General features: G+C 47.3%; 52 protein-coding genes, 1 tRNA gene and 1 pseudogene. 21 read left to right on the top strand and 33 right to left on the bottom strand.

Annotation, left to right across the window (positions count from 1 at the left end; all coding sequences use genetic code 11):
* Positions 1–104: 104 nt before the first annotated feature.
* Positions 105–539, top strand: coding sequence for a hypothetical protein (locus tag J07HQW2_RS11145; protein ID WP_021055619.1), 435 nt, complete (start codon positions 105–107; stop codon positions 537–539).
* Entirely contained in the window at positions 536–1,342 is an 807-nt protein-coding gene (locus J07HQW2_RS11140; RefSeq protein WP_021055618.1) for an ion channel, read from the top strand. Before J07HQW2_RS11145 ends, J07HQW2_RS11140 begins: the two co-directional genes overlap by 4 nt.
* Before the next feature lie 212 nt (positions 1,343–1,554).
* Here the strand turns inward: J07HQW2_RS11140 and J07HQW2_RS11135 are convergent, their stop codons facing one another.
* Positions 1,555–2,325 (bottom strand): NAD(P)H-binding protein, encoded by a 771-nt coding sequence (locus J07HQW2_RS11135; protein WP_021055616.1) that lies wholly within the window; start codon positions 2,323–2,325, stop codon positions 1,555–1,557.
* A gap of 186 nt (positions 2,326–2,511) precedes the next feature.
* Between J07HQW2_RS11135 and J07HQW2_RS11130 the strand changes: the two genes are divergently transcribed.
* Genes J07HQW2_RS11130 through J07HQW2_RS11120 form a run of 3 tightly spaced genes read left to right on the top strand, consistent with a single transcriptional unit; the run spans position 2,512 to position 5,251 of the window.
* Positions 2,512–3,591 (top strand): ABC transporter ATP-binding protein, encoded by a 1,080-nt coding sequence (locus tag J07HQW2_RS11130; RefSeq protein ID WP_021055615.1) that lies wholly within the window; start codon positions 2,512–2,514, stop codon positions 3,589–3,591.
* Positions 3,588–4,403, top strand: coding sequence for an ABC transporter permease subunit (locus J07HQW2_RS11125; RefSeq protein ID WP_021055614.1), 816 nt, complete (start codon positions 3,588–3,590; stop codon positions 4,401–4,403). The genes J07HQW2_RS11130 and J07HQW2_RS11125 overlap by 4 nt, the downstream gene beginning before the upstream one ends.
* A complete protein-coding gene (locus J07HQW2_RS11120) occupies positions 4,400–5,251 on the top strand; it encodes an ABC transporter permease subunit (RefSeq protein WP_021055613.1) in 852 nt (283 codons plus the stop codon). Before J07HQW2_RS11125 ends, J07HQW2_RS11120 begins: the two co-directional genes overlap by 4 nt.
* Before the next feature lie 262 nt (positions 5,252–5,513).
* On the opposite strand, the gene J07HQW2_RS11115 is transcribed toward J07HQW2_RS11120, so the two are convergent.
* The gene (locus J07HQW2_RS11115; RefSeq protein WP_021055612.1) at positions 5,514–6,020 is read right to left on the bottom strand and encodes an SHOCT domain-containing protein; all 507 of its coding nucleotides are present in this window, start codon (positions 6,018–6,020) and stop codon (positions 5,514–5,516) included.
* 276 nt (positions 6,021–6,296) lie between these two features.
* On the opposite strand from J07HQW2_RS11115, the gene J07HQW2_RS11110 reads away from it, so the two are divergent.
* Positions 6,297–6,623 carry a hypothetical protein gene (locus J07HQW2_RS11110; protein ID WP_021055611.1) on the top strand — a complete coding sequence of 109 codons (327 nt, stop codon included), beginning with the start codon at positions 6,297–6,299 and terminating at the stop codon, positions 6,621–6,623.
* A 70-nt stretch (positions 6,624–6,693) separates the two neighbouring features.
* Here the strand turns inward: J07HQW2_RS11110 and J07HQW2_RS11105 are convergent.
* Positions 6,694–6,766: transfer RNA gene (locus J07HQW2_RS11105), tRNA-Val, on the bottom strand.
* Between the two features lie 183 nt (positions 6,767–6,949).
* On the opposite strand from J07HQW2_RS11105, the gene J07HQW2_RS11100 reads away from it, so the two are divergent.
* From J07HQW2_RS11100 to J07HQW2_RS11090, 3 genes are all read left to right on the top strand, one after another.
* Positions 6,950–7,447, top strand: a complete 498-nt coding sequence (locus J07HQW2_RS11100) for a DUF192 domain-containing protein (RefSeq protein ID WP_021055610.1) — start codon at positions 6,950–6,952, stop codon at positions 7,445–7,447.
* A gap of 284 nt (positions 7,448–7,731) precedes the next feature.
* Positions 7,732–8,067, top strand: coding sequence for a DUF7538 family protein (locus J07HQW2_RS11095; protein WP_394324646.1), 336 nt, complete (start codon positions 7,732–7,734; stop codon positions 8,065–8,067).
* Between the two features lie 147 nt (positions 8,068–8,214).
* Positions 8,215–10,167: an ABC transporter ATP-binding protein gene (locus J07HQW2_RS11090; protein ID WP_021055608.1), complete on the top strand. Its 1,953-nt coding sequence runs from the start codon at positions 8,215–8,217 to the stop codon at positions 10,165–10,167.
* A 207-nt stretch (positions 10,168–10,374) separates the two neighbouring features.
* Here the strand turns inward: J07HQW2_RS11090 and J07HQW2_RS11085 are convergent, their stop codons facing one another.
* Both J07HQW2_RS11085 and J07HQW2_RS11080 read right to left on the bottom strand, forming a co-directional pair.
* Positions 10,375–10,782, bottom strand: a complete 408-nt coding sequence (locus J07HQW2_RS11085; RefSeq protein WP_021055607.1) for a DUF5790 family protein — start codon at positions 10,780–10,782, stop codon at positions 10,375–10,377.
* Positions 10,783–10,866: 84 nt separating this feature from the next.
* The gene (locus J07HQW2_RS11080; RefSeq protein ID WP_021055606.1) at positions 10,867–11,262 is read right to left on the bottom strand and encodes a dihydroneopterin aldolase family protein; all 396 of its coding nucleotides are present in this window, start codon (positions 11,260–11,262) and stop codon (positions 10,867–10,869) included.
* A gap of 121 nt (positions 11,263–11,383) precedes the next feature.
* Here J07HQW2_RS11080 and azf point away from each other — a divergent pair, with 121 nt between their 5' ends.
* Positions 11,384–12,175 (top strand): NAD-dependent glucose-6-phosphate dehydrogenase Azf, encoded by a 792-nt coding sequence (azf, locus tag J07HQW2_RS11075; protein WP_021055605.1) that lies wholly within the window; start codon positions 11,384–11,386, stop codon positions 12,173–12,175.
* A gap of 175 nt (positions 12,176–12,350) precedes the next feature.
* On the opposite strand, the gene J07HQW2_RS11070 is transcribed toward azf, so the two are convergent.
* Positions 12,351–12,983, bottom strand: a complete 633-nt coding sequence (locus J07HQW2_RS11070) for a hypothetical protein (RefSeq protein WP_021055604.1) — start codon at positions 12,981–12,983, stop codon at positions 12,351–12,353.
* 95 nt (positions 12,984–13,078) lie between these two features.
* Here J07HQW2_RS11070 and J07HQW2_RS11065 point away from each other — a divergent pair, with 95 nt between their 5' ends.
* Positions 13,079–13,354, top strand: a complete 276-nt coding sequence (locus tag J07HQW2_RS11065) for a DUF7564 family protein (RefSeq protein WP_021055603.1) — start codon at positions 13,079–13,081, stop codon at positions 13,352–13,354.
* A gap of 193 nt (positions 13,355–13,547) precedes the next feature.
* Here the strand turns inward: J07HQW2_RS11065 and J07HQW2_RS11060 are convergent, their stop codons facing one another.
* From J07HQW2_RS11060 to J07HQW2_RS11040, 5 genes are all read right to left on the bottom strand, one after another.
* Entirely contained in the window at positions 13,548–15,692 is a 2,145-nt protein-coding gene (locus J07HQW2_RS11060; protein ID WP_048075256.1) for a molybdopterin oxidoreductase family protein, read from the bottom strand.
* Between the two features lie 186 nt (positions 15,693–15,878).
* Positions 15,879–16,667 (bottom strand): helical membrane plugin domain-containing protein, encoded by a 789-nt coding sequence (locus tag J07HQW2_RS11055; RefSeq protein WP_021055601.1) that lies wholly within the window; start codon positions 16,665–16,667, stop codon positions 15,879–15,881.
* A gap of 2 nt (positions 16,668–16,669) precedes the next feature.
* Complete coding sequence (gene fdhF / locus J07HQW2_RS11050) at positions 16,670–18,994, bottom strand: formate dehydrogenase subunit alpha (RefSeq protein WP_021055600.1); 2,325 nt, start codon at positions 18,992–18,994, stop codon at positions 16,670–16,672.
* Positions 18,991–20,040, bottom strand: coding sequence for a 2Fe-2S iron-sulfur cluster-binding protein (locus J07HQW2_RS20050; RefSeq protein WP_021055599.1), 1,050 nt, complete (start codon positions 20,038–20,040; stop codon positions 18,991–18,993). The genes fdhF and J07HQW2_RS20050 overlap by 4 nt, the downstream gene beginning before the upstream one ends.
* Positions 20,040–21,548 carry an NADH-ubiquinone oxidoreductase-F iron-sulfur binding region domain-containing protein gene (locus tag J07HQW2_RS11040; RefSeq protein WP_021055598.1) on the bottom strand — a complete coding sequence of 503 codons (1,509 nt, stop codon included), beginning with the start codon at positions 21,546–21,548 and terminating at the stop codon, positions 20,040–20,042. Before J07HQW2_RS11040 ends, J07HQW2_RS20050 begins: the two co-directional genes overlap by 1 nt.
* Positions 21,549–21,720: 172 nt before the next feature.
* Between J07HQW2_RS11040 and J07HQW2_RS11035 the strand changes: the two genes are divergently transcribed.
* The gene (locus J07HQW2_RS11035) at positions 21,721–23,004 is read left to right on the top strand and encodes an L-lactate MFS transporter (protein ID WP_021055597.1); all 1,284 of its coding nucleotides are present in this window, start codon (positions 21,721–21,723) and stop codon (positions 23,002–23,004) included.
* 431 nt (positions 23,005–23,435) lie between these two features.
* Here the strand turns inward: J07HQW2_RS11035 and J07HQW2_RS20045 are convergent.
* The 3 genes and pseudogenes from J07HQW2_RS20045 to J07HQW2_RS11020 all read right to left on the bottom strand — a co-directional run.
* Positions 23,436–24,732: pseudogene (locus tag J07HQW2_RS20045) on the bottom strand (transposase); the annotation flags it as partial.
* Between the two features lie 450 nt (positions 24,733–25,182).
* Complete coding sequence (locus tag J07HQW2_RS11025) at positions 25,183–25,836, bottom strand: potassium channel family protein (protein WP_021055595.1); 654 nt, start codon at positions 25,834–25,836, stop codon at positions 25,183–25,185.
* Between the two features lie 2 nt (positions 25,837–25,838).
* Entirely contained in the window at positions 25,839–27,470 is a 1,632-nt protein-coding gene (locus J07HQW2_RS11020) for an APC family permease (RefSeq protein ID WP_021055594.1), read from the bottom strand.
* A 211-nt stretch (positions 27,471–27,681) separates the two neighbouring features.
* On the opposite strand from J07HQW2_RS11020, the gene J07HQW2_RS11015 reads away from it, so the two are divergent.
* Positions 27,682–28,719 carry a zinc-dependent alcohol dehydrogenase family protein gene (locus J07HQW2_RS11015; protein WP_048075255.1) on the top strand — a complete coding sequence of 346 codons (1,038 nt, stop codon included), beginning with the start codon at positions 27,682–27,684 and terminating at the stop codon, positions 28,717–28,719.
* Positions 28,720–28,858: 139 nt separating this feature from the next.
* On the opposite strand, the gene J07HQW2_RS11010 is transcribed toward J07HQW2_RS11015, so the two are convergent.
* The 3 genes from J07HQW2_RS11010 to J07HQW2_RS11005 all read right to left on the bottom strand — a co-directional run bounded on the left by J07HQW2_RS11010 (position 28,859) and on the right by J07HQW2_RS11005 (position 30,803).
* Positions 28,859–29,482, bottom strand: a complete 624-nt coding sequence (locus J07HQW2_RS11010; protein WP_048075254.1) for a VOC family protein — start codon at positions 29,480–29,482, stop codon at positions 28,859–28,861.
* 129 nt (positions 29,483–29,611) lie between these two features.
* Complete coding sequence (locus tag J07HQW2_RS18590) at positions 29,612–29,773, bottom strand: HVO_2142 family zinc finger protein (protein WP_021055591.1); 162 nt, start codon at positions 29,771–29,773, stop codon at positions 29,612–29,614.
* A 178-nt stretch (positions 29,774–29,951) separates the two neighbouring features.
* Positions 29,952–30,803 (bottom strand): hypothetical protein, encoded by an 852-nt coding sequence (locus tag J07HQW2_RS11005; RefSeq protein WP_021055590.1) that lies wholly within the window; start codon positions 30,801–30,803, stop codon positions 29,952–29,954.
* 103 nt (positions 30,804–30,906) lie between these two features.
* On the opposite strand from J07HQW2_RS11005, the gene J07HQW2_RS11000 reads away from it, so the two are divergent.
* Positions 30,907–32,139 (top strand): MBL fold metallo-hydrolase, encoded by a 1,233-nt coding sequence (locus J07HQW2_RS11000; protein ID WP_048075648.1) that lies wholly within the window; start codon positions 30,907–30,909, stop codon positions 32,137–32,139.
* Positions 32,140–32,279: 140 nt separating this feature from the next.
* A complete protein-coding gene (locus J07HQW2_RS10995; protein WP_021055588.1) occupies positions 32,280–33,710 on the top strand; it encodes an FAD-dependent oxidoreductase in 1,431 nt (476 codons plus the stop codon).
* Between the two features lie 131 nt (positions 33,711–33,841).
* On the opposite strand, the gene J07HQW2_RS10990 is transcribed toward J07HQW2_RS10995, so the two are convergent.
* From J07HQW2_RS10990 to J07HQW2_RS10970, 5 genes are all read right to left on the bottom strand, one after another.
* On the bottom strand, positions 33,842–36,607 hold the full coding sequence (locus J07HQW2_RS10990) for a heavy metal translocating P-type ATPase (RefSeq protein WP_021055587.1): 2,766 nt from the start codon (positions 36,605–36,607) through the stop codon (positions 33,842–33,844).
* 87 nt (positions 36,608–36,694) lie between these two features.
* Positions 36,695–37,321: a winged helix-turn-helix transcriptional regulator gene (locus tag J07HQW2_RS10985; protein WP_021055586.1), complete on the bottom strand. Its 627-nt coding sequence runs from the start codon at positions 37,319–37,321 to the stop codon at positions 36,695–36,697.
* Positions 37,322–37,730: 409 nt separating this feature from the next.
* On the bottom strand, positions 37,731–38,030 hold the full coding sequence (locus tag J07HQW2_RS10980) for a DUF6360 family protein (RefSeq protein WP_021055585.1): 300 nt from the start codon (positions 38,028–38,030) through the stop codon (positions 37,731–37,733).
* A gap of 5 nt (positions 38,031–38,035) precedes the next feature.
* Positions 38,036–39,784 carry a nitrite/sulfite reductase gene (locus J07HQW2_RS10975; RefSeq protein WP_021055584.1) on the bottom strand — a complete coding sequence of 583 codons (1,749 nt, stop codon included), beginning with the start codon at positions 39,782–39,784 and terminating at the stop codon, positions 38,036–38,038.
* Positions 39,785–39,849: 65 nt separating this feature from the next.
* Positions 39,850–40,182, bottom strand: coding sequence for a DUF8134 family protein (locus J07HQW2_RS10970; protein WP_303704323.1), 333 nt, complete (start codon positions 40,180–40,182; stop codon positions 39,850–39,852).
* Between the two features lie 218 nt (positions 40,183–40,400).
* On the opposite strand from J07HQW2_RS10970, the gene J07HQW2_RS10965 reads away from it, so the two are divergent.
* The 3 genes from J07HQW2_RS10965 (at position 40,401) to J07HQW2_RS10955 (ending at position 41,967) form a co-directional block, all read left to right on the top strand.
* Positions 40,401–40,640 (top strand): hypothetical protein, encoded by a 240-nt coding sequence (locus J07HQW2_RS10965; protein ID WP_021055582.1) that lies wholly within the window; start codon positions 40,401–40,403, stop codon positions 40,638–40,640.
* On the top strand, positions 40,637–40,969 hold the full coding sequence (locus J07HQW2_RS10960; protein WP_021055581.1) for a hypothetical protein: 333 nt from the start codon (positions 40,637–40,639) through the stop codon (positions 40,967–40,969). The genes J07HQW2_RS10965 and J07HQW2_RS10960 overlap by 4 nt, the downstream gene beginning before the upstream one ends.
* A 344-nt stretch (positions 40,970–41,313) precedes the next feature.
* Complete coding sequence (locus J07HQW2_RS10955; protein WP_048075646.1) at positions 41,314–41,967, top strand: DUF7119 family protein; 654 nt, start codon at positions 41,314–41,316, stop codon at positions 41,965–41,967.
* A gap of 364 nt (positions 41,968–42,331) precedes the next feature.
* On the opposite strand, the gene pepF is transcribed toward J07HQW2_RS10955, so the two are convergent.
* The 7 genes from pepF to J07HQW2_RS10920 all read right to left on the bottom strand — a co-directional run bounded on the left by pepF (position 42,332) and on the right by J07HQW2_RS10920 (position 49,806).
* Positions 42,332–44,131 (bottom strand): oligoendopeptidase F, encoded by a 1,800-nt coding sequence (gene pepF, locus J07HQW2_RS10950; RefSeq protein ID WP_021055579.1) that lies wholly within the window; start codon positions 44,129–44,131, stop codon positions 42,332–42,334.
* Between the two features lie 590 nt (positions 44,132–44,721).
* Entirely contained in the window at positions 44,722–45,564 is an 843-nt protein-coding gene (truA, locus tag J07HQW2_RS10945) for a tRNA pseudouridine(38-40) synthase TruA (protein ID WP_021055577.1), read from the bottom strand.
* Between the two features lie 82 nt (positions 45,565–45,646).
* Positions 45,647–46,951, bottom strand: coding sequence for a histidine--tRNA ligase (gene hisS / locus J07HQW2_RS10940; protein ID WP_021055576.1), 1,305 nt, complete (start codon positions 46,949–46,951; stop codon positions 45,647–45,649).
* A gap of 166 nt (positions 46,952–47,117) precedes the next feature.
* The gene (locus tag J07HQW2_RS10935; RefSeq protein ID WP_021055575.1) at positions 47,118–47,723 is read right to left on the bottom strand and encodes a DUF7411 family protein; all 606 of its coding nucleotides are present in this window, start codon (positions 47,721–47,723) and stop codon (positions 47,118–47,120) included.
* Positions 47,724–47,730: 7 nt separating this feature from the next.
* Entirely contained in the window at positions 47,731–48,093 is a 363-nt protein-coding gene (locus tag J07HQW2_RS10930) for a DNA-binding protein (protein ID WP_021055574.1), read from the bottom strand.
* A gap of 111 nt (positions 48,094–48,204) precedes the next feature.
* Positions 48,205–48,660: a 30S ribosomal protein S19e gene (locus J07HQW2_RS10925; RefSeq protein WP_021055573.1), complete on the bottom strand. Its 456-nt coding sequence runs from the start codon at positions 48,658–48,660 to the stop codon at positions 48,205–48,207.
* 99 nt (positions 48,661–48,759) lie between these two features.
* Positions 48,760–49,806 carry a lysylphosphatidylglycerol synthase transmembrane domain-containing protein gene (locus tag J07HQW2_RS10920; protein WP_021055572.1) on the bottom strand — a complete coding sequence of 349 codons (1,047 nt, stop codon included), beginning with the start codon at positions 49,804–49,806 and terminating at the stop codon, positions 48,760–48,762.
* Between the two features lie 203 nt (positions 49,807–50,009).
* On the opposite strand from J07HQW2_RS10920, the gene thiL reads away from it, so the two are divergent.
* On the top strand, positions 50,010–50,906 hold the full coding sequence (gene thiL, locus J07HQW2_RS10915) for a thiamine-phosphate kinase (protein WP_021055571.1): 897 nt from the start codon (positions 50,010–50,012) through the stop codon (positions 50,904–50,906).
* Positions 50,907–51,132: 226 nt separating this feature from the next.
* Here the strand turns inward: thiL and J07HQW2_RS10910 are convergent, their stop codons facing one another.
* From J07HQW2_RS10910 to J07HQW2_RS10900, 3 genes are all read right to left on the bottom strand, one after another.
* The gene (locus tag J07HQW2_RS10910) at positions 51,133–52,272 is read right to left on the bottom strand and encodes a site-2 protease family protein (protein WP_021055570.1); all 1,140 of its coding nucleotides are present in this window, start codon (positions 52,270–52,272) and stop codon (positions 51,133–51,135) included.
* 315 nt (positions 52,273–52,587) lie between these two features.
* Positions 52,588–52,854: a DUF7123 family protein gene (locus tag J07HQW2_RS10905; protein WP_021055569.1), complete on the bottom strand. Its 267-nt coding sequence runs from the start codon at positions 52,852–52,854 to the stop codon at positions 52,588–52,590.
* Positions 52,855–53,159: 305 nt separating this feature from the next.
* Positions 53,160–53,984, bottom strand: a complete 825-nt coding sequence (locus J07HQW2_RS10900) for a molybdopterin synthase (protein WP_021055568.1) — start codon at positions 53,982–53,984, stop codon at positions 53,160–53,162.
* A 136-nt stretch (positions 53,985–54,120) separates the two neighbouring features.
* Between J07HQW2_RS10900 and pyrH the strand changes: the two genes are divergently transcribed.
* Complete coding sequence (gene pyrH, locus J07HQW2_RS10895; protein WP_021055567.1) at positions 54,121–54,822, top strand: UMP kinase; 702 nt, start codon at positions 54,121–54,123, stop codon at positions 54,820–54,822.
* Between the two features lie 30 nt (positions 54,823–54,852).
* Positions 54,853–56,514 (top strand): lysine--tRNA ligase, encoded by a 1,662-nt coding sequence (lysS, locus tag J07HQW2_RS10890; RefSeq protein ID WP_021055566.1) that lies wholly within the window; start codon positions 54,853–54,855, stop codon positions 56,512–56,514.
* An 860-nt stretch (positions 56,515–57,374) separates the two neighbouring features.
* On the opposite strand, the gene J07HQW2_RS10885 is transcribed toward lysS, so the two are convergent.
* Positions 57,375–57,671: TrkA C-terminal domain-containing protein (locus tag J07HQW2_RS10885; protein WP_048075645.1), on the bottom strand; the 297-nt coding region annotated here is incomplete at its 5' end.

The following is a 57,671-nucleotide window of genomic DNA, read 5'->3' as shown; positions in this document are numbered from 1 at the left end:
TGTTACCGACGTCACAGTATATTCATATTGAGCGGCTATCGGCAATCATTGTCCATTGATAAACAGATACAGATTCATACAGTCGTCACTCACAGTGTGAATTAATGACACGTGATCTGACGAAACGCGACTTACTTCGGATAGGTATTGTCAGTGCTGGGAGTGTCTTCACAGGATGTATGACCACAGCATCTGAATCGAGTGAGCAACAGATCACGATTCCCGATGAGCCACCCTGTGCGGATGATCTACAGATCAAGCAGATAGCGGCTACAGTTGGTGGTGAGGTGCATCCAGTTGTTGAACTCCAAGTAGAAAATCAGGGATCAAATCCAATTAGTTATGAGCTACAGGTCATTTTTGAACAGGGAACTTCGCTTGGAATTGATGCGCGAACTGGGCGATCGACCGTCACAGAGACCGTCGACGGAGGAGAAATAATCACACATCGAGTGAGCGATAATGCGCGAGATATCAAAAATACTGATAGCTACATTGTCAACGTCGTTGCGGTCAACTGTCAAGATGAGCGGACATGACAACGCTCAACGGACTTTTTGAAACGGTTGGTTTCCTCCTCCGAGATCGTAAAACACCGGCAGGACGGGCGACAAATGCGGGGTTATATGTACTCAATATAGTATTTATCAGCCTGTATATTATCTCGACATATGCTATTTCAACACCGTACGTAACCGTCATTCGTATTCTTGAAATCACTCTGGGGGTTGTGTTTTTGCTTGAATACATTATCAGAGTGACCTCTGCACCGAATCCAAGCGCAGAGATAACAAACCCATACACGGTTATCGATCTTATTGCCATTCTTCCGGTATTCGTTATTTTTGGACCTGATATTGGATTTCTCCGTGGATTTCATATCCTCCGTGTATTTCGCTTTCTTCGGTTGATAATAGATGAACAACAGATATTTGGGAAGTCAATTGATATACGGACAGTCCGGCAATTGGAAGTATCAACAACGATTCTACTGATATTCATTGTTGCAACTGGATTTATATACGCTGTTGAGGCTCCCGCAAATCAAGCAATTTCAAATTTCGGTGATGCATTTTATTATACCGTCATTGCTGTCTCAACGGTTGGGTTCGGTGATATTGTCCCACAAACAGTCATCGGTCGGTGGGTCACAGTCATCGCAGTGCTTGTTGGATTCGTGCTTGTTCCATGGCTAGCAAGTCGGTTGCAAGCACCCGATACAGATATTAAAACAGCACATCAGACCAACTGTCCAGAGTGTGAGGAGACTATTATCATCACTGACCAATATTGTCGTCATTGTGGTCATGCGCTCACTGACAAAGCTGATACTCAGACATGAATTAAATTAAAACGGTTTATAATGAAACTCAAGTTCAACCACAGCTTGGCTACTATAATTGACTGAGAGGGAGACTCCACAATCTCGGTTACTAACATTAAAGAATATGTTTTTTTGAGCCAACGCAGATAATATAGCATTCATATTTATATCACAGTCTCGTATGATGGATTTCAGACCAGCGCTCACTCGCTTACGGGTAGATGGTTGAGCTATGATGTGGATGCCACTGACATTGGGATTTTATCTGTATTATTGCCATGAGCTGGAAGTTGCCATGCAGTGTTTGAGGCACTTGCCATCGGTTGCGGTGTTGATGTGACTTCAAATGTTTTGTTAGTTGCAGCAGGGGTAACGAGTGCTCCAAGAAGCACTCTTGCAACATCAGCCCGCGAGATTGTCCCCCAAAGATTCGCATCTGAGTCCGTCTCAGCGACCGTGACAGTGTCAGTTCGTGGTCCATTGGTCAATACACCGGGTTGGATGATCACATGTCGAAATGGTGCTTTCCGAATTGCCGCCTCGGCGTCGGCCTTAGCAGCCTGAATTGGACCAATAATAGTGTTAAACACCGTTGCAAGAGGGCTCGCTGAGCCAGTACCAACACCAATTGCTGATTCCATACAAAATGTGTCGACATCGGCAGACACAGCTGTATCAACAAGCGCACGAGTACCGGCGCCATCGACGAATCGATCAGCAGATCGAATATCACCGAGAGTTGACCCGACGGTGCTGATAATTGCATCTACATCTGTGAGTGCAGTTTCAAGATCATCTGGATTGAGCAGGTCATCAACAACTACCTCATCAGCACCCGCTTCATGCAGCATTGATCGTTTCGTCTCTGATCGGGTAAGAGCCCGGATAGTTGGAACACGTGATTCAGCAAGCCGCAAAACCGCCCGACCGGTGTCACCGCTCGCACCTGCAATGAACAGCGTCTGTGGCGGTGAGTATAAATCAGCAGTCAAATCGCTCATGAATATTATTTCATTCCGAGTGCGAAGAACATGCGGGTCTGATCAACGATCAACTCATAGGACGATGGCATACTAACTCCGAAATATCAAACAACCGGTTCACATGATGAAATACATTATCGGTGAGGTTTTCAATATGAGAAGTCGAAGGTTATGCTTCAGAAAGGTTGAAAAAAAGCATATGATATGTCAGCAATTGATGCTAGAGATATCTCGAAACGATACGGGACGGTAACAGCACTCGATCGCGTCACTCTCAATGTTGAACCAGGTGAAATTTTTGGATTTCTTGGACCCAACGGTGCAGGAAAATCAACATTCTTGAATCTCATGCTCGGATTTACACAGCCTTCAACGGGTTCAATTAGTGTTTTTGATCATGACTGTCAACAGGAGGGCATTATGGCTCGTGATCGTATTGGCGTTCTACCTGAGGGGTATGATGTTATTGATCATCTTACCGGTCGGCAACATATTGAGTATGCAATAAGAGCGAAACAAGTTGGTAATGACGCTGACCCATTGAGTGTGCTTGATCGCGTTGGGCTTACCGAGGATGCTGAACGGATGGCAACTGAATATTCAAAGGGTATGAAACAGCGGCTTGTCTTGGGAATGGCATTGGCTGGCGAACCAGACCTTCTCTTACTTGATGAGCCAACTGCTGGGTTAGATCCAACAGGTGTTGCAGAGCTTCGTTCGATTATTCGTGACGAGAATAAGCGCGGTGCGACAGTGTTTTTTTCAAGTCATGTTCTTGAACAGGTCGAAGCTGTCTGTGATCGAGTTGGAATCCTCCAGAATGGTGAATTGATTGCTGTAGATACAATTAACGGACTCAGAAGCTCTCTTGGTGGCGGAACAAAACTTGAGATTACGGTTGATGCATTGCAGAACGGGACCGTCCAGACAATACAGGGAATCGAAGGAGTCGAGACAGCAGTAGCACCAGATAACTCGACGATTGAGGCAACATGCACGAATGATGCAAAGATGGATATCCTCGTTGGGCTTCAAGATGCGGGCGTTGATGTTGTTAATTTCCGGACGCAGGAAGCATCACTTGAGGATATGTTTATCGAGTACACCGAGAGTGACCGTCTTCACAACAATAGCAATAGCAATCGTAGTTACAACGGTACACAGCAGGAGGTTGCCAGTGACTCCAGCAATCAGCAACAAAAGGATCATTATTCACAACCCAAAGAGCAATCGCAGGACTCAATCCAAGGATCAAAATCAGAATCAGAGGTTCCGTCAAAATGACATCACAGTGGCGACCAGTCGCTCGACAGGACTGGTCACAGGCGGTTGAACAACGGAGTGTGAAAGTATTGCTTGCGCTACCGGTTATCGTGATTTTGTTATCTGCGTATCTTTATCCAGTATTAGCACAATCACAGATTACGACTGGACGGTTCGGAAGTTTCGTTCGAGGGCTACTGCGCGTAGTAATACCGATTGTTGGAGCGCTACTTGGATACAACGCTATTGCTGGTGATTTTGAATCGGGGTCACTGTTACTCACGTTATCATTACCGCAGCGTCGTCGGACAGTTGTACTTGCTCGATTCATAGCACGTGCTGGATTGCTAATCATAGCAACACTCTGTGCCGTCATCGTTGGGATGGGTCTAGTCGTATATCCGCGTGGATCATTTGAGCCACTCGGGGTGTTGATATTTATTATTACTACTGCTAGCTTCAGTGCCATTTGGGTCGGTATCGGTGTTGCAGTCTCGACGCTTGTTGCGACGACTCGCCGGGCGCTTGGACTTGGATTTGCGATTGTGATCTTATTCGCAATTGTGTGGGATATTATTGAGAGTGTACTTCGTGGTGTCTTATTGAGTGCTGATATGATCTCTGGAGAACTCCCTGGACTGATTCAGTTTGTGTTTGGGCTTTCACCAGGAAATGCGTTCTCTACGGTCATCATCGGGTTTGTTGATACAACACAAGCGGTCACAGGCGTATGGTATCTAAGTGAATGGGTTGCAGCCATTGTGCTGCTTGGCTGGATCGTTGGACCACTTACAGTTGGCGTGCTTCGATTCGAGCGGAGGGATCTACAATGAGTAAATTGGGTAGGATCGATACCACTGGATGGCGGAGCGTTGCTCAAACCGATGCGCGGCGAGCCCGACGGACACCAACAATATTACTTCTTCTTGGCATTATTATGATCACCTCAATTGGGTACAGTGTGATATATACGTACATTGGTGTCAGTGATCCAACGTTCATGGGATTCCTTGATGGAGTTACTAGCCTGCTCTCGTTTATTATTCCAGTTGTCGGGCTACTTTTGGGATATAAGTCGATTGCTCATACACGAGATACGGGGAGTGTTTTACTTGCGTTATCATTCCCACAGTCGCGGGCGGGATTGGTCATTGGAACCTTACTCAGTCGTTGGATCCTTCTTGGAATTACAACGGTTGCTGGATTGATCCTCAGCGGTAGCATTGCTGCTACGCTATACGGAACTGAAGGAATGATCGCATACCCATGGGTCATTGTAATGACTCTGCTGTATAGTGCTGCATTCGTTGGGATCGGCGTGGGAATTTCAACCGCGACCACAAGTGAGCGCTGGATTACTCTCAGTACATTTGGTAGCTATTTTCTGTTAATTATTATCTGGGATGGGTTTACTACAGCAATATTGCTCATTCTTCATCGATTTAATTTTAACATATTAGCGTCGCCCCCTGACTGGATGTTGCTATTTGGATTGCTTAGCCCTGAATCAGCCTATCATCTTCTGCTGCGAGTAAGTGCTGGTATTGATGTCGCCGGTCGGTATGTTGCTGATACGACGCCAATATATGTCGGATGGTGGGCTGCAGTTGGTGTATTAGGTATCTGGATTTCACTTCCAGTTATATTTGGATTCTATCGGTTTCGTGCAGCTGATCTATAAGATGTTGAATATATTGTCTATATCGCACAATAGGATAGACGGCGCAACTCACTTACTGACGCATCGTATACATCTATGTGCTGCGTTATCGCTACTGTCGAAGAGAGTGGCTCGATAGCAAAGCGGCTCGTGGCGAAACGCAGCGTGTCATAGTTTGGCTTGGTTAATCGTCATACCGCCTAGCCAGAGGCGGGCGTTCATCCATTGGAACGAAAGTATCTGGCAACACTATCATAAAATGTCTTGTGTTTTGTTTCTCATATTAGCGGTTGTATCTCTCATCACGACGGGTATTGGTGATCAAAAGACGATCCATGCGTCGTTCGAATGCTACATCCGAAATGTCACCAGAGACATATTGCCGACGTAATGAGGCAAGCGCACGCGTTGTCTCGACAGGCAGATTACGTTCAATACTCGCGGGCATGGGAGTGAATCTGGCAGGAAGATGGAAGACACTGATTGGAGGAATGATTTGCTCAACTCGCGCGAATATCGATGCAAGATGATAATTCTCAATTTGCATAACCCATCGAAACACTGCCCAAAGAAGACTCATTACCGAGGCAATCCATAGCGTTGCAAAGACCGCAAGTGCAGTGATAACCGGAATAGCGACGTCAATAATGAGTTCAATAATCGGGGTCGCAGCGAGAATGCCTGAACTGATCGCGATTATCAGATATATAACCGTGAGTGCAGAGAGTCCGACAGAAAGCACTATGCCGAAAAGAGCTACCCACAGCAATCTGGCGCTGTGTTCTGACATTACTGTTAGTATTTGCTTCAACTATCTATTAATTATTGTTTCGATTTTAGGGTGTTCACAGTATGGTACGTATGATATACTTTCAAGTAGTTGATTAGTTTCTCGTCAGGTATTCTGTCCATATAGAAGTATATGATATATGCTCAATGGTGTTAATTGGCAATTAACATGCCAATATAGATAATCGGTATTCACTTTTGAGATTGATTCGTCGATATCAGAAATATATATTTGAGTTCGGAATATTAAATACTATTGGCATAGTATATACACGTGATGAGTAACGATTCCGAACCATCCGATGGTGTGTCGGTATCGATGAGCCTTTCAGGAGAGTATAATGAGGTTATGTCTAAGCTTCGGATTGATACGACAGGTGCAGACATACTTGAACCATTACTTGCAGATTCCGAGGCAGTACTTGAGGCAGTAGAACAACTTGATGGTGGTACTCGGAGCGTCGTTGCCGAACAACTCACAGATGAGTCATCACTGTCAGATGATGCTGATGCGGTGGTAACACTGTTGCAAGTTCTTGAACGATATGAGTTGGTTCACCTAGATGGTAATACGTGGAAGCCTGGCGCACGATTACGTGAATAATATATACTGTCTGTGATCAATCAGCGAGACCAGATACCACCGTTTGCGCGCTTGTGATATCTGATAATAGTGGGCTCGGGCGGATTTGAACCACCGGTCTCTTCCTTGTAAGGGAAGCGTCATAACCACTAGACTACGAGCCCTCTCAAACCGTATCAATATGCACTCATATCGTCATTTTTGCGCATACAATCAACCTACATATCTAGCCAACTGACTCGCAGTTATAACCGTTTTCAATCTTCGGTAGAGCAATGAAGTGAGTGTATTATGCATCAGAATCTAAATGTCGACACTGTTAGGCGCAGGAATCAATATCAGAATATATGAACAGGCGGTTATTCGGGCGAGCCGTCGCAGTGGCGATTGGTGTCATCCTCATTGGAGTGATAATTGTGGCAGTAATCCCTGGAATTGGACCGACTGGTGAGTATGACAGAGAAACGGTTGAGATTATTGATAGCCAGACAGATGAGCAGTTAGAACGTGTTTCCGTGCGCGTCGCTGATACGCCACAAAAGCGATATCAAGGATTGAGTAATACAGACTCACTCGCCACAGATGAAGGGATGTTATTCATTCATGATAACGAGGATCGATATGTATATGTGATGCGTAACATGTCATTTCCAATTGATATCATATTTATCGATATGACAGGAACGATTACACGGATACATCACGCAGAAATGCCGACGAGTACGACAGATGATAGTCTACAACGGTATCCAGGACATGGAAAGTATGTACTTGAGGTATCATATAATTACACGCAAGAACATAACATCACAGTCGACGATAGAGTGCAGATCAATATTCAGTGAGATCATATCAGATACAATTAGTTACTGAAAGAACGAGCGTGTATTGAGATCCTTATATTACAGATACAGAGACCCCTAGCAATCATTTATAGTTATCATCAAATTACTAGTCGGTGAATAATACTTGATTAGGCTTGGTTCAGTCGCTAACGATGATAGCCTGTGTGAGCCTAACAATAATACAGTAGGCTAAACGGCTTCCGTCCAGATTGATAGATATGAGCGATGTCTCAGATGACGAACAAGCAGGTGAGCAAAAAAACAAAAATAGGGACATGTATAATATGCAGGGTCAGTCGGTAACCAGATCAGATAATAAAAAGAAACAACCAGATGACGACACGATAGATAAAAAAGAGATATTGCGTGATCTCGGCGAATTAGAGGGATGGAATGTCGATAACTATGCAGCACGTGTACATTATCAGGGAGAGAACGATCGATATAGTATTGAATTCTATGCACCCTCAGAGTGTGTGCTGTATTGGAAGGTCAAAGGTGATGGGGAAACAGCAGTCCCAGTTGGTCGGATGACCGTTCCAGACCCACTGCGGACACGGATTCGGTCTGACCTCGCAGACGCAGGGATTGACCCTTCAGTAGAGGATCGAACGCTGTAATCATTCGCGAGGATGTATATATTATCAAACTCTAGCTCACGGTCTTTACCCACCAGATGAATGTTAAACCGATCATTCTGAGTGCTGTATTGAGAGTTATCAACGTTCTCAGCAACCATTATACCGCCTGAGCCCCAAATTATATTGATGGATGCGGTTCCCGCAGACGAGGATGATCCGTTTGAGTCACAACGTGAACGTGTGTCAAACCCGATGCGACGGCTCTTTTCGACATACGGTCGTGAAAATATACCAGCAGTAGCTATTGGTATCATCTCAAGTATCGCTGCTCGTGTTCTTGATCTTCTTCCGCCGGTCTTACTCGCGGTTGCAGTGGATGCAATCTTTCTTGATGAGCGGTCATTCTCATTATGGTTCATTCCAACAGCATGGATACCAGCCGATCAGGTTGGGCAATTATATCTTTCCGTTGCTCTTATTGCTGGAGCATTCATTGGTGGTGCTGCGTTTCATTGGACCCGAAACTGGGGATGGAATGCATTTGCCCAGCGGGTCCAACATGCGGTTCGAACAGACACCTATAATGAAATGCAGCGGCTGAGTCTCTCATTTTTCGCTGATAAACAAACCGGCGAAATGATGTCAATTCTCTCAAATGACGTGAATAGACTGGAGCGGTTTCTCAACGACGGCATGAACTCAGCGTTTCGGCTTGGAGTGATGGTTATCGGTATCGCCGCGATCTTACTGTACTGGAATTGGCAACTCGCACTTGTTACGCTGAGCGTTGTTCCACTCATTGGGTTCTTTACCTATCGGTTTGTGAAGATAATTCAGCCGAAATACGCTGATGTCCGCTCATCGGTTGGGCAGTTGAACTCTCGTCTTGAAAATAATCTTGGTGGAATTCAGGTTATCAAATCTGCACATACAGAAAACTTCGAGTCAGACCGAGTTGACGACACCTCACAGGAGTATTTCGATGCGAACTGGGATGCAATCAGAACGCGAATTACGTTCTTCCCTGCGTTGCGTATTCTCTCTGGGGTTGGGTTCGTCTTAACGTTCCTTATTGGTGGGGCATGGGTATTAACATATCAACAAACCGGTCAGGCACCGCTTTTCTTCTCAGGGTCGCTGACGCCAGGAGAATTTGTTGGATTCATTCTGTTCACGCAGCGATTTATTTGGCCAATGTCACAGTTCGGTCAGATAATCAATATGTATCAACGAGCATACGCTTCCGCAGCACGGGTATTTGGATTGATGGATGAACCCGCACGCATTGTCAACAATCCCGACGCACCAGCACTTGACGTTAATTCAGGCACGGTGCAGTATAATGATGTGACGTTTGGGTATGAGACCGATGAAGAACCAACGATCAAAGATATTTCATTTGAAATTCCAGGCGGTGAAACGCTTGCACTCGTTGGTCCAACTGGAGCCGGAAAATCAACAGTATTGAAACTCCTGCTTCGGATGTATGACGTTGATGAAGGAGAAATTACAGTTGATGGAACGGACGTGCGTGATATAACGATCCCAAGTCTTCGAGAATCAATCGGATATGTGAGTCAAGACACGTTCATGTTCTATGGAACGGTGGCAGAGAACATTCGGTATGGAACATTTGACGCCTCTCGTGAGGATATTATTGACGCTGCGAAAACAGCAGAAGCGCATGATTTCATCATGAATCTCCCGGATGGATACGATACGGAGATTGGTGAACGGGGGGTCAAACTCTCTGGTGGGCAACGACAGCGGCTCTCAATTGCACGCGCTGTCCTCAGAGACCCCGATATCCTGATACTGGATGAGGCGACATCAGATGTCGATACCGAGACAGAAATGTTAATCAAGCGATCAATCGACCGTCTGACTGCCAATCGAACGACGTTTAGCATTGCTCATCGACTTTCAACAATCAAGGATGCAGATCGAATTCTTGTGCTTGATGATGGAGAAGTTGTTGAGCGTGGAACGCATACTGAATTGCTCGCTGCCGACGGACTTTACGCGCATCTATGGGGTGTCCAAGCAGGCGAAATCGAAGAATTACCTGAAACCTTCATTCAGCGAGCAACGGAACGTGTTTCCCAGACGTCGATTGAAACTGATGCCGCAGATGACTAATTCAATATCAGATGGCTAACTCACTGATTTTCGCGTTGTCATTATTATACTAATGTATTTAGATAGCGTCATACACACCCTTCGTTGGATACGCATTTCAGCACGCACTATTCAACAATAATGTTAAGCGCCGATTCCGTCTGAGTTATCAAAAATGTAGAAGACTATCACACGTTTCGCTGATGGTATTATCGAAATTATAATGAATCACTCTTCAGTTTCCTCATCAGCTTCGGGTAGTTGGTCGTGTAGCTGTGGTACTGTTGTTGTCAGCTCACTCACAAGCTCATCTGCTGTATTAATCGATGTAATTAGTTCTTCGACCGACTCAACTTCTGAGCGGAGTTCATCAGGTTCCTCAAATGCATCTGCGCGGTTACCAACGACAAAGGTTTTTTTTGCTTGCCGAAGATGCTCCTCGGCATCGTCTGCATCAAGTGCTGAGCGGAGTCCGTTGAGCGCTCCCAATACATTATCAGCGTTAGTCTGCCACACCGAGGCGGCATCCGGGAGCTCTGTACGAGCATCATCAAGATGAGCCTCAACTTCTTCACGCATTTCTTCGGCTGCCTCACCGAACAAATCATCATCGGTAAACGTACTCTGACTGCTCATACCGCAGGGTTAGACGCCAAGCGTTATAAAGACACGTCAAGCAACGGAAGCGGTACGATATTGAGTTGCTCGATAAACAGGTTGTCAAATTGAATCGTCTGTAGGTGATTCAACAGCGACAATCTCCATAAGCGGGTAATCACCATCCATGCTCATCTGTGTTTGTACCTGACAACCGTCATATTCAATCTGCATTGTTACATCAAGAAATTCTCCAGTTAACTCGGTATACTCAGCAGACTGTTCAGCAAGCGCAGTTTCAATACGGTCGGTCCTAACAGTAACCTCTACAGCCTCACAGTGTGGTTGGTTTTCGATCGCATCTTCTATTCCATCCTCGAGTGTTGACGCGCTAGCTGGACTCACAGGGGTTCCAGCGAACTGATGATACAATGTACCAAACTTGATACCAGCTTCAAAGCATGCTTCTTCAGCAGTTGTTGTTGTAGTCGTCTCTGAGAGTTCGTCCGTCGCAGTCATGGATCTAATTCGATGTATGTTATTAGGATGCTTGTCGCTGTCGTCACGATTATTGCAAGAATTGAATACAATTAATTCGAACCGAGGATTTCTTAGCCACGCCTATCGCAATAACTGATGAATGGACGAATCGGTTCTGTTGACGGGGGCTAGCGGGCGGGTCGGAGAGGCGATCCTACGTCACGCTGGTGAGGACTTCGCATGGCGGTTGTTTGATCGTGAGCCCGTCCCTCGTAATCGTCGCCCATCACGGATTACTAATGACGATGTGTTCATTTCCGATTTGACAAACACAGATGCACTGGCGGATGCGATGAAGGGATGTAAAGCAGTTGTTCATCTCGCAGGCGACCCTCGCCCTGAGGCACCTTGGAAGAGCGTTTTAGAAAATAATATCAATGGGACCCAGGCTGTGTATGAAGCCGCAGTCAAAGCTGAGGTTGATCGATTCATCTTCGCTTCATCAAATCACGCTGTTGGATCATATGAAACAGATGAGCGAACGCCAGCAATGTATCGGAGTGATGATTCATATCGTCTTGATGGAGCGGAACTCCCCCGACCGAGTAATCTCTATGGTGTAAGCAAGGCAACTGGGGAAGTTATTGGGCGGTATTATCATGATACGCATGGGATTACGGTCGCAAATGTCCGTATCGGAAATCTAACTGAGGGACACCCACCGATTGATTATGAACGAGGGCAAGCGATGTGGCTTTCATATCGAGACTGCGCACATCTATTTTCGCGCTGTATTGACGCAGAGTATGAATTCGAGATTATTTATGGAATTTCTGATAATGACCGAAAATACTACTCAATCGCACGTGCGAAAGAAGCACTTGGATATGATCCACAAGATAACTCTGCTGAGTGGCAGGGCAAAGAACGAATAATGAAAAAGGGCGAATAAATATATTCTTCAGCGTTCTTCTTTATTTTATTGCGGTACTCATTTTTACTGGGCATGAGAATTGTGTGTTACTGCAGTGAATTCACGATAGTCGGAATAAACGCGAAATTGGGTACCCTATGGAAATTGTTTTTGAGTGATAATAACCAAAATTAGGCAGAGCAATCAAGAATGACTACTTGAATAGTCCGTTTATGTCTTGTTCACGCTGTCGTCGTCGTTCAACGTTGCTCCGGAGTCGACGATAGATTAATCCGCGATGATCAGGATCACGGACAAACACAGAGAGTGTCCCAATGAACCCACGTGGTTCATTATATGACTTTGAGTCGGGTACAGTTTCCTTATGCCCGTATTGAACTGCATCAGCGATAATATCAGTATCAATATTATCAGTATGTGATGCAATTGCAGAGGCTGCATAGCCGATTGCATCAAATCGAAGAGTCGCAACTGTTGGTCGTTCCTTATCAACGTACCATGGAGGAACACGGTGTCGTTCGATAACTGCAGGGTCATCGCTAAGAGCTGAAAGATACTCATACAGTCGATTACCGATAATTGATGAGTGTGATCGTCTTATCCTAGCAAGTTTTGTAGTTGCATTATGTGCTGCTGTTGTTGTGTTGACCCATCTGTGATCTTGTGCACTCTCAATTGCTGTTGCGGATTGTTCAAGTGCTGTGCATGTAGTCTGGTCATCTGACGAAAGATCCTCTTGTTGACGAATGAGATCACATGCAGTCCACACAGGACGGTATTCACCAGCGTTAAATAATACGACACCACCAAGGAGAGTCTCATCCACATTAATAATACGTAATCGAAAGATAATATCCTGTCGACGATGTGCAATGTAAACCGGCGACGAACGTATGAGTGTTCACCACATGATATTACACGATGACTCGGACGCACGTCGCCTGTGTGAACTGCGGGAAAGAGTTTGTTCGTGGAGGAAACTACCACGGTAACTACTGTCCGGAGTGTCACGAAGCGTGGCTAAGCGAAGAACCAGATACTAAAGCTGATTCCGATGAGGGACCACGACCATTCGGTCATCGCTCACCATCATCAGTCGAATCAGGATCATCAACTGGCACCGAAGACGAAAGTGAGGATAGTGACGGTGACAGTGATACTAACAGCGCATCCTCAAATTTCAGCGCGAACGAATGAAATAAGCAGATCAATGGGGCTGCTACTGCTGATACGATATTCTGATTTGATATACATTTGTTAGTCGCTGAGAGTGTTATATGCGGTTAATACGGACATCAAATAAATTAACCTATGATTGGCGATACTAATATTTATTTGAGATACATTATTAACTCTTAATATCAGTAGTTTAACTAAAACAGGGTCCTTCTCATGATATTTGCTGTTCATCATCGATATCACTCGAATCTGAATCTACATCTACGTCACCGTCATCTGAATCTGAGTCTATAGATGGTATGACCGTGACCATCGAGTCATCTGTTTCAGTACGGACAAGTGGATCAGCAGCAACGGCTGCAAGTGAGAGTGTTCCTTGGCGAATATTAGTCTCAAATGTTATTTCAGCCTCCACTGTAGCATCAGTATTCTTGATAGTAACGATCATACCATCTGTGAGATTGTGTTTTTTTGCATCTGCAGGATGAAGCTGTACTTGAGGTGTTTGCTTTCGTTTCTCTCCGTAGACTTCACTTGCCCGACCATTCGTCAAGAGTGTGAATGTTTGCGTAGAGCTGTCTGTGATTGCAGGAATTGGTTGAGCGGTGCCAAATGACATTTTTCCATCCGAGGTCAGGAATCGCTCGGCATACAGATGATCATCTGTGTGAAATGGCCACTGATGCCCGTCAGTACCGATATCTGCATATGAAATACCTGCATGTGGTGGGCTCACCTGTGTCAACTCAGTAAATACCTCTGTGACATTCTGATAATCGAACGTATCGCCAATAAGTTGACACCCAAGATCGGAGAGGATTTCAAAATCGGTGCGAGCGTTCCCTGGTGGTTCTCGTGTCTGTGCAAGGCACTGGACACGACGTTCGAGGTTTGTGACTGTTCCACGCTTTTCAACACCTGTTGCCGCTGGTAGAACCACATCCGCATGTTCAGCAGTTGTGCTCCATAGTGGGTCAATAACAACTAATGTATCAATTGCGTTGAGTCGATTTTCGACCCAACTTGGGTCGCGTTTTGAAACTGCTGGGTTCTCACCTACTACAAGGGCTGCGTGGATATCACCACCAAATCCGTCAAGTAGCGCCGTTGCAGGCGTTCCTGTGGTCGATGGTGGGTCAATGCCCCAGACATCACCAACGCGGGCGCGAGCTTCAGGATTTTGAATTGATTGATTTCCGGGAAGACGGTCTGGCACACAACCGGTATCCGTCGCTCCTTGCTCATTAATCAGTCCACGTAATACAATCACACCAGAACCAGAACAGCCAAGATTACCCGTCAGTCCAAGAAGATGCAACAACGCCGCTGGCGCATTAGGGTTTGGCTGGTCGCTATTAGTATGACCGCTTTCATCAACGCCAGTGCCGGTAAGCGCAATCACGTTGTCTGCATCAATAATTGCCTGTGCAACGCGTTGGAGTGATTCAGAATCAATATCCGCAGCAACACGTGCATTGTCGGTATCAAGCGCTAACAGAGACTTCCGGAAGCGTTCAGCATTTTGAGTTCGTTCAGAAAGAAACGCCTCATCAGTACCACCGCGTTCAATTATCATCGCACTGAGTAAGTCAAAAACAGCAGCATCATAGCCTGGTCGAGGTGAAAGATGGATATTTGCAAGTCGAGTCGTCTCGTTTCCGACAGGATCGATATGGATAAGCGTCGCACCCCCTGAAACAGCTGGTCTAATAAAACTGTTAAATGCAATCGGTTGTCGACCCGCTGGGTTCGCACCAGCAGCTATGATAACATCTGTGTCGAGTATCTCACTAAGACTCGTCGACGTTGCCGGATATCCGAGTCGGTCAGCAAGTGTTCGCGTCGTCTCTCGATGACAATGACGTGCGCGATTGTCGATATTATTCGTTCCAAGTGTTCGCGCCAGCTTTTGAAGCAGATAGTTCTCCTCATTTGTGCAGTGAGGCGCACCAAGAAACGCAAGCGCATCAGGACCATGCACTTCACGAATTGTACGAAATCGATCACAGATAGTTTCATATGCAGTTTGCCATGAGACACGACGCATATCACCTGAGTCTGTGTCATCACTCTCTGTTGTCTGTTTTCGAATTGCAACATGGGGAGAGGTCAAGCGACCAGTTTCAGGATTCTCAACGCCTGTTTCCGCGGCTGCTTCTGGGTCATCAAGACTGAACTCAAATGCATTAATCCCTCTGCGACAAAGTCGACCATTCGGATTCGCTGGACCAGTGATTCCTTTTGCACGATTGTTCCCAGACTGTGTCATCGATGTGTCTGTTCGGCGGCGGAGTCGACAACCAACGCCGCAGCGTGGACAAATAGTCACTGAGTCATCTGATGTATTATTGCTCACGGTTTGGTGTGTCTAACCATACATAATTGGGTTTGAGTGTTGTATGTCGATAGTGATCAAGAAATAAACATATCTCTTATTCGAAGATATCGTATTGAACCTGCACGTGGGATCAAAATAACCAATTTCAACTTGTATTTGCGTTTGTGTTTGTGCCCGTTCTCGCTCTCGTTTTCTCTTTCATGTTTACTCTCGAAGTCGTCGTCCCTGTGATTTGAGGATGCTAATGAAGTATCCAATGCCAGCTCGTGCGTCAGCCCCCAAGAGTTGCCGAAGAACGCCGAATAATCCAACCGGTTCCGACTCTCGTTGTGCTTCGCTAACACCTTGTAGAAGCTGATTTAATCCACGGGCAGTATCCTCATCAACTTCCAACACTGAGAGCGTTTGCGCAAGATCAAGGAGTTGTTTTAATTGACCTTCTCGCTGTAGTTCAAGAACTAGATCAAGCGCATTGACAATCTCAGCACCATCTGTCTCAAGCATCGTCGATAACTCTTCGACCTCCTCTGATGATAGTGAATCAGCAAAGGCAGTCGCAATCATCGCTAGATCATCGAGTTGTCCATCGCGTTGCAGTGAAACAACAGTATCGAGTGATTCTGAAAGATCGTCTGCATTCTTTCCAAGCTCTGTTGCTAGTTCTGCAGACCCTTCCGTTGAGAACCCATCAGCCGCCTGGATAAGGTTTGACGCTGAGTCAGTGATATAATCGATTTCCTCCTCATCAGCGGTTGAAAGTACTATTATTGCTGTAGTGAGTGCATCACTTATCTGATCAGTATGCTCAATCGCGGCTGCGAGGTCTTCGCCATGCGTTTCGATAGCTGCAGTAAGTGCTGCTGCATCACTAGCGTCGACTGTCTTTTGACCGCTTGCACCACTGTCGGTATGTATATCGACGCTACCATTCGTAATGGCTTCTTGTGCGCCATTCGTTGCCGAATCAGGATATTCGTCGGCTGGCTTTGCCATCGTCAGTCGTCTCCTGTACTCATAGTCGTTTGATCGTCGCCGCTGAGTGACCGGCTCATTGCTTCTTGATCAGTATCAACGTCAACATCAACATCAAGCGCATCTGCGTCTGCTGGTTCAATACGTACAGCTGACACCTTGTATTCCGGTGTTGCTGCTGTGGGGTCGAGATGCTCTTCATCGGTCAGTCTATTGATCGCACTCTCAGCGAAATGAATCGGGACAAAGACGTTCTCAGGACCAACACGGTCAGTGATCTGTGCTGGAACAACCGTTTCGCCAGATCGTGACTCAATTCGAACGGGGTCACCGCCTGAAATACCCATTCCTGCTGCTGTTGCAGGATTGATTTCAACAAAGTCACTCGGATTATACTGCATGATACCCTCTTCGCGGTGGGTCATGGTTCCGGTATGATACTGATAGAGCACGCGACCAGTCGTCAGTGTAACTGGGTATTCCTCAGTTGGCTTCTCAGCAGGTTCGCTGTACCCGACACCTTTGAGATTTACCTTGCCATGATCAGTGTTGAATCCATCCTCATAGAGCCGGACAGTACCAGGGTGATCCATATCCCAGCACGGCCATTGAAGACCACCATTTTCTCTGACTCGTTCGTGAGAGATCCCACCGTATATCGGTGTTAATGAGTTTATTTCATCCATAATCTCAGCCGTTGAGTCATAGTCCCAAGATCGACCCATTTTATTGGCAAGCTCCTGTAGAATAATCCAGTCAGGTCGCGAATTGCCTTTCGGCTCCATCACCTCATTCACCATCTGAACTGTTCGATCAGTATTAGTGAATGTTCCAGTCTTCTCAACAAACGATGACGCTGGAAGAACAACATCAGCATATTTCGCAGTTTCAGTGACGAAGAGATCCTGAACAACAAGGAAATCAAGATTCTCAAGCACATTTTCGGCGTGATTCACGCCGGGCTCTGACAACGCTGAGTTCTCGCCAATAATGTACATACCGCGGATATTGTCTTCTGCGGCTTCAAGAAACATCTGAGTCGTGTAGTAGCCATACTCGGAATCAAGCTCGCAGTCCCAAGCCTCTTCAAATTTGCTTCGGACATCATCATCAGCAATATCTTGATATCCAGGGAGATTATCCGGCAATGGTCCCATGTCGCCACCACCGCCTTGCACATTATTTTGTCCGCGGAACGGAGAGACACCGGCACCAGGCTTACCGAGATTTCCGGTTATCGCCGCGAGATTTGCCATTGCGGTGACGTTCTCAGTTCCATGTGAGTGTTCTGTGAGTCCAAGTGTCCATCCAAAGACACAGGCATCGGCATCGCCGAGCGTTTCTGCTGCGGAGGCAATCTCATCGGGTGAAACGCCAGTGATCTTCTCAACACGGTCAGGGGTGAACTCCTCTACAGCCTCACGAAGCTCTTCAAATCCGGTCGTCTGCTCGGCAACGAACGTCTCATCGTGGAGATCATGCTCAATGATGTAACGAGTTATGCCGTTGATCCACACAGCGTCATACCCTGGCTTGACCTGTGTATACTGTGTGGCATACTCAGACATTTGTATTTCACGCGGATCGAATACGAGTAGGTCAGCTCCATCGCGAACGTTTTGTTTTATCTGCGTTGCAAGAACTGGGTGTGCTTCTGTCGTATTTGAACCGGTGAGAAGAACACAATCAGCAATCTCAAGATCGTCAGTGCTAATCGAGGCTGCGCCATATCCGTATGATTGTCCAAGAGCAGCAACTGTCGAGGAATGACACAGACGGTTACAGTTATCAATACTATTAGTCTGAAGCACCTGCCGAGCAAACTTGCCCATTAAGTAGTTTTCTTCATTTGTTGCTTTTGAGGATGCAATGACTGATAGCGCCTCACCGCCGTGAGTATCACGAATATCGCCAAGTCCCTCAGCAACGTGTGAAAGGGCTTCATCCCATGTTGCTTCACGGAATTCTCCGTTGTCATCACGGACAAGCGGTGATGTAAGTCGGTCATCGGAGTTGATGAAGTCATATCCGAACTTTCCTTTTACACATGTTGAGATGCCATTAACCGGTGCATCCTCTTCTTCAGTTGGTCGGGCAGCGAGAATCTCGTCACCATCAGAATACAGATCGAACCGACATCCAACCGCACAGTATCCACAGGTTGTATCGGCAACGTTCAATTCTTCAAGCCGTTTATCACCAATCGCCTGTGCGATTTCGAAGAGTTTGCCCTCTGGGAATGTATCCGCGGCAATATCCTCGGCGACGTTTTCGACGTTGGCGAGTGCTTCTTCCTTAGCATTCGCCATGTAACCTGCAACGCCACTGAGATCGTCATCACTACTCATGGCCACTCACCACTTGAAACGTCTTTCCAGGCAGTATCATCGATCTGATTGGATTCTTCTTCGGTGTTTTGAGTTTCATGTTCATGATTGTGTTCGGTGGATGCTGTTCCGCCGTCAGTTTGAGCACTTGCGTCTGTAGTCGTTGAGTCCTGTCGTTTCTTTTGTGTCATTGGCTCTTTGTCCTCACCGGTTCCCTCGATTGTCTTCCCAACGCTGTTTTTTTGATTAAATCCGGGAAGCGGGATCGTTGTTGCATCCTCAATTCCTTTCTCTACAAGCGAGCCTGTTGGGCAAACGGTTGCACAGTGCCCACAAGAGACACACGTCGAATCTTCCATTGTTTGGGAGTCATTCTGGAATCCAATCCGCGTATCTTGTCCAGATCCTTCTACTTGGAGCACGCCCGCAACTTGCACATCATTACATGCCTCGACACATCGATTACAGAGAATACATTTATTTCGGTCAATCTGTATGAATGGTGATGAATCATCAATCGGCTCGTACTCATCACGATCCTCAAGAACACCATATCGAGGCTTTTCAACCTCCTGTTCAATTGCTGCATCTTGGAGTTCACAGCGACCGTTCTTTCCACAGGCGGTACATCTGAGGTTATGATCTGAGAGAACTAAATCAAGATTGACATCTCGAGCTTCAGCCGCCGCCTCAGCATCTGTCCGTACAGTGAGTCCATCCTCGGCTGGGAAACTACAGGCTGGAACGATTCCATGTGCCTCGGTTTCAACCATGCAGGTCCGACACTCGCTGCGAGGACCGATTTGATCCTCACGTTCATAACTACACAGTGCCGGGACATATTCCTCGGTGTCGATTGTATTGAGCGCATCGAGTATTGTTGCGCCTGTGCCAACGGAAACAACTCGTCCATCGACCGTCAGCGTTGAGGATGTTTCTGAGCCGACATCCGGGTCGGTAGCCGTTCCGGGGGCAATGTCTTCTGTTAGTGGCGGTGCATCAGGGTGATCGTGACCGTGGGTAGAATGTGTATGTGCGTGATTTTGATTATCGCGTTCGGAACTCATTATTTAACCTCCATAGCTGCAAGGCAACTGTTAGTCGGACATTGACCATCTGCGTGAGCCTTAAACTCAGATTCAAATGTATCGAGTGCAGTTCGAGCTGGACGGCCTGCATTAACACCGAACTCACAGATGCTCGTAGTAGTCATCACTCGAATCAACTCATCGATAGCCTCAGGACGATACGTTCCATCGTACAGCGACCGCAGTAACTCAGCGAGTTGTGTTGTACCCTCGCGGCAGGGCACACACCGTCCACAATTTTCTTCTGAGGCGAATTGAGCCCGCTCGCCGACGAACTCAACCACACAACGATCCTCAGAAAGTATGTTGACAATACCTTCGGTTCCAAGATCCGCATCAGTGAGCGTTTCTGGGTCAACCGAAATATCAAGATCAGCTGCAAGACCACCGAATCGACCTCCAACGCAAGCAGCTTTTATCTCACCGGTAGTATCAGCCGCCGCACATGCTTGTTCGATTGTAGCTGTTTCTGGGATCTCGGTAACTGTTTGATCAGTCACATCGCCTTGGATAGTCATCACACGAGTCGATGGGTGAGAATCATCATCACCCTCCCGAAGTGAAACAGCAAGATGTGAAAGCGTTCGCGCCGTGTGGATAAGAGTTGGACGACCGTACAGACCGACTGACTCAGGACCTGGTGGTCGAAGCCGAGCTTCAAGTCGGTGATTTCCTTCAATCGCTTCAAGTGCCATCGTTGGCTCAGCCGCACGATACTCGGCTGGACCAGTGACGACATCGATTGCGATTGAGGGGTCATTGGGATACCGTTCGACAGCGGTGTGAGCGGTCTCGACAGCAGACTCGTCTGCCATAGACGCGAATATGACAATCTCGGTTGCGTCGACAGTCTGTGCTAGCGAAACTGCGCCATCAAGAACATTGAATGGCGCACTTGAGAGCAAAAGTGAATCTCCCGGATTGCTGTGTGCATTGATGACGACTGCAGCATCTCCTTCAGCATCGTGCGCATCCACCCACGTCTCTGTAAGTGCGCTATCATGACATGCGTCTCCCCATCCACGCCCATGTATGCTTTCACCAGCATCAAAGACAACATCAGGGTCAACATCATTCAAGAATCCACCAGCGGCATCATAATCGTCCACATTAGCTGGACGTCGCCATCCGCATCCGGCAAGCACACGACGGATTCCGTTATCGAGTGCGTCGAGATCAACGACGGGCATCTCGGGTAATTCAGGATCATGATCTACGACTGTTGCTGGGTCTGCAGCAGTAACATCTCCAGTCTCATCGATACGATGTACGGCAGTTTCAAGTCGATCGGATGAACATGCAAGGTAAAATGCTGTTGTTCCATCAACGGTTGCCATTAATAATGGTTCAGCTGCTGTAATGCCCGTTGAACCGACCGTAGCAACAGGGGACTCGACTGTGGCATCAAGATCTAGACCTGGATTATACAAATCATCAATGCCAGCCACTCGAAGCTGGAGACCGTCGGTCGGAGTAAGTATTGTCATTAATTATTGTCTAATAGCTAGAAGTATTTGAATAGCATAAATGATTGGGTACAATTTTTAAGTGATAATGTAACTTAGCCTAGGAATGATATAAATAATTATTAAAGTTTCTGTTGCGGAAATTTGCTAGACATATCCAATGAATTATATCATTATTATCTAATCGATTAATGTGTCTACCACTACCACAGACAAAAATAGGTGGCTTATTGCAGTGTCAGCAATCTTGATCCACGTCTCGATTGGTGGCATTTATGCGTATAGTATTTATCAGAACCCATTGAATGAGACACTCGGATGGGCGATATCAGACGTAACATTAGCATTCACGATTGCGATATTTGTGCTTGGGCTTACAGCCGCATTCCTTGGAATCTTTGTTGAGCGGTATGGACCGCGGATAGCTGGTCTTACCGCTGCCGCTCTTTACGGCATTGGAACAATCGGAGCAGGGGTAAGTATACAGCTCGAGAGTCTTCCATTATTCTTCGCAACGTTTGGTGTGATTGGAGGAATGGGGCTTGGAATTGGATATATCTCACCGATTTCAACGCTCGTTGCTTGGTTTCCTGACAGGCGAGGTATGGCAACCGGGATGGCAGTGATGGGATTCGGTGCCGGAGCATTGCTGACTGGTCCTGTAGGGAATTTTCTCATCCAGCAGTATAGTATATCTGCTGCGTTCTATGGGCTTGGAGCGACATACTTTGTATTAATGACGCTTGGAGCAAGTTATCTCAAGAAACCACCAGATGGATGGCTACCATCAGGTATGAGTGAAAATGATCTCGCAGCCGAAGATGATGAGGGGGGTATCTGGGGCGATCTTGAAGAACTCACCGCGCGGGAGGCTCGAAAGACGCCTCGATTCTGGATGGTTTGGCTAATTATATTTATTAATGTGTCTGCCGGAATTATGCTCCTAGCATTTGCCTCTCCAATGCTGCAATCAATCGGTGGAGCAAGTGCAACGACAGCCGCTTTTATTGTTGGATATATTGGGATATTCAATGGTGCTGGACGGATCGCATGGTCAAGTCTATCAGATTATGTTGGTCGAACAACAGTATATGGGGCGTTCTTTGGGATTCAGATTGTTGCTTTCTTTTTAATGCCACAGGTCAGTGGTGTCTGGATTCTCGCCGCGTTGCTGTTCCTCATCATTACCTGCTATGGTGGCGGATTTGCTTGCTTACCAGCGTATCTGAGCGACCTCTTTGGAACAACTGAAGTCGGAGCAATCCATGGATACAGTCTTACAGCATGGGGACTCGCAGGTGTCGCCGGACCAACGCTTGCATCGGTCATTCTTGAATCGACGGGTGATTACACAACTGCACTATATATCATCAATGTCGTCTTAATCGGTGGACTCCTGACTGTTGGAGTGCTTCGACGACGAATTAATACGATTCAGGATGCCCAAGCAGCACCACCGGCTGCGGCAGGTGACTGAGCGAAGGCGAGAGCCAGGTGTCGTTCATACGACGCTCTCGAAATCATGCTCTTTGATCAACAGAGACTAATATAAAAATTGAGGTAGCTGACGTATCGAGCCATCCGAACGGTATGAAACAATTTAGTTATTGATTTTCGAACCGACTGTTTATATTAACTCAATCTACATTAAGCATAGAATATATTGAGATATACTGGTCTAGTGCGTGCAGGTGAGGATGTCAGTGAATCACGTTGCTCACTGTTATTATTATTCTAGTGGTGTCTGCTATAGCAGAGTTTGGCATCCACCCACGACTGAACTCGTGGGATTCCTCTTATGAGAGTCTCAATCGCTCTGAGACACTCCGAGAGTAATATTCCCGCTTGATGCGGTACTCTACTCTGGTTTGTGTACTCCTCGTTGACCGTTGTCTCTATAAGCGACAGCGGGCTCTGATGTTCCAGACAACTGTGATTGGTCCACTTGAGGGACACAGCGCGTGTCATCGCCCCTACTGCGGTGGTCTGTTGTCTCAGGTCAGGAACGATACGATTCAGATGCCACTCCACCAAATCAGCGTGTCCCCCACCTCAAACCCGCAGAGACACGGTACCGAGTCCTCGTGACGAATCGAATTGTCTCCTCTCGCTACACTCAGGACACGTTTGACTTGTCCACGCCTCGGACTCTGATTCGACCGTGAGGTGATATCGCACTCTTCACACACGTCCTCGAGACGGTCGATGAACCAGCGGTATGCCCAGAAGTTGTGCGTCTTCAAATTCACACGAGCCGGTTAGTGTGTCGAGAGAACGCCCTTGATGCCTCCCACGCACAGCGTGGAGACACCCTCGTCGGACAAGCGGTCTACATGATCACGGACAAGACTGTCTTGGGCGCGGTTGCGCCGATTCGTGCGCTTTCGGTACAGCACAGACAGTCGATTCGACTCGATTACTGGATTCGCGATGGTTTTTCGAGAAGCGGCTGATAGTGCGCGATGAGCTCCGTGGTATCGCGGAACTTCTCGAACAGGGTGGGTCCTTCGTACAGGTATTGAGTGCCGGTTGAGACGGTGCAGGCGACGAGGTTGGTCGCACCACCGTCCAAGGCGGCTTCGTGGGAAGCCAGTCGAGAATCAGGGATCGGTATGGTGACTAATCGGAAAGCCCTGAACATATCTTCGAGTTCGTCGAACACAATTTCAAGCCGGTTCTGCTCACCCTGGCACTGGCACTTCCACTTCGGGTCACCCGCTATTTCATCACGAAGGCGGTGGTTCCGATTCAGTCCGAGCTCGTCTGTGAGTTTGGAGCCAATCGGGACTTCGAGTCGGGAGCGCTTCCCGTGCTCAATGGTGTAGTGGTTGTGCGGACGTAGACGTAAGTGCGAAGCGTGTACTCGCCCGTCGTCTTCGTTACCTCAGTAGCCGGGTGGTGACGGCTTCTCATCGAGTTCCCCGGCGTGGTACTTTTGATTACTGCTGAAGAACGACTGCCACGCTTCAGTATTTTTGCGGATGATTTGTTGGGCACCGGAACTGCTGAGGACGGCTTTATACTTGCCTTTGAGACTCCCGGTATCGGCGTTCCAGACGCCTTCATTACCGTGGAAGTTTTGCCGGCAAGCGTAGTTTATCTTGTTCCAGAGACTTCCAGAAGCGTCCAACCATTGTTTGAGCAGCTTACGCTCCTTTGGATTTGGAGAGCAGAGGCAAACATCAAGCTGGTTGGCTCGCTTCATGAGTATATCGGAGGAAATATTCGTTCGTGAAGTCATGGCATGGACTAGCGCTGGGGACTCGGTATTGCTATCGCTTGTGGTTCGTGTTTTGAAGTGTCAGATTCATTTCACGAGTAAACTCGTGGGCTTTCTCGTTAATTCTCCGTGATTCTTACCGGGTGGACAGCCTGGGAAGCGAATCAACCTGTCTGTTAAATCAGCGTGAGCAGACAGTTTGAATTTCTGTGATCACGATCTGTTCGGTATGGGTGTGGGTGTGAGTATGTTTTCGAGTGTTACACCAGTGCACGGCTGAGACCAACGAAGTGTCCGGGGGAAAATCAGAGATTAGAATTAGAATTTGAATTTAAATTTAAATTTTCGAAATTCAAAATTTAGAATCGTACGGACAGCTCTGTATAAGATATCAATCTTACATACAGGTTCGGCGACAACAGTGCTGGTGGTTACTTACCCGCGGAAGAGTTGAAGCACTTCATCGCTTACTGACGGTTCGACAGCTAGCGTATATGTTTCATCTGGTATCAACTCTGTTTCCGGACCGGCAATACGATTTCCACCGGTGCTGGAAACAACAAGGCAGCCACGGGGAAGTCCAACTTCTTCAAGCGTTCGCTCCGCAACTGGAGCCTCGGGTGCAACAGTTATTTCAAGTAAGTCTAAATCACTAGTCGTATCTTCGATAGCTCGTACATCTGATTCAACAGTATTAGCAGCAACGCGTGCTGCTGCATTCTCTGGGAAGACGACTTCGTCAACCCAATCATCATATTCGCCTTTGGTTTCAACGTCGGTTCGAAGGATTGTTTTCAAATCAGATCCCATCCGGGTGGCTGCAAGACAGATTGCAAGATTTGTCCCCGTCTCTGCGGTGAGTGCAGCAATAACATCTACACGCTCAAGACCAACTTGCTCGAGAATCGTTGGTCGTGTCGCGTCACCTTCAATCACTGTTGCGACATAGTCGTCTGCAATTGTCTGTGCACGGTCTGAATTGGGTTCAATGACAATAACGTCATATCCGCGGTCACTGAGTATATTCGCTGTCCGCCGACCAACACGACCGCCACCGGCGATGAGAGTTCGTGGTTGCTTTGCTGACATTATTATATTTCCTCCTGAGCCGTTGTATGTGCGGGACTGTCTTGAGTGTCAGTGTCTCCGGATAACGATGAATCTGTGTCTGTAACGGCTGCGTCAACAGGGTCAGACGTCGGAGTAGGGTCTGAATCCGGATCTGGACTGGGACCGGGACCGGAAGTGGGATCAGATGGTCCACCGGACGTGCCGCCACCACCGTCACCACCGCTTGGGGTAGCGCTAGATCGCGAACGTAACCAGTTCAGTCCATAGTATGCAATAAATCCGAGAGTAATCCACCCTGCACTAAGTATCAGGGCGAGTTGGTCATTTTGGATCAAATAAAAGACCAACACACCAGTTAACAACACATTGAGTATAATTCCAATTATTGGAGGTGCAGGGTAGTATGGAATTTTGTAGGGACGAGTCATATCGGGACGTTCCCGCCTGAGTTTGATCACTGAGAAATTGACGATGACGAATGATAATAAGAAGAATAAACTCGACATATAACCGGCGCTCACTGTTGGAAGTACGACGGACAAGAGCATGACAACACCGCTGACGATAATAGCAACAAATGGCGTTCCAAATCGGTGATGAAGATTCCCAATTGAACCAATTAGCTGTCCCTCACGTCCCATTGCAAAGGCGACGCGTGAGGATGCAATAACAACTGCATTGAGTGCGGTCAGTGTCGAAAAGACGGCTCCGAAAACAATGAGTGCACCACCGTTCTGAATGATTGGGAGACCTGTTGGCATGAATGACGTCGCTGCATTTGCGATGCCTGCCTCTCCAGCCTGTGCAAGTCCAGATGCCCCGAGTGTTCCAATAGCTACGGTGACGACAAGTGCATAGATAATAACAGTTGCAGCAAGACTCAGGAAGATCGCTTTAGGAATATTCTCTCGCGGATTTTCAACTTCCTCGGTGACAGTTGTAATGAGGTCATATCCTTCAAACGCAATGAAGGTCAACCCCATCGCTGGAAGAATACTTAATGCCGACGAATCATCAGGGAATAACGGATTGAAATTTTGGAATGTAAAACTCGTTGGTTCACCACCACCAACTGAGAGGAATCCAAAGAGAATGAAAATAAGCAGAATGATTACTTTCGTTATTGTAAAGAACGTCTCAGCACTTCCGCTAGCAGCCGTTGAGATTGCATTCACGACAACAAGAAGTGTAACAGCAGCAAAAGCAAGACCCAATTGAACGGGAATGTCGATGCTACTGAGTGGAAGGGCGATGGCACCGACAGAACCAGGTTTCGGCGTGAATCCATATACATGGAGTAACTCAATGAAATTCGGGGCGAATCCAAGCGCGTAGAGTGCTCCCGCAATCATATATGCAAACCAAAGCATCCACCCCAGTATGAATGATGAACGGTCGTCGAATATCTCACGTACAAAGGCATATCCACCACCGCTTTTCGGGATTGATGCAGCGAGTTCGGCGTATGATAACCCAGTAAATGCCGTTACAACTCCGTTGAGAACAAACACCAGTAATGCTGCGGGACCGGAGATTTCTGCGGCAAGTCCTGTGAGGACAAAAATTCCAGCACCGATCATTGCACCCATCCCGATCATCGTGGCATCTAACAGCCCAAGTTCAGCCGTTGGCTCGCGAGTTCCCTGGCTCATCGACGTATAATAAGCTATGTCGCCAGACTGTTAAATACTGGTGACCAGTGTGAATTATTTAATTCATCATACATCTCAAATAGCGTCTGAGTATGGCGATAAATGCAAAATTAAATTATAGACAAATCTGCTCACATGAGTGATAGAAAATTAGATATGTGTCTCGGGATTTTTTACCTTTGGTATCATAGCATAGATTATAAATATGAGTATGCGTGCTGCTGTGTATCATGGTCCGCGTGATATTCGTGTCGAGGATGTTTCTGAACCGACAGTAGAGAAATCAAAAGATGCAATTGTCCGTGTCACACACAGCGCCGTCTGTGGCTCTGATTTATGGTTTTATCGAGGAAAGACAGATCGTGATGTCCCGTCTCGTGTTGGGCACGAACCGATGGGTATTGTCGAAGAAGTCGGTGATGACGTGCAATCTGTTGATATCGGTGACCGTGTTTTTGCACCGTTTAAAATAAGCTGTGGTTTTTGTGAGTTCTGTCGTCGTGGATTGCACACATCATGTAAGAACAGCGATAGTTGGGGCGGTGACAATGGTGGTGCACAGGGTGAAGTGATTCGATGTCGTCACGCGGATGGAACCCTTGTTCGTGTCCCAGATGCGTATGCCACTGATGACAGCATGCTTCGATCTATACTTCCACTGACAGATGTCATGGGAACAGGTCATCATGCAGCGGTGAGCGCAGGTGTCACTGCTGGGTCGACGTGTGTCGTAGTTGGCGATGGTGCCGTTGGACTTTGTGGCGTGCTCGCCGCTCGTCGGTTGGGTGCTTCACGGATTATCGCTGTTGGTCATCATGAAGACCGGTTATCACTCGCTCGTGAATTTGGGGCTACCGATATAGTCGCTACACGTGGCGAGGAAGCCATTGAGACTGTTCGGGAGAGAACCAATGGTGGTGCTGAACATGTGCTCGAGTGCGTCGGTGCAACAAGTGCGATGAAGACTGCTGTTGAGGTGTGTCGACCTGGAGGGACAGTCGGATATGTTGGTGTTCCACACGGACTTGATGATGGTCTCGATCTGTTTTCTTTCTTCAGAGGTAACATCACGCTACAGGGTGGCGTAGCTCCTGTCCGTGCGTATGCGGATGAACTACTAGCCGATGTGCTCCAAGGGACGCTCGATCCTTCGCCAGTATTTACAAAGACTGTTGATCTTGACTCAATAGCAGAGGGGTATCAAGCGATGGACGAACGGGATGATATCAAGGTTCTTGTCGAGCTATAGATAGCACGAACAACTTTCACTCAGTTGGGCTACACACACGAATAAAATCAAAAATATTTATATGATATTTATGAGATAATGTCTCACGGGCAGGATCGACAGGTGAAACGGCATCATTTTGATTATTTTTGTATCGAACTCAATTGACACCACCAACACCTGAGCTAGCCTCAGGAAGATCATGTGCATCTGCATCCATATTGAGTGCTTCAAGCGCAGCTGCAAGATGTTTATCTCCTGCGTAATCTGCATCATCAGCAATACGAATTTCTTGTGCTTTTGCAAGCACTTCTCCTCGGCGATCAGACGGGATGTCGTATTTATCCGTTGATAATTCAATGATTAATCCATTGTTATCCTGCGTGTACAATGAAAAGAAGACACCACGGTCAAACATATTGTATCCTCGACCATCGGCTTCCAGTGCAGCCATTACATCCTCAAAATCTGATGGTGCAACACTAAAACAGAGATGATGGACAGCGCCGATACCACCGCGTTGTGGCTGTTGAGTTGATTGTCGACCACCAACGAACACCGTGAGGATTCGACCATCACCAGTATCAAAAAATAGATGTGTTTGTGATGGGTCATCAAGATTTGGTTGTCTAAGGACTAGTGGCATCCCGAGGAGGTCTTGATAAAATTCAATTGTATCCTCTTCGTTACTGCCCCAGATGGTTATGTGATCAGTTCCAGTCGTCCGAATCGGGCTATCAGGGTGTTCAGCAGTGACTGATGTTGCGTCCGTATTGTCCGTCATACCTCCGGTATCGTCGCGAGCGATATAAGCGGGGGAGTAAGCTGACACTACCCCTATCATATCTGGTGTAGGGCAAACAAGGGGTGTTAGAATGGCATCAACCGCAATTGTGATGCAATTACGATTGGATCAGTTGTCTACAACGGTGCCTACGAAGCGATCGCGACGATATCTACAGTGCTCACAAAAGAATTGTGCGTACCCCGCTGGTTGCACGCCAGCAAGATCCATTTCGTTTCCGCAGTCAGGACACCAGTGTGACCCAATATCTTGACGATTCTGCGCTAACATACATTATTAATTGGGAAGGTAATATAATAGCCTATTGGTTTCTATTCGATTATTCGGCTCAGAACTGTCAGGTAGAGAATTTTTGTCCGATATGAGATTTATTATTGTAGTATATCATACTATATTGCAATTCAGTATCGAAATTTGTAGTATGAAACAGATTGGTGCAGAGACTATCTTAATATCGGGACGGAAGATATGCAAATCCAATTAAAAACACCACAGTGAGACCGGATGCAATTGAGACACCCCAAAGTCCATTCTTTTGTGTTTGATACTGCTCTATCGATGCTTTCTGTTGTTGGAAGTGTTCGAAATTTTGGGTGAGTTGTAGCGTTGACTCATCAGGGAAATGTGCAAGATATGTCTCATCACCGACAGTGACGTTATCGTTGTGACTGACGTCAATTGTGCTTGTTCGCGGAGCAGTCCATGCCAATTGAACACTTTCATTCGTTATCGTATCAACGGTTGTTGTATTCCCCTGGTACTCAATAGTATCACCCTCAGCGTATGACCGGGTTTCTGGCTCGGGAAAATACTCCTCAGCAAGAATAAGTTGGTCGCCACCACGGACCACATATCGTTCATCATTTTGCGTGACCGTCTCAGTGCTTACATTTGGATCTGCGGCAAGAACAGCGGTCTCATTCACCGATTCACGAAATGTCAAACTCGTCGGGTCACCACCGCTGCTGTCGACGAGCACTCGCCATTGTTGTTGATCAACAGTCTGTGTTGAATTATTCCCGAATGAGACGACATATTGTGCCGACTCATTGGTGTATTGTATTGCACCTTGTGTTACCGTTGTTTCGGTCCCACCGTGACCACCGCCTCGTTCCGCTGTTGAGATTGATGAGACGGTGTATGTCTGTCCACTGAGTTCAAACCGGTCGTCAGAGCTAAGTTCATATGTCGGATCCTCAAACTTGACATGTGGCGTTTCTGCGGTCGCAATGAGCGAATACGCACCCGCACCGACGATAATGAATAATGCGACATATATTGCCGCAGCGCGTCGTTGCATATTCTCGGATTTAGCGACATAGTGTATAACGGTTATCGTTTCGAAGCCACAGCCAGGGGATGAAGCGATGCGTCCAAACGGATTGGAGCATTACCTTCACCAGATGGATATTCGTTTTTTAGGTAGCGCACAGGAGGTTGGTCGAAGCGCTATCCTTGTCAATGATCGGTTGTTGCTTGATTTCGGGATGTTGACCGGAAACCCACCACAATTTCCGGTTGAGACGCCTCGCCCAGACGCTGTTGTTGTTAGTCATGGCCATCTTGACCATGTCGGTGCCGTTCCATCATTGCTTTCTGGAGATCGCCGACCACCGATTCACTGGACCGCTCCAACACAGGAGTTAGCATTGACGCTAGCTCGTGATACGCTCAAACTTCATGGCGGAACATACGATTGCCCGTTCACACAGGAAGAGGTTCACCGCGTCACCCAAGTTTCAGAAACACATACATACAAAGAGACCTTCGACGCTGCTGGTCATTCGATTACTTTCTATAATGCCGGTCACATCCCAGGGAGCGCGCATGTACTCATTAATGATGGTGACACGCGACTATTCTACACCGCTGATTTTCATACAGAGAATCAGCGACTCGTCTCAGCCTCTACAGCACGTCCTGAAGCAGATATCGTTATTTGCGAAAGCACTTACTCAGACGTCCAACACGACTCCCGGAAGAAGATTGAAAATCAATTTGTTGAGAGTGTCCGAACGACTATGTGGCAGGGTGGTACTGTTATTGTTCCCGCGTTCGCAATCGGACGAACACAGGAGTTATTACTTGTTTGTGCAGCAAACAATATTGACTGCTATGTTGACGGGATGGGGAAGCGCATAACAAAGATGCTTCGAGAACATCCACAGTTTGTTCGAGGTAAGGAGGCGCTTAGGCATGCGAAATCAAACGCCCGATTCGTCACCGGTCGGGATGGTCAGCGGAGACGAATCGCTGAACAGAATACAGTAATTGTGACAACAAGCGGAATGCTGTCTGGCGGTCCGGCAATGACATATATTCCTGAGATTCGGTCAAATCCAACAAATAAGATCACACTCACCGGGTATCAAGTCGAAGGGACGCCTGGTCGATCACTGTTAGAGACTGGGCGTGCTGAGATTAATGATCGTGTGATGCCAGTTAGTGCACAGGTTGAGTGGTATGATTTCTCTGCACATGCAGATAAGGATGGTCTCATGGAGCTTCTTAACGAATATCAGGATGCACCGGTGTTAATCAATCATGGTGACCGATGTCAACGATTTGCTGATGAACTGAGCGCCGATGGATTCGATGCAACAGCACCAGCGCTTGGTCAAGAAATATCAATCTGAGAGATGCGTCTTTCTGTTTGAATCTTAGTTGATATCGATTTTTTGTATCTATTGAGTCAGACTGTTGATTTCTGGTTATGACATCCATAGAATGCAATTTTGCCGAAAGCTATCTGTCGGCTGCACAGTGACAATATCACATGACGGATCCATTCGTCGTAATTGGTGGTGACGCAGCAGGGCTATCAGCTGCTAGTAAATGTCGACGGGAAACACCGACACGAGATGTCGTCGTTTTTGAGCAAGGGTCATGGGTTTCATATGCACACTGTGGAACACCGTATTTTATCAAGGGCGATGTTGAACATCTCAGTGATTTGCAGTCGCTCTCACCTGGTGATATTGAGGAGCGAGGAATTGATCTTCGACGAAACCACGAGGTAACTACAATTGATACTGAATCGAGTGCACTAATGGTCTCGGATGGTACCAAATCTTTCGAATATCCGTATGAGGAGCTGCTGATTGCAACTGGAGCACGCGCAGTGTCAGCGCCCATTGAGGGGGCTGATCTTGACACGGTGTTCACACTTCATGGGTTACCTGATGCGACCGCACTTCGGTCCTTCTTGACACCACCAGCGGAGTTCGATAGTACCGAGTTAGGCGGGGGGAGTGCACTCAATGTGTCGATTGCTGAGCAGTATGGGGCAATACAACCGCCTGAGACAATCGCAATTGTTGGTGGTGGATATGTCGGTGTGGAGATGGCTGAGGCGTTCAGTGCATGGGACTGCAAAGTGCATCTCTTCCAGCGATCAGAGCGTCTATTACCCGCATTTGGGACAGCAGTTGGCGATGCTATCGTATCAGCACTTGAATCAGCTGGTGTGATAGTGCATCTTAATGAAGCGGTTGACCGGCTTAGTGAGACGGACGGGCGGCTAGACAACATTGTCTATGAGGATGGACATACACTCGATGTTGATGCTGTGCTCATTGGAATCGGGATCCGTCCAAATATCGAATTACTTATAGATACACCAGTTGACCTTGGAACGACTGGGGCAGTTGCAACAGATGAGTATGGAGAGACAAATGTAGAAAACGTGTATGCCGCTGGTGACGTTGCTGAACTCGAACATATGGTCACAGGTGAGACCACGTGGAGTCCACTTGGACTCCCAGCGAATCGAGCAGGACGAGCCATCGGGGCAACGGTTGGTGGGTCGCCGACAGAAGTTGGTCATGTCGCTGAGACAGCGATGCTAAAAGCATTTGAACTCGGTTGTGGGCGGGCAGGAATAGTTAATCCTGACCGAGCAGAGGCAGCTGGATTTGACCCCGTTACAAAGACGATTACTGCAGGATCACGTTCCGGATACTACCCAGGTGCTAAAGAAACGACAGTCACGCTCACCGCCGATCGCAAGAGTGGTCAGTTACTCGGTGGTAGCCTCGTTGGGGCTGACCGCGCTGCCGTTCGTATCAATACGATTGCAACAGCACTTGGTGGGGAAATGAGTGTTCAGGAACTCGAACAGCAAGACCTCGGATATGCACCGCCATTCAGTCCAGTGTGGGATCCGATCCTTGTCGCTGCTAAAGTGCTGAGTGGTGAATTAGAGTAAACGATGCGTCATGTGTCATGTAATTTGTATTATATGACACAGTAATATTCATTTCTCAAAAAGGTCATCATAAGAATAAACCACAAGTGTAGACCATTTCTACGGGCGCAGAAAGTAGGTGAATAAATTCGTTATTTGTTTTGACGGAGTGAGTCAAGAAACCGGTATTGATTGCTTGGGTCATAGCCTCTGAACAGAAGGCTATTCGTGAGAACTGAGACCGATGAGAGCGCCATCGCCCCAGCAGCAAGGACAGGCTGTAACAATCCAAGTGACGCAAGCGGAATCATCGCTGTGTTATATCCAAGTGCCCAGAACAGATTTTGTTTGATCTTCTCAAGAGTACCCTCAGAGATTCGGATAGCGTGAATAACATCAACTGGAGAATCACGCATCAATGTTACTTCAGCCGTTTCGATGGCAACATCAGTCCCGGATCCAAGCGCCGTTCCGACAAACGCTGCCGCCAGTGCCGGTGCATCATTGACACCATCGCCGACCATCATTACTCGCCGGTCTTCACCTGATTGAATCGTCTCGACGGCATCTGCCTTTGCTTCTGGAAGAACTTCTGCGCGAACATTTTTAGGATCGATACCGACCTGACTCGCGACTGCTTTTGCAGTTCGTTCATTATCTCCTGTAATAAGATAGACGTCTGTTCCACGAGCATGTAGACTTTCGACTGCATCTGTCGAAGAGTCCTTGATTGTATCTGCATCAGCGATAATACCGATGAGACGCCGATCATTGTCTACTGTGGTATCGGCGTCACCGCTAATCGAGACGTCTGGTTCATCGATGACACCAACGAGCATCGCCGTTTTACCATCAGACTCGAGATCACGCAGCGTTGACTCTACAGGGTCGATATTGATATCGGCATTTGTGAGAAGTCGATGGTTGCCAACAATCACAGTTTGTTGATTAACGGTCGCTTGGACGCCCTGTCCAGGAATCGAATTAAAATCTGTTACCGCAGGGACATTGATATTGGACTCAAGCGCTGCATCAACGATTGCATCACCTAATGGATGCTCACTATTTTGCTCAGCAGCAGCCGCAAGGCGAAGGACGGTCGCCTCGTGAGGGCTTCCCAAGAGCTCTGTGTCTATGTCTATATCTGTGTCAGTGAATGTGGATAGGGAGTTTGTGTCTGAATAAGCCGATTCGTCACCACCATCATCTGGACGCAGTTGCCCACCGTCCGTATGTGGATTGATGGCAATGACATCTGTGACAGACATTTCGCCTGTCGTCAGTGTTCCCGTCTTATCAAACACCACAGTGTCAATATCTCGAACACGCTCTAACACGTCACCGCCCTCGAATAAGACACCATTCCTCGCACCGATTGTCGTCCCGACCATCGTTGCTGCTGGGGTTGCAAGACCAAGCGCACAGGGGCATGCAATAAGAACCGCAGAAGCAAACACCAAAATAGCAAATTCAACCGTTGAAACGGTACCCCCAGCAACAATCGGTCCACCAGCGATGACTCCTATCGCTGGAATAAATCCAGTGAGACTTGCTAATGTTGTTGGAAAAGCGAACCACAGTAACGCCCAAACAGTCGCATTGATAATTACTGCAGGGACAAAATATGCAGAAATACGATCAGCGACTTGTTGAATCTCTGGTTGACGCGATTGAGCCTCTTTGACTGTCTGAACAATCTGTTGTATAGCAGTATCAGAGCCAACTTTTGTTGCTTCAATAGTAATTGCACCGTTTTGATTGACCGTTGAGCCGACTACGTCATCGCCTTGGGTCTTCGACACCGGGACAGACTCACCAGTTACCATCGACTCATCAACCGCAGAGGTTCCCTCAATAACGGTTCCATCGGTCGGGATTTGCTCACCTGGGCGGATTTTTAGCTGGTCACCGACGGTAATGTCAGAGACAGGAACGGTTTGTTCAGCACCGTTTTCGATCAGTGTGGCAGTATCGGCTTCCATCTCAAGAAGTGAGCGAAGTGCCGAAGATGCTTGACCTTTTGAACGAGCTTCAAGATAGTTTCCAAGAGTAATGAATACAAGAATTAGTGCAGCAGTGTCAAAATACAGTCCTGCTTGCGGAAGAACATCAAGAAGGGCAACCACAGAATATAGATATGCGGTTGAAGAGCCGAGTGCAATCAGTACGTCCATATTCGCCGTTCGGTTACGTACGATCGCAGTATAGCTATTTTCATAGAATTCCCGACCTAGCACTACCTGAATGGGTGTCGCGAAAGCGAAGGCAGCCCACCCAAATGGAATGGTAGTATATGGAATTGTCGCTGGAATAGCACTCGGTACGAGCAGATGTAGTGACATGAAAATAATAAGCGGCGTCGCAAGAGCCGCACCGAACAGTGTGAGTCGACGTTGACGATGTATTTCTGCCCTGCGAGCAGTTTCACGGGTATTAGCGTCGGTATTGTTAGTATCGCTATCTGTGGTCATATCATGATTATTATCAGTATCTGATCTGTCATCGATTGGTGTGTATCCTGCCCCGTCGATGATGTCTGCAAGGTCATCAACTGTCATCACGGCAGGATTGTATCGAATCTGTGCTTCATCAATAGCTGCATTGACATCAGCGGTGAGAACACCAGGGGAGGACTCAAGCGCACACTCAACCGTTTGGGCACAAGATGAACATGAAAGATCTGAAACACCCATTGAAGTGCGCTCAGCAAGCGGATTATAACCAGCAGACGAGATTGTGTCATACAGTTGCGTAACGGAGACTATCGTTGGATCATGCGTCACTGCTGCTTCATCCGTCGCAACGTTGACTGAGACCGCCTCAACGCCTGCGAGCGATGAAAGAGCATCTTGCACCGATTGTGAACAGGTAGCACAAGACATTCCCGCAACGTTGATATGAGTACGTTGAGTGGACATGATCCTAACTACGATCCCCATACTTACCACAATTTCCCTTTTGAAATCCAGGGTATCAACGCTCTCTTACTTTTGATTCTAAAGCGATCATGAATCATCATCACTCCCAATGGTGGTTTTCTCAGGGGCGTCGACATCATCTTCAATTCGGTTATATCGCTCGCGGAAGCGATGTAAACATGATGAGCAACAGAAATGTCGCTGATTGTCACCAATCTGCTCACTGCGCCCTTCATCGGTGACTGTATTTCCACACTCATCACATGAAAGAGCGAACTCTGTCCCCCCAATAGTAGGACTCCATTTAGCGGTATCGATAATGCTGACATCGTAGCTGTCAACCCGTGAGAAATTAACAATATCATCAATTGCAGCGCGGATACGGTCCCCACGAACACGAGTCGAAAAGATAACCGTATTATCAGCAGTCATGAATGTATGCTCAACCGATGAAGCGTCGCAAACGGCAGAGTATACCGAATCAACCGCGGACGTTGACGCCGAGAGAGTCACTAACACATGGACACCATCGCGAAGTTGTGATCGGTCAAGTTCGACAGTAAATCGACGGATAACGCCGGATTCACGCAGCCGATCGATTCGGTCTGAAACTGCTGGCGGTGAAAGGTCGACTACTTCAGCGATATCCGTGTATGAATGACGAGCGTCCTCAACGAGACATTCAAGAATCTGAATATCAGTGTCATCAATCATATTTTTTCTCTACCCGACTGGAATAAAGCGTATTCGAATCTTTACTTTGGATAACAAAGTTATTATTGTCCGTAGCAAATTATTCTAAAGTAAGTTTGAGCCACGCATTGATCTAATACTGTAGTATTGCTGGTGGAAGCGGAGTCAATCCATCCTGTGAGATGCTGGAAAAATAAATTAAAGAAGTCTGGTGTCCCTGTGCACGCGCTATGCTACTCATTATAGATGATTCGAATTTTTATGCTCGCATGACCAGAAATACCAGGTAATAACATCGACCATCGCTCGCAGACACATTCAGGATATACAGATCACAGACAGAATATCCGTTAGATATTACATTTAATACTAGAATATAATAGCTTCAACGTATCCCGGCGTGAGGTAACGTGATTAACGCATGCTCAGTTCAGGAATCGTCTGAACTCGATGATTGCGCATTCTCAACGCGATCAGCGTATGACTCCAAGTCCTCAGCGATTGTTCGGGCTTCTGAGACTGACAGTGTAACTTCATCAGCGTGGGCAGGGAGCCCCTCAACATTCGTGTGATCAACTTCGAGTTGAAGACTCACATGGTCTGGATTTTTACGCGGCGCGGTAACGTTCACAACGCCGAGTGTATCCACGTCAAACTCATGTCCACGGGCACGAATATCAGCGAGATCGAGTGTTGTGTACGCGTTCACGCGGAGGAGTCGGTCACTCATTCGTATCAGTCATCCGCTGGTGCAGATGGTCCAGCGTCAAGACCATCATTCTCTGCATATGGATACCAAGTACGCTTGGTATTATGCATCATTGGATCCTCATAATCGGTTTCCTCAGGCGCAACAAATGAATCAAGTTCATCGTTATCATGTCTGTCGACGAACGCACGGAATGATTCATCATCATTACGCTCAGCAGCGAATGATTCGATTAGATTGGAGATCGCACCAGGAATCTCATCGACAGGAACACGTTGGGTTACCCAGCGTGCGAACTGTGGCTCTGCGCCGAGTCCGCCTCCAAGACCAACGTCAAGAGCCTCAACAGGTTCCCCATTCTTTCGTGTTTTCATACCTCGAAGGCTGATATCTGCAATTTGTGGTTGTGCACAGGAAGCAGTACATCCCGAGAGATGAATGTGGAACTCATCAACGTCACCTGGAAGTGTGACGTTGTCTTTCAGCCATCGAGCGTAGCGAACTTGTCGATTCTTTGTCTCGACAATGGATAGCGAACAAAACTCAGTGCCCGTACAGGCAACGGAGCCCCGCATGAATGGAGATGGATCCGATGAATAGTTCTCAAGCAGCTGTTCATTTCTGAACTCATCAAGAGCATCTCCTGGGATATCTGTGACAATGATATTTTGTCGCTGAGAGAGTCGAACTTCACCAGACCCGTACTCAGAGGCAAGCTCAGCGAGTTCAATCACATCAGACGCTCCCATTCGTCCAACAAGAACATTCAATCCAACGAAGTATGAGCCATCATGTTGTTCGTGTACACCGATGAGGTCATTTCGGTCGCCATCCCCGGTATTGTATGTGTACTCATCTCGAACGTCACGTCCAGCTGTGTGCAACTCGAAGTCGACGTATTCTGATTGGAGTGTCTCGCGAACTTCGTCTGCGCCCCACTCATCAACGAGGAATTTAATCCGAGCGTTGTAGCGGTCTTCACGGTCGCCATTATCTCGGAATAGCGCTGAGAGTCCGCCTGCGACATCTGATACGTCTTCTGGAGGAACCCAAACGTCAATATCACGGGCAAATCGCGGCTCATTACGAGAGAGACCGCCTCCAACACGAACATTGAATCCAACAGTTTCCTCACCATCAATAGTCTTATATGCTGGCTCGAAGCCGAGATCGTTGATATCTCCCTGACCAGAACCATCGGGCGTACCGGTGACTGAAACCTTCCATTTTCGTGGAAGGTTGGAATGGTCATCGTTCCCTTTGAACGTCTCATTGAGGTCGTGGATAACTGACCATGCATCAACGACCTCACGTGCATCTTTACCAGCTACGGGATTTCCGACGATATTTCGCCATGAGTCACCGCAGGCTTGTTGTGTTGACAACCCATTCTCCTCAAGTTTCTCGAATATGGCTGGAACGTCTGATAATTCAATCCAATGGAGTTGGATTGACTGTCGGGTCGTGAAGTCGGCATACCCGTCGCCAAATATTGGATTTATTCCAGGGCCAGTTGCGTATTCGGAAGCGATTTCTCCGACCACTCGAAGTTGACCAGGCTTCATGACGCCATTTGGCGTCCCGATCCGCATCATGAAGTATCCTTCTTGACCGTTTCGCTGATGATATAGGCCCCACCACTTGAACCGCTCAAACCATGCATCTCGCTCATCTTCCGGAATCGTGTCATACCCCTCCTCTGCGAACTCAAAGAGATGATCGCGAATCTCCTGCCCATACACCTCGGACTTCCAGCGTTCGACATCCGTCGGCATGCTATAAACAATAACGGGCAACAATAACATAGGTGGTGTTTCGTCACCATTCCCCGCTGCTCCCGCTAACCGGAATTTATTTCCGGATTTCCTGATTCATACGTGTGACGAACAGCTGATTGGTCGAATACGGTGAATTCACCATCTATAATCCGACCAACTGGGAGCCACTCAGTCTCGCCAGTCGCACCACAGGCGATACATTGACCATAAACAATAACTTCAATTGTTCTACCATTCACGCTGACCGCTTGGAAATTCTCAACAACAAAATCGACAAGTTCACATGAACAAAAATCAGCAGCTGAAACCCGCCAGAGTTCACTCACACTGACTTTCCTCTGATCATTGACCGAAATCCACGCACCATCATCAAGCACTCGAAGTCGGACAGTCACACTCATAACTTAGACCGGAGACCACAGTGTGTGACGGAGTATGCAAACGGCGACGATGTCAATGACACACATGACCAGCTATAATCGCAATACGGGAGCCGTGTACAGGATATGACGCGCGTTACTAATACCGGCAGAAAATTCTGGTATTCGGGAGTAGGGGTTGAAATCACTCGTGCAGCGGCTCTTATACAGGAGTACAGAAGTTGTATGAATTGATGACTGATTTGAATCCACAGCCGACGATCAAGCCGGTCGCTGCGATAGCGATCAAGCAAGCGGCGATTGTCGACTCTGGTATGCGAGAAGCAAATAAGGAAAAAACGGATATAAACACAACTAAGCATACAGCTAGTTCCGAGTCAGAAAGCAATCTTACAGCGACCACCCGCCAGCATGCGTCCGCAGATGTTGCCCCCGAGCTATATACTACTGAAACACAGGGGTCACTGCAATGACGGGCGTAAGCAGCAATAGTGATAGATTTTTACATGATAGCAAGTTGTTCCGCCTTTTTGCTACACTGACGGGCAGAAGCAGTAACACTGATCGTCAAGCCGACACTGTTGAGCCACAGGGAGGCGATAATGACAACAAGCAGGATGCCGAGGCTGAAGAATCGATAGCAGAAATATCAACCAAGACAGAAACAGGAACATCTGAAACATCGTCGGAGTCTACATCCGCATCCAAACCAAATGACGAGAGCGATCATCTAGATGATCTTGCTGATGGTGCTGGATGTACAGAAATCTGGGAACACCTTTCAGAAGGTCGAGATTCATAAACAAAGACGGGGTGGGGCTTTTAGCCGGTGATAAGTTATCAACGCACAAGATGAGTGGGGATAATCACAGCTCTGGTGATAAACACAACAACCAGTTGGATCCAGTATCGAGACAGTATTTAACATTGGATTCAGTCACGAGCACTACGTTTGAGATTAATTCTGATGATACCACTAATATAGAGTCTGGGTTGAGCAAGACGGAATCTCAACACATTGATTTATCAGTTGATGACAGTATTCCCAGTTCAGAGCACAGAAACAGAGATGAGAATGACGGAGATAATACCCATGACTCTACGTTAGATTTTGATCAACTCCGAAGCGATGGTGGGGACCCATCGATTCGTCCTCCAGCAGACCGTGAGGAGCCTGTCGGCGAACCGGTTGTTCGATCTGACCCAGCTGTCACGGGACAGCGAGCACGCGAGGCGGTTGAGTTCGACCCGGCCGATCCAGAAAGTATTGAATTGGCTGCCCGAACCGTTCGGGCATTTTCTGAGAACACCGTTGGCGCTGATGATAACGTATTCATTCTTCGGGGAGCCGCTGCGTGTGCTGCGCTCGTTAGAGGCGTTGGGTCGTATAAACAAGCCGTAGAGCGCGCAGGTGGTGATGTTTCGATTTCTTTTGTGCGAAAGTGGGCACGAGTGCATGACCTCCCACAGTCAATCAGACGTCATGTTGCCCGGGGAGATATTGCTCCAACAGCCGCCAAACATATTGCACGTGTATCAGGGCTTGACCGACTTGATCTCGCATGGGCTGTTGTTGATGCTGACCTTACGGTTCGTGAAGTGCGACGAATTGCAAGTAAAGTCGATGATGATACAGGCGTAGCTGAGGTACTTGCTGAACAAGGAACCGCTATTGGATCAATCGAACTTTCTCTGCCGATTCCACTGTATCGCGAGTTGCGACGGCGAGCGTCTGTCGAGAACTGTCCACCAGGTCGAATCGTCAGTGATGCACTTGAAGACGCCTTTGAGACTAAATGAGAATACAATAGTCGTTGTGAGTACCCACTCCAATACGTCACATCAGGTTTGATAGCCGATCTTAGTCCTGTATCCGAAGCATACTTTCAACTGCGTTTTATTAATATTGATTACAATAAAGTGTACGTTGTGTCTCTTCTTGATGTGTTCACCCTTGGGGTTCAAGCCTATAGACTACGGATAATTCGCTTCGAAATTATATAGATTACAGAGAGATCTGAATTATATTCGCCCAATATCGGTACGATTCGCTGTTTAGGATCCAATATTTCGGGCGCAAGCGAGTGATCATGTTTCCAATTATGGCTGTTATTTATTAGTATTTGATGCAGATAAATCGATCATGAATGATATATTTCAGAATTTATTCGATAAGTGTCTCCATTTCATCAAGATAATCGGAATATCCTGCAAGCGCGGATTCAATTGGAGCTGCATCAGTCATATCGACACCAGCTGTTTGGAGAATATCGATCGGATACGCTGAGCCTCCGAGTGAAAGTGCATCACGATAGTCCGCGGCTGCACCCTCTCCGTTAATATTGATTTGATCAACAATCGCAATAGCGGCTGAGATACCGGTTGCATACTGATAAACATAAAATGAATAATAGAAGTGTGGAATACGCATCCACTCACGTGCGATTCGATCATCGAGCACGGCTGGTTCATAGTACGTCTCTTTCAGATCACGATATATTTCATCAAAGCGATCAGGTGTGAGTGCGCCACCATCCTCAATGACCTCATGGATCGTTGATTCAAATTCGGCAAACATCGTCTGTCTGTAAAGTGTTGACCGAACACGCTCCAGATATTCATCAAGAACGTGCAGACGAAGCGTGTCATCTTCAACTGTTTCAAGCAAATGATTGGTTAACAACGTTTCATTGACTGTCGAAGCGACCTCAGCTACGAATATCGTATAATCAGCATACTGCCATGGTTGGGCATTCTTTGCGAGCTGAGAGTGCATTGAATGACCGAGTTCGTGTGCGAGAGTGAACATTGATGAAATATCATCTTGATAATTCATCAATATGAACGGTTGCGTATCATAAGCCCCAGACGAGAACGCACCAGATCGCTTTCCACGGTTTTCATACACATCGACCCACCGGGAGTCAAGTCCATCAGCGACGCGTTGTTGATATTCCGACCCAAGTGGCGCAACAGCATCAGTGATGTATGTCTTCGCACGGTCATATGGGATCTCAGGACTCTCATCGCCGGTAAGTGAAATATAGAGATCCCACGGGCGGAGCTCATCAAGATCAAGTGCTTTTTGTTTTAATTGAGCATGGCGGTGAAGATGCTCAAGATTATCTCGAACGGTCTCTGAAAGAGTGTCATATACCGTTACAGGAACATTTGGACCGTTGAGTGAAGCAGCGCGGGCAGACTCATACCGCCGAGCACGAGCATACTTGACATCTTTTTTAATGCTGTTCTGTAGCGCAGTTCCGACTGTATTACGAACATCTTCCCATTCATCATAAAACTGCTCATAGACAGTCTGTCGAAATTCACGATCTGGGTGTTTCTGCAGCTTGGTGAAGTTTCCAAGAGTAATCTCAACTGAGCCCTCACTTGGGTCTGGGTGATCAACAGTTGGGAATGTCATATCTGCATTTGATAACATTCCGTAGATATCAGACGGCGAACTTGCCACCTCACCGAGGTCTGCAAGTACGGATTCAACCTCAGGCGATCGTGTATGTGGCTTTGTCCGAAGGACATCATCGAAAAAGTGCTCATACTCTTTGAGTGCAGGCTCGCGTTCATAGAATGATGTGAGTTCTTCAGTATCAAGCTCCTGTAATTCAGGTTCAATGAAACTGATCGCTGAGCGTGCACGAGATGATAGCGACTCGGCTTTCGACTGTCGAGCTTGAGACTCTTGATCACGCGTGTCCTCAGCACTACGAAGACTCGCGTACGTACCGACTATCGAAAGTGTTCGGAATATTTCTTCACGACGCTCAAGTAGTTGTAGGAGTGTCTCAGGTGACTCAGTTACGCGCCCCTCATAATCTTTGAGATCTGCCAGCTGATCTTGAATAGACTCATAGGCTGATTCCCACTCTGCATCGTCCTCATAGATACCTGAAAGATCCCAGGTGTACTCGGTCTCAATCTCACTTCGTTCGGGAACCGAACTCATACCCGCATTTAATCGGCAATAAAAGTGAACCTTGTCACTCGTTGAGCAAGTAATCGTTGAAAGCGAATAATCTATATTTGATCCTTTAGTAGTCTTTTTGAATATATGTAATCAATTTTGAGTCGATTGTCTGTGTTATCCTCGGTCAGAAATAATGCTATCAGAGATATTGAGAGAGTTATTTGGAGCGACTTCAATCGATATCTCGTTGAGCGCTTTATGAGCTCTTAGCTGTCATCAGATCTGTATCCACCGCGGGGTCTAATCATCACGCACTCGTCTCGAAATTAATCTGAATCGGTTTTATTGGTATTCAGTTACTCACATGACTAGTATAACTGTCTTGTATCGCGTGCCTCACAAACACTAGCACCGTCTCGTGTTTTATCCTTACAGTTTGGGCATGCGCGGGGTCGATTTATTTTCTCAGGGGAAAACATACGCACATATTCCATGATAACGAATGGATCACAGTTCTCATACTGCGACATCAATTTCGAATCTCTGCCCAATCATAATAATGTCTAGGGACAGATATGTCGGGTCATAACATTGTGTGATCTGTATATTTTCACGCAGAGGATCGTTTTTCACTCAGTCTGTGAATCAGTGCTAACGTCGGTATCTGTTACTGTCGCTGATGCGACGTGTTTAGCAATACGTGCCTGGGTAAGATGACGTTGATAATGATGAGTGAATACAGACCTGAGATCGTCAACTGCACGATCATCTGTCTGGAACGTAATATTTGGATAACTAACCATTGTCAGAACAAGTGGCTCCGGAGGTGCTGTTGGAATACCGTCCGGACCGGTCTGTGGCACTGTGTCTAATAGTTCTGTGAGTGTTTCAATTGTCATCGACGCTGAGCCAACACTACGAAGCGCGGATGCAATACGACGGACGAGTGATCGGGGGAATCCACCGGCAGTTATCCTTGCAGTAACAAAGGGATCATCAAACTCAAGTGAAATCGACAGTTCACGGGTCGTGCCGGTATCATCAGGGGTAAAATTATGAAAATCATGTTTGCCGGAAAGTATCCTTGTAGCAGTGTTAAGTCGATTACTGTCAAGCTCTGGTCCATACAGGTGATATGTGTATGTCCGTTGGATGGCATGATGAGTGGCGTGAAACCCCGATTGAACATCAGCACTTGCCCATGCCCGGATAGTTTCAGGAAGTTCACTATTTATCGCCCGAGGTGTACACCATGATGGACATTTGAACCCAACTGTTTGTTTAACTGCTGATACGCCGGCGTCTGTCCTGCCGGCTGCTGCATATCTTGATGGTTTTGAATCAGTTTTACGAGTGAATACATCAAGTGATTCAAGTGCATCAAATAGTGCGTCTTCAACGGTTGGAACCGATGGTTGTCGCTGAAATCCAGAGAACGGGCGTCCATCATATGCAACTCGGAATGCACGCATCTGGGCTGACATCTCAGGAGTACAGTAGTATGGACGGCTGGTATCTGGGAGTCATCATATTATAATCTCGATGGATTATTTATTAGGCTACGTCTTCGTATGTCGGTGCATCAAGATCACCGGGGAATCTTTCTACGGCGACCGTTGTCTGATCACCAGATTGCATATCTTTAATTGTGATCTTATCATTCTCGAGGTCTCGCTCGCCGACAATAACGACCGTTTCAGCATTGATACTGTCCGCATAGCCCATCTGAGCACCAAAGCTTCGATCAGCAATATCAATTTCGACGGTATTTTGACCAACACGTAACTCACGAGCGATTCGGGTGGCGACCGAGCGGGTATCACCAACAGTGAGGATATAGTAGTCTGTAGTGAGTTCTTCAGCCGGCCAGACACCAGCACGCTGGCATAGTAGTGATAATGGTGCAAGACCAGGCGCAACTCCGACAGCAGGTGTTGATTGCCCACCGAAACTCTCGATTAGATCGTCATATCGCCCTCCGCCAAAAACAGATCGAGATACCTCACCAGTCGCATCAAAGCACTCAAACACAACGCCAGTGTAATAATCAAGTCCGCGAGCGGTTGTTAATGAGATATCACAGAACTCACCAACACCAAGGTCATCACCGGCAGCGAGGACTGAGCGTAGATTTTGAACCGCAGCCGAGACCGTATCGTCGCCAACAGATGCAATTTCGTCTAAATCAGCCGTCGTCAGGAGATCATCAAATGATTGTGCTTGATTATAATTTAATCCAGCATCAGTGAGTAATCCGTGATACTCCGCTTGTTCGAGTTTTTCACGTTTGTCAACCGCACGGATAGCAGCGCGAGTATCGATATTAGTATCATCATCGGTGATAGATGCTAAGAGTCCACTTAGGATGTCACGGTGTGAAACTCGAAATTCAAAATCAGTCGCGGTCAACCCAAGATCAATCAGTGCATCAGCGGCGAACCCAAGAATCTCAGCATCGGCTATTGGATCAGCTGTACCAAAGATATCAACATTTGTCTGATAGAATTCACGGAATCGTCCTTGCTGAACTTGCTCATATCGCCAGAATGGTCGGGTCGAGACCCATTTGATTGGCTTTGAAAGTGCTTGCTGTTGACCGACGACCATCCGTGCAACCGTCGGTGTCAATTCAGGTGTTAATGTCACATCACGTCCGCCATCATCGGTAAATGCGTACAACTCTTTTTCAATCCCTTCACCGCTTTTATCGATATACATCTGTGTCTGCTCAAGTGTTGGTGTCCCAACTTCACGGAATCCATACTGAGCAGCAGTTTTCTCGAGTGTGTCAATAACCTGCCGTCGGGCAGTCATCTCGCGGGGGTAGAAGTCACGAAACCCCTTGAGTCCGTCATACATACGCCGCGTTTTGACAGTGTTGCGCTTGAAGCTGTTGAACCGCATCTGAAAGTGATCGTCCCAATGGCTAGAGTATCAGAATCCTTGGTTGAGATAGTAATTAAGACCATGGTCATTATGTGAGCTATCGGGACCTGAATTATAAATCGCAAATCAAAAACTGGTCTTATTCGTCATCACTCGAGCGCAAATGATTGACATATGATTGTGTATGCGCTGGAAAGACAGACGTGACGGCATCAGAACCGGCACGATTAGCAATCAGCGCGCGGAGTTCCGTCTCATAATCACTTTTTGAAATCTCATCCGAGGGCCCTGTGTTTACGCTCAGGCGCTCTGCAGTCAATTGATCAACAGCATGATGACCAAAGCCGCTGAGCGGTGACAGATAGTCAACATTATTTCGATCTTCGAGACTCTGCGCTTTTGCCCGTGAAATGGTGGGTACACGGTCATCGCGACGTGTTCCATCTGCAACAGCAGCGACATCCAGCTGTGCAGCTACCTCAAGTGCGTGTTCATGAACCGTTTGAATCCCATTTCGGGGATATCCGTCTTCAAGCATTGTCGTCACAGCTGTTTCGGCGACATCTCTATCAAGCTCAATTGTCTCAAATGGATATCCCAGCCGTTCAGCCGCTACAGCAGCGTGCTGCCAGTCGTCTGTTATTCCAAAAGATCCGGTAATAAGTCGAACATCGTAGAATTTCTTGACAAGCAGTGCTGCGAGTGAGGAATCTTTCCCGCCACTGTAAAGAAGTGCGAGATTCACAACTGCGCTATCGACGGCGGATATTGTAACTCTTTGAATCAGGTTTCATTTCTTGAAGTAACTCACGCATTTGGTCTTCGTCAATACGGTCTTGAATCCGACCACTTTGTGCGAGAGTGACAAGCTGTTTTTTCACTTTTTTTGCAAAGTCAGGTTTCGACATTTCAATCGCATTTAGTCGTTGTCGAGCGCCGTCAGTCAAGTGTTGTTTCAATAGAGCCTCCTGCTGCGCTTCAGCCTGTTCGCGAGCAGCCTCCTGCGCGGCAGCAGAATCATTACCTGCTCCACCCTGTTGCCCATCTGCTTGATCGCGGAGTTCCTCCATTCGCTGCTGGCGAAGTTCATCAATATCGTCAGGAGATTCACTCATCAATATAATGTTCTCTCTGATTATTAAAAACGATTACGGGGTGTGAATTACCTCGTAGTATTTGCAAATAACCAACACAAATCGCTTGTTAATATAGAAGTCTAAAACGTTCTATGCGTAGCGTTCAAGATCCGGACGATCAAGTTCTGAAAGTACCTCAGAAGCAGCGTTGTCAAGGAACTGTTGACCGTCAGGTGAAATACGCCGACCTTGTCCTTTCGCCGTTGAGACGAGTCCTTCTTCTTCGAGTTGCTGGAGCGCAGTTCGGATAATGTTCTTACTGCCTGTTGTGGAGTGACCACCGGAAACTCGATATCGGTTCGACCCACGTTTACGACCACCATATTCAGTTGCAAGGCGGTCAACACCGATCGGACCCTTTTTTGCAACCTTTCGGAGAAGCGAAGCAGCACGGACATGCCAGAAATCATCCTGTTGAGGAGGTAGTTCACGGCTTTGTCCAGACTTTGCATATTCCATCCATTCAGGTTCCTCAATCCGATCGGAAAGTCGCTCGGCGACATCCTCAATGAGAGCATCCGCCGGTACGTCATATACGCTAACCATGCATTTTGATACCTGCCGATATCGTTTAAAGCCATCGTATCACCGCTTCATGGCTCAAGACCGGCGGTTAACCAGTAAAATAGAGTCGCTGCGAAATCATCAACTGTGACTGCCGATGTTAGCGCCACTACTAATCCAAGCGACCACACCCCCACCGAGGATGACCGGAACCCAGTAAATGGCACCTCGGAAGATGACCACAGCTGTGACTGCAATCGCCTCAGTCACGCTTGGGAGCGGGGCGGATAATAATAAGAACACGAGCACTGTTTCAATCCCACCAGCACCACCAGGCAATGGTGTCACCCCAGCAATAGTCGCAATCGGGACGATGATCAGAATAAATGTCGTTCGAAGCTCGATCCCAATTGCGCGAAATGCAAGCCATAAGGCGGTCATTTGACAGATCCATCCAATAGTCGAGGCACTGAGCGCAACAGCGAGTTGTCGAGGATTTGCTGCGACACGCTCGATTGCTCGGAAGAATCCTTCAATCCGGCTCTCGACTTCTGTTTTATTGGTGTCTGGCAGAGGCGGAACGACGTTTGCAAACCAGTGAATAATCGGCGTAAACGCATTTACGACACGATGTTCAATGTTGTATCGATATCGCCAAGCGGTATATCCAATCGTTAGAATAATACTTGTAAGAATAACGACCGACGTAACCCCAATAACAATATTTGAGCGTGAACCAAGTGCAATCTCAGTCATAAAATACCCAACGCCGATTAATGCGATTGATATCGAAGGAATTAGATTTAATGTGTCGACGCTGGCAATAGCTGCAAGGCTCGTTTCGTACTCTGCATCAGCAGTTTTTGAAATAAGATATGCAGTAATGGGCTCACCACCGGCTTGCCCAAATGGGGTGACGTTATTAGAAAACATTGCACCGGCAAACACAAAGAATGATCCAATATAAGAGAGATGCACATCAAGTGTTTGAAGCACTGTATGAAGTGAAACACTCCATGAAAAAAGCCACATGAGCGTCACTCCGACGACTAATACAATATATTGGGGATTAGCCGTACGTACGGTTGCAATGAGTTCATCAACGCCAACAAAAGCGAATAGCGCAGCAAAGATGATGATGACACTGCCAAACCCAATAGCGGTGGTTCGGAGATCATCAACGCGCATGTATTTTCACTTGGCTGTCTTGATTATCAACCCATCGAAAGCCTGAAACGATGATATGTTGGCTGAATATCACGGTCATAGTAATATCGGGGAGCAGAGAAACCAGGAATATGATAAAAGGAAATCAGCATCTGGTCGATGCAGATAGGGATGTCATTTAGCCATGACAAACGCGTATTAAGACGGGTCTGATGATACTGTATATGGACGAAGGTGCTGCTCTCAGTCAGTTGTCAACAACTATATCGCAGGCAGGCGATGACGCAGCAGTAATTTCACTAGATTCAGTATCACTCGTCATCACGACTGATATGCTTCATGAGGCGACAGATTTCCCAGACGGAACCACCAAATATACTGCAGGATGGCGTGCTGTTGGTGCGTCACTCTCGGATGTTGCTGCGATGGGTGGACAGGCTATCGCTGCAGTTGCTGTGTACGGTGCTCCAGCGTTTGATTCAGATGAACTAGACTCATTCATTGCTGGTGCAATTGATGTATGTGAAGCTGTCGGCGGCAGTTATGTCGGTGGTGATCTTGATACAACATCAGAATTAACTGTTGCAACGACGGCGCTCGGTACTGTTGATCATCCATCGTATCGCCATGGTGCACAGGTCGGTGATTGCGTCTGTGTGAGTGGCAGCTTCGGGCGAACCGCAGCGGGGCTGAAAGCATTTGCTGCTGATGATATTACATATGCAAATGAATTATTCCAGTTTACCCCGCGTGTACGCACGGGAGTAGCACTCACAGAATATACAACAGCAATGATGGATTCCTCTGACGGACTTGCGCGGTCGGTCCACCAACTTGCGTCTGCTTCTGAAGTAGGAATGTCCTTACGCTGGGATTCGATCCCAGCTCATCCAGGTGTGAAAGAGTATGCTGATGATGTGTCGACACAGCGAGAACTCACGACAACGATTGGTGAAGATTTTGAACTCGTATTTACGCTCCCACCAACAGCAGTTGAAGATGCCCGTGGAACAACATCAGCTCCATTACACGTCATTGGTGAAGTCACAGAATCCGGTAGTGGAATTACAATAGATGATGAACCACTTGCAGATGAAGGATATACACACGCCACGGATTAAGTATCGAAATACTGCTATCACGATTGCGAAATTATATTATTGAGTTCTTTATGTGTCAGTTCTGGCATGGACCCCGGGATTAGAACCTAAGAACAGTTTCACATTGTCCAAGCTGTCATAGTATTACTTACATCTAGTACATAGAGAAAAGCATAAACAGTGAGATCAGCACTCTCAAGCCGCCTAACTGTGTCTCATTTGAATTCCGTTTACTATTTGATGCAGATTATCCCACCGTCGCTACTTCGATTGGGACAAGCAAGAAACAGAGTGCTCCGAGAGCAAACGTAATCACCCCAAGAAGGATGCGGGGGATATCAAGTGGCGTGTCATCAATGGGGTTTGCAGGACCTCTGAATGCAACAAGTGCTGAGATAACGCCCCAGAATGCCCAGAGTCCGACTGACTCATTAAATGCATATCCAAGACCGTAATGGAGGTATGCTGCAAGCCCGATAAGACTGATTGGGACAAGGGCCGCAACACGTTCTTGAGCACTCCCAAGGATTGCCCGAAGAATATGTCCACCGTCAAGTTGACCCACGGGGAGTAAATTGAGTACGGTGAAAAACATGCCAACCCAGCCACCGATAATAATAGGAGAGACAGACATACGAGGATCATTGTACGCTGTCGGCTCTCCAATGGTAGCCGCGATAATATTGAGTAACGGTGGATTATTGAATATAATTGCTTGCCCACCTTGCTCTATTGCTCGGGTGGGGATTTGAATCGGAGACTGAGTGAGACCAATGGCGGTTACAACTACTGTTGCCATCAACCCAGCAAGCGGACCTGCAACACCGATATCGAACAGTGCCTTTCGATCTGGCATCTGTCCACGCATTTGAATGATTGCGCCAAGTGTACCGAACGGGAATATGAACGGGATAACATATGGAAGTGAGACGTCAACCCCATGATATCGTCCCATAATGTAGTGACCTAACTCGTGTGTGGCGAGAACGCCAAGGATGGCTGCAGTGAACGGCCATGCTTGCAATAGGATCAATGGATCAGCAAGGAGGTCTGACGGTGGGACATAATACCAGGTAATTGCGCCGACAAGGAGTGTTGAAACGATCGTCGCAACAAATAAGAGCACATTTTTCCACGGAAATCCATTGATAGTAGTATCGACTGGACGTGCGACGACAATGTCTTCATGTGTTTCTGTCGATGCCAGTTCGATCTCATAGCCCGCCTCACGGAACGCTGGCCATGCCTCACGAATCAACATCTGCTCGGGCACGAGCGACTCACCATAATAGAGGATGCGGTCGCCGTCCCGCTGTGTTTCATAAAGATGGAAGACCGATTGGAGGGCGTCGACCGGCGGATCCACTGCCGGATCGAGTGATTCCATTACAGAATAATATTATGTAGGGACCAATAAACCTCTTGACTGCGCCATAGTTGAAACGGCTAGCAATGCACAGAAGTCACTCATATGTCGGTGATACGCCGGATACAGCTATTAGTCGAATCGCCGATATCTATTATATGTTATCGTTATCAGTATCATTATTCTGATCCTGATCGTAATGGTATCACTATCAGGTAAACGTGATAATAAACTGATGTAAAAAGCAACTAAATTTCTTGATCAGCGGAATGATGAACGGCAGGCTGACACGTGTATGATGACTACTCAGATCAACTCAGCGGGTGGCAGCGATATTCAAGCCGCCTCGGTGGTTGTTTCCACACGCCAGGTAGTTGCGCTGGTGTATGACCATTTCTCAACGGTCAATTCGGTTGCAGAGTCACGAAGCTTGACCATGAGTGCACCAATTTCTTTCGCCGAAAGTCCGACTTCATCAGCGATGAACTTCGATTTGAAATACATCTCGCCATCTTGAGCCTTCGAAACGAGATAATTTCGCAAACGATCTTCTTTGGACTGGTCCTCGTCCGCATCTGTGGAGGGTGATGTAGTTGCGCTCATCAGTATACACTCGCATAATAATTTCCCGAGAGTATATATGGGTAAGATTGTTCGATAAAATTCGACTTTATTTACGTTTTGAATGAGATATCGTGACTCTTTAACTCTGATTTTGTAGACGTCTTATATTTTATTCTTGTTTTTAACTGTTTATTTCTATAGATATAAGATCAAAATTAAATGAGATGTAATCGGCGATATGTTCGACGGATGTCAGACAATTCGCAATTATAAATAATCTATATGGGTTGATTTTCGAATATTTCTCTCGTCAGCAGCGAATATAGTCTCCACCAGAAAGCACATTAATCGCGTTTATGTACCCAGAAATCCTCTTCAACAGTTGTCTCATGCTTGAAGATTGGAACCTCAGCTTTGAGTCTATTAATACCATCTGAAACTGTCTCGAATGCTTCTTGCCGGTGTCCAGCTAAGACAACAACGAACACAATGTCCTCTCCATTATTGATCACACCCGTCTTATGAAATAGCTCAACCGCAAATACACCATCACGTTCAATCAATTCAGACTCAATCTCACGCATTCGATCATCAGCGACTGAATCATACGTCTCAAATCGAAGAGAAACGGTCTTTGGATCGTCATCATCATCGCGTGCGCGCACTCGCCCAGTGAAGGTTGCAATTGCACCGGCACGGCCTGCCTCTGAAGACGCCTTGACTCGTTCAACAAGCGTTGACAGAGTAATATACGGTTCAGCGGTCTCAACGGCAGCAACAACCTCACTAACATCAACCGTTGCTGCTGATTCACCACTAAGAACGACGTGATTAGACTCAGAGCCGAAGTTAGAATCTGTTACTGCAGTATCGAGTGCCACCGTAGGTATACGTGCGCTTGATGCGCCGATAACAAGCGTATAATCGACCGTCGTTGAAAGTTCATCAAGAATATCAGATATATTGCGATTTTCACCATTCGCATGCCAGCGACCGTCATTTGTGAGGTCATACTGAGTCGTTACATCGGGTGATATGGTTTGAGCACCAGTGGATATTTGATCTGTTGTTTGCTGTGTCTGGATAACCGCGACTGTGCCATCAAGTTGGGCAACGACGTCACTGCAGAGCGCCCCTGCATCTCGCCCAAGGATCCCGAGCACTTGCATAATATCTCTCGAGTGACCAATCGGTTTCATATTGTCGGCGTGTTCATACAGGTTAGCCCGGTGATGTACGTAATATTCAAACTAAGATCAATAGTAGTTAAAAACTCTTAAGCCTAATTCGCAGCAATCACGTTCAATGAGAGTTGTCGTCTCCATCGGCGGGAGTGTCCTTGCTCCTGATCTCGATGCACGACGGGTCGAAGACCACGCGATGGTTGTCGAGACCCTTGCCGAGGCGGGATATGATATCGCAGCGGTCATCGGTGGTGGTGGTGTTGCTCGTGATTACATCGGGACTGCTCGAGAACTGGGCGCAAATGAGGTCCAACTTGACCAGATTGGTATCGACGTAACACGGATTAACGCACGGTTACTCATTGCTGCCCTTGGATCGCGCGTTGACCCGAAAGTCGCACAAGATTATGAAGACGCTGGTGATGCGATGCGACGCGGCGATATATCGATCATGGGTGGAATCATGCCGGGACAGACGACTGATGCGGTTGCTGCTGCGCTTGCTGAGTACGTTGATGCTGACCTACTTGTGTACGCAACAAGCGTCAATGGTGTGTATGATGCTGACCCAAGCTCACAGGATGGAGCAGAGAAATATGCTCAACTGTTGCCGACAGAGTTGGTCGACGTCGTTGCACCAATGAGCCGTGATGCCGGCGCGTCCGCACCTGTTGATCTTCTTGCAGCAAAGCTTATTCAGCGAGCGGGGATGCGAACGATTGTTCTTGATGGTGGCGATCCACAACACATCAAATCAGCTGTCCTCAACGGTGAGCATAATGGAACAGATATCGTTCCACCTGATACAACGGATGAATTATGAGTATGAGTTCATGGCGAGTGATAATCATCAATGAATAATGATACACAGACCCCTGCGACAAAGGATACTGACTCAACAAACAAAGCACAAACACAGGCATTTTGGGCTGCAGTCGCTGCAGACGAGATCGAAGGGAGCGATCCGACTGATCCAATCGTAATCAAAGGTGGTGTATCACCGTCTGGAGTTGCACATCTTGGAAATTTCAATGAGGTCATGCGAGGATACTTTGTCGCCGAAGTACTCCGAGAGCGTGGACATGAAGTACGACAGGTGTTCACTAGCGATGACCGAGACCCACTACGGAGTCTCCCAAAGCGACTTGCAGATGATACAGGGGAAATTGTTGGCTTAGGCGATGTCGATGCTGGTGCCCTGGGTCGAAACCTTGGGCAACCATACACTGACATTCCCGACCCGTTCGGCGAATCAGCGTCATACGCTGCTCATTTTACGAAACTGTTGGCAGCCGACGCCGATCGTCTCGGTATCCCGGTTGAGATTATCTCGAATACTGAATATTATCGTGAAGGGAAATTTGAAGATGTCATCACGTCTATCTTGGAGAATATCGATAGTGCACGCGAAGTGCTCTCTCAGTATCAATCAAAGGTAAATGAGGATTACGTTCCATTCAATCCGCTTTGTCAAAACTGTGGAAAAATAACAGAGACGGTCACTGAAATTGATCTTGAGGCGCAGACAATCGCATATCGTTGTACAGATATGACTGCTGGTGAGAAGATAATCGAGGGGTGTGGTCATGAGGGTGAAGCAACACTCCGAGAGGGAAAGCTTCCGTGGCGGTTCGAATGGCCTGCACAGTGGCAGGTTCTTGATGTTGACTTTGAGCCGTTTGGGAAAGACCATGCTGAGGGGTCATGGCCATCCGGAGAGGATATCGCAGAGAACGTGCTTGATTCAACCGCGCCGATTCCAATGGTGTATGAGTGGTTCACGATCAATGATGAACCACTGTCTTCATCGACTGGAAATATAGTTACCGTTACAGAGTTGCTCACGCTACTTGAACCGGCTATTATTCGATATTTCTTCGCACTTGACCCACGGCGGGCACGTGATCTTGACTTGCGGAATCTCGATCAGCTTGTTGATGATTTTGACCGATTTGAGCGGGCGTACTTTGATGGGGTCAATGATGACTCATTAAATGCATTCGCTGAACAGGCATATCCACACGTCGTTGAGGATATTGACTCAAATCGTGTCCGACTCCCATATACGTTTGCGGCGATGTTGGGGATGACAGACGACCGCTCACTTCAGATTGAGATGGCACGTAATGAGGGTCATATCGACGCGGAAACACCTGAATGGGCGATTGACGATGCGCTCAAGCGTATTGAGAAAGCCCGTACGTGGGCAGAGCGAATGGATAATACGTATAACTATCAATTACAGGAAACCCAACCAGCTGTTGATATTGACCCAACATCAGATACAGCAGAAGCACTCGATACGCTTGCAGAAGTCGTTGCAGATGGAAGCGATGGTGAAGAGATTCAAGAGGCAATCTTCGATATCGCGAGAGACCATGATATCCCCGTGGGTGAGTTCTTTGAGGTTGGGTATCAGTTGTTCTTCGATCAATCAGAGGGACCCCGTCTTGGAGAGTTCCTTGGAGAGCTTGATACTGAGTTTGTCGTAGAGCGTATTCGTCGTGAAGGATAGTGAGCATATAGGAGCTGCAATCACATAGATATCATAATAAATAGCAGTGAACACAGGTACGTGATTGAGGTACTCTCAGACACGCAAATAAGGACGTTCAGAGTTCATCGTTCTCAACAGCATCGGCGACAATCGTGCCAACAACAGCGATTTGAGGGTCGATTTGATTATCGAACAATTTGATGCTAAATTGATCACGGATTGAGACCGCGCCGGTGACTGTCCCCGCTTGAGTACCACCCGGTGCAATAATCTCACGTGAGAAAGGTGTAGGATATTACTGAAATCAAGGAGAAAGCCTCGCGCTTTCGCACGGGAATAAATTCGACAGAAATTTTCTCGTTCTTTTCATACCATAATTTATTACAGTTCCCTCAATAGCAACTGTAGTTTTCGACTACATCATGGCTTCGTCGTGTCTCGCTTCGTTGTGACAAGTCCAAGACACCGTTCCGTCATGTCTCGGCTAACTCACCGAACGCGACTGACGGTCCCCAGTAGGTGAATATCCTCCCGTGGAGGGACGAATCGTAGTCGTAGTCGTATCTCAGTGACCCGCTCGGTGTGTCCGAGTGAGAAGGCTCAGGCTCCGGTGACAGATTTGCATGCGCTGTCCAGCACACTGTCGGTAATAAGTGGGTGGCTTCCTTCGACGGTCCACGCGACAGCGACAGCGTCCGTGAGAACCGAGGAGACGCGCAACCGTGAATTCCTCTGCGAGGAATCTTCGCCGACGGGCGGAAAGGATGTCAACTGCTAAGTAAGCGGCTATGCTTAATACAATACAATACAATGAGTATATTTCTATTTATTTTTCCGGTTTTATCAGCTTTCAAGACTCACAGGTGAATGTCGTAACTTCACTCACCCCGGAACGCAGAGATAACGATATCGGAGGCATCCGCATCGGCTGCGACAATATATCGTTCACCAGCTTCAAGTTGCGTATCAGAAGTAGCGGTCTGCTCTCCCCCAGCGCCTGAAATCACGAGACTTCCTTCTGGAAGCTCAACCTCATTGAGAGCCTGTCCTGCTACCTGTGAATCAGAGGCAACACGGATATCAAACACTTCCATCTCACCAGTAACGTCCTCAAACGTTCGGACATCGCTGCCGCTGAGTGCGTTCACTGCAGTTTTAACGCTTGCACGCTCTGG

Source organism: Haloquadratum walsbyi J07HQW2, from assembly GCF_000415985.1.
GTDB lineage: Archaea > Halobacteriota > Halobacteria > Halobacteriales > Haloferacaceae > Haloquadratum > Haloquadratum walsbyi_B.
This window is presented reverse-complemented; position numbering and strand designations above follow the sequence as displayed.

Bases quoted from the DNA above. Each gene is read 5' to 3' on its own strand.
- J07HQW2_RS11145 (WP_021055619.1), top strand. From the start codon at position 105: ATGACACGTGATCTGACGAAACGCGACTTACTTCGGATAGGTATTGTC.
- J07HQW2_RS11140 (WP_021055618.1), top strand. From the start codon at position 536: ATGACAACGCTCAACGGACTTTTTGAAACGGTTGGTTTCCTCCTCCGA.
- J07HQW2_RS11135 (WP_021055616.1), bottom strand. From the start codon at position 2,325: ATGAGCGATTTGACTGCTGATTTATACTCACCGCCACAGACGCTGTTC.
- J07HQW2_RS11130 (WP_021055615.1), top strand. From the start codon at position 2,512: ATGTCAGCAATTGATGCTAGAGATATCTCGAAACGATACGGGACGGTA.
- J07HQW2_RS11125 (WP_021055614.1), top strand. From the start codon at position 3,588: ATGACATCACAGTGGCGACCAGTCGCTCGACAGGACTGGTCACAGGCG.
- J07HQW2_RS11120 (WP_021055613.1), top strand. From the start codon at position 4,400: ATGAGTAAATTGGGTAGGATCGATACCACTGGATGGCGGAGCGTTGCT.
- J07HQW2_RS11115 (WP_021055612.1), bottom strand. From the start codon at position 6,020: ATGTCAGAACACAGCGCCAGATTGCTGTGGGTAGCTCTTTTCGGCATA.
- J07HQW2_RS11110 (WP_021055611.1), top strand. From the start codon at position 6,297: ATGAGTAACGATTCCGAACCATCCGATGGTGTGTCGGTATCGATGAGC.
- J07HQW2_RS11100 (WP_021055610.1), top strand. From the start codon at position 6,950: ATGAACAGGCGGTTATTCGGGCGAGCCGTCGCAGTGGCGATTGGTGTC.
- J07HQW2_RS11095 (WP_394324646.1), top strand. From the start codon at position 7,732: ATGCAGGGTCAGTCGGTAACCAGATCAGATAATAAAAAGAAACAACCA.
- J07HQW2_RS11090 (WP_021055608.1), top strand. From the start codon at position 8,215: ATGGATGCGGTTCCCGCAGACGAGGATGATCCGTTTGAGTCACAACGT.
- J07HQW2_RS11085 (WP_021055607.1), bottom strand. From the start codon at position 10,782: ATGAGCAGTCAGAGTACGTTTACCGATGATGATTTGTTCGGTGAGGCA.
- J07HQW2_RS11080 (WP_021055606.1), bottom strand. From the start codon at position 11,262: ATGACTGCGACGGACGAACTCTCAGAGACGACTACAACAACAACTGCT.
- azf (WP_021055605.1), top strand. From the start codon at position 11,384: ATGGACGAATCGGTTCTGTTGACGGGGGCTAGCGGGCGGGTCGGAGAG.
- J07HQW2_RS11065 (WP_021055603.1), top strand. From the start codon at position 13,079: ATGACTCGGACGCACGTCGCCTGTGTGAACTGCGGGAAAGAGTTTGTT.
- J07HQW2_RS11055 (WP_021055601.1), bottom strand. From the start codon at position 16,667: ATGGCAAAGCCAGCCGACGAATATCCTGATTCGGCAACGAATGGCGCA.
- fdhF (WP_021055600.1), bottom strand. From the start codon at position 18,994: ATGAGTAGTGATGACGATCTCAGTGGCGTTGCAGGTTACATGGCGAAT.
- J07HQW2_RS20050 (WP_021055599.1), bottom strand. From the start codon at position 20,040: ATGAGTTCCGAACGCGATAATCAAAATCACGCACATACACATTCTACC.
- J07HQW2_RS11040 (WP_021055598.1), bottom strand. From the start codon at position 21,548: ATGACAATACTTACTCCGACCGACGGTCTCCAGCTTCGAGTGGCTGGC.
- J07HQW2_RS11025 (WP_021055595.1), bottom strand. From the start codon at position 25,836: ATGTCAGCAAAGCAACCACGAACTCTCATCGCCGGTGGCGGTCGTGTT.
- J07HQW2_RS11020 (WP_021055594.1), bottom strand. From the start codon at position 27,470: ATGAGCCAGGGAACTCGCGAGCCAACGGCTGAACTTGGGCTGTTAGAT.
- J07HQW2_RS11015 (WP_048075255.1), top strand. From the start codon at position 27,682: ATGCGTGCTGCTGTGTATCATGGTCCGCGTGATATTCGTGTCGAGGAT.
- J07HQW2_RS11010 (WP_048075254.1), bottom strand. From the start codon at position 29,482: ATGACGGACAATACGGACGCAACATCAGTCACTGCTGAACACCCTGAT.
- J07HQW2_RS18590 (WP_021055591.1), bottom strand. From the start codon at position 29,773: ATGTTAGCGCAGAATCGTCAAGATATTGGGTCACACTGGTGTCCTGAC.
- J07HQW2_RS11005 (WP_021055590.1), bottom strand. From the start codon at position 30,803: ATGCAACGACGCGCTGCGGCAATATATGTCGCATTATTCATTATCGTC.
- J07HQW2_RS11000 (WP_048075648.1), top strand. From the start codon at position 30,907: ATGGATATTCGTTTTTTAGGTAGCGCACAGGAGGTTGGTCGAAGCGCT.
- J07HQW2_RS10995 (WP_021055588.1), top strand. From the start codon at position 32,280: ATGACGGATCCATTCGTCGTAATTGGTGGTGACGCAGCAGGGCTATCA.
- J07HQW2_RS10990 (WP_021055587.1), bottom strand. From the start codon at position 36,607: ATGTCCACTCAACGTACTCATATCAACGTTGCGGGAATGTCTTGTGCT.
- J07HQW2_RS10985 (WP_021055586.1), bottom strand. From the start codon at position 37,321: ATGATTGATGACACTGATATTCAGATTCTTGAATGTCTCGTTGAGGAC.
- J07HQW2_RS10980 (WP_021055585.1), bottom strand. From the start codon at position 38,030: ATGAGTGACCGACTCCTCCGCGTGAACGCGTACACAACACTCGATCTC.
- J07HQW2_RS10975 (WP_021055584.1), bottom strand. From the start codon at position 39,784: ATGCCGACGGATGTCGAACGCTGGAAGTCCGAGGTGTATGGGCAGGAG.
- J07HQW2_RS10965 (WP_021055582.1), top strand. From the start codon at position 40,401: ATGACTGATTTGAATCCACAGCCGACGATCAAGCCGGTCGCTGCGATA.
- J07HQW2_RS10960 (WP_021055581.1), top strand. From the start codon at position 40,637: ATGACGGGCGTAAGCAGCAATAGTGATAGATTTTTACATGATAGCAAG.
- pepF (WP_021055579.1), bottom strand. From the start codon at position 44,131: ATGAGTTCGGTTCCCGAACGAAGTGAGATTGAGACCGAGTACACCTGG.
- truA (WP_021055577.1), bottom strand. From the start codon at position 45,564: ATGCGTGCATTCCGAGTTGCATATGATGGACGCCCGTTCTCTGGATTT.
- hisS (WP_021055576.1), bottom strand. From the start codon at position 46,951: ATGTATGACGGACTCAAGGGGTTTCGTGACTTCTACCCCCGCGAGATG.
- J07HQW2_RS10930 (WP_021055574.1), bottom strand. From the start codon at position 48,093: ATGAGTGAATCTCCTGACGATATTGATGAACTTCGCCAGCAGCGAATG.
- J07HQW2_RS10925 (WP_021055573.1), bottom strand. From the start codon at position 48,660: ATGGTTAGCGTATATGACGTACCGGCGGATGCTCTCATTGAGGATGTC.
- J07HQW2_RS10920 (WP_021055572.1), bottom strand. From the start codon at position 49,806: ATGCGCGTTGATGATCTCCGAACCACCGCTATTGGGTTTGGCAGTGTC.
- thiL (WP_021055571.1), top strand. From the start codon at position 50,010: ATGGACGAAGGTGCTGCTCTCAGTCAGTTGTCAACAACTATATCGCAG.
- J07HQW2_RS10910 (WP_021055570.1), bottom strand. From the start codon at position 52,272: ATGGAATCACTCGATCCGGCAGTGGATCCGCCGGTCGACGCCCTCCAA.
- J07HQW2_RS10905 (WP_021055569.1), bottom strand. From the start codon at position 52,854: ATGAGCGCAACTACATCACCCTCCACAGATGCGGACGAGGACCAGTCC.
- J07HQW2_RS10900 (WP_021055568.1), bottom strand. From the start codon at position 53,984: ATGCAAGTGCTCGGGATCCTTGGGCGAGATGCAGGGGCGCTCTGCAGT.
- pyrH (WP_021055567.1), top strand. From the start codon at position 54,121: ATGAGAGTTGTCGTCTCCATCGGCGGGAGTGTCCTTGCTCCTGATCTC.
- lysS (WP_021055566.1), top strand. From the start codon at position 54,853: ATGAATAATGATACACAGACCCCTGCGACAAAGGATACTGACTCAACA.